Origin of the sequence: Cupriavidus sp. Agwp_2, assembly GCF_040784895.1 — a bacterium.
In the GTDB taxonomy this organism is placed as follows: domain Bacteria; phylum Pseudomonadota; class Gammaproteobacteria; order Burkholderiales; family Burkholderiaceae; genus Cupriavidus.
In genome coordinates this window covers 457711-515381 of record NZ_CP088085.1, presented here as the reverse complement: position 1 = coordinate 515381, position 57671 = coordinate 457711, and the positions used below count along the sequence as shown (strand labels likewise).

The following is a 57671-nucleotide window of genomic DNA, read 5'->3' as shown; positions in this document are numbered from 1 at the left end:
GGCCATTCCGTGCGCGATGCTTTTACCTTGCCGATGGTGTGGGTGATGTGCCTGATCGAACTGTGCATAGGCATGGGTATCTACGGGATGGGCTTCTGGATGCCAACGCTAATCCGTGAGGCCGGTATCAAGGGGTTGCTCGACATTGGCCTCTTTAGCGCCATTCCGTATGGGGCCGCCATTGTTGCGATGGTGTGGGTAGCACGCGTGGCCGACGCGCGGCGAGATCGAAAAACGTTTCTGGCAATGTCCGCGCTGGTGGGTGCCGTTGCCCTGACCCTCAGTATGACTTACAGCACCGAGACCGTTTTCGCGATCGCCATGCTCACCGTGGCGACCGCCGCTATCCTGACAGCCTTCGCGCAGTTCTGGCGTCTGCCCACACTCCTGCTCGGCGGAAAGGCCGCCGCTGCGGGTATTGCCGTCATCAGCTCGGTGGCCAACCTGTCCGGATTTGTCAGCCCATACTTGGTCGGCTGGCTACGTGACACCACTGGCAGCGGCGCAGTCGGTATGTACCTGACGGCCGGCAGCCTGGCACTGGCCGCCGTGATTGTACTGGCTATCCCAGGCCGTTTGGTGAACCGCTAACTCCCGCCGCACCGGCGCAACGCCCACGGGCGACGCGCCGGCTGCACGCGTCCCACCACCAGTTTCGTGCGACACCCGATGCCGAATGGCATTCGGAACGGGTGTCTGCGCGCGTCGATTTCCAGAATGCGCAACCCAAAATCCCTTACTAGAGAACAACTGTGCTCCACGCCAAGCTGAAACCTGTCACTGCTGCCGTCACATCGCTGGCCTTGACCATGTGGGCAAGCAACGCCGAGGCAGATGTGCTGCTGTACGGCCTGATCGATACCGGCATCGCCTACGTCAATGACATCGGCGGTCATTCGAATGTGCGCGAGCAAGCAGGAGGTACCGCAGCCAGCCGTTTCGGCCTGCGCGGCAATGAAGACCTTGGCACGGGCTGGCGCGCGGTGTTCGCGCTCGAGGGAGGTGTCAATACAGATGATGGCACGCTCGGTCAAAGCTCTGCATCTGCCATGCGTATCTTCGGCCGGCAGGCATGGGTCGGCCTATCTTCGAGCAGCGCCGGCATGCTGACCTTCGGCCGCCAGTACGACTTCATGTTCGACATGAACCGATATGGCAGTAATCGCTACCTGGGCGCATACTATTTGAGACCACTGACGGCTGGCGCATTTATCGGCGCCAACGGTAGTTCCACCGACATTGATCGCCTCGGCGGAGGGCGCGTGGATAATTCCGTCAAGTATCAAACGCCAAACTGGGGCGGATTCACAGCCGGCGCCATGTACGGGCTTGGCGAGCAACCCGGCCAGCCCTCCGCGGGTCGCACCGTGAGCGCCACCGCGCAGTTCGATCGAGGTGGCATGGCTGCCCAAGGCACTTACACGATGCGGCAGGACCCTGCAACGGGCGGGAAATATACCGTCATCGGCGCTGGCCTCGCTTGGGATATCACAACGGCACTTTCCTTCAATGCGCTGTATACGCGTAGCGAGTGGAATCTGACGAATGACAGGGTCGACGTCTATGACTTTGGCTTGCGTTACCAGTTGACCGCCCCCCTTAGCCTCGGCATTGGTTATGCGCGCTATCAGCCCAATCATGGCGCTGCCAACGCAATTTTGATGGGGAAGCGCGACCAGTTCGGCGCCAGCGCCCAGTACGCCTATAGCAAACGCACCAGCGTGTACGCGTTGTACACGTACCAATACGCCCATGAAGGCGGTGCGCAGCTGTACTTCCTTTCCCCAACCGCCCTATCTGCCCATACCCAAAGCGTCGTGCACATCGGCATCCGCCACGTGTTCTGACCTGCAGCCGGCGCTGGACCACAGGTCCGGCGCCGGCTTCGACATGAAGCAGATTGCTGCTGGTCCGCCGTCGCCCAGGCGTAGAACAGCCATGTGCACCATAAACCGCTCTGACAGGCAAGCGGCGACAGTTCGTGAAGCGGCAATAGATGGCCTGGCGGCTGCTGGTATCCCCGTCCTCGGAGCGCAGGGTGACCGGTTGACAGCGCCGCATACCTGCTCGCAGGAAAAATTCAGCATACGATCAACCAGCCGCTGCTCCAGCTCATTGGCGGATGGCACGTCGCTCGCGACTATCGGGAGGTGGGCCATAACGGCCGACATCGATGAACCGTATGGAAGGCGAGAAAACGTCTTCGACAAGCGGCGCGGTCTCACCGAGCACGGACGCCAGGCGCCTGATTTCGTCGATCGGAAGCGACGTGCTGCTATCAGGCTCCACACTCAAAAACTCCGCGCATTTTCGGACGTTGATGCCATTCAGTGCGCAGAAGCGGGCGACGAAGTAACCGTCAGCGGAACCCGTCTGGCGAGGAGCAAGTGGTAGTGAGAAGGTAGCGGCTTCACGGTATGCGGGAGTGAGGCGGTGGCTGAGCAACGAGAGGTTGGGAATGGGCGGGAAGGGGCTACGTATTACCGGCACGACGAAGCCTTCTGGCGGGAGCTGCTGACGCAGTGGCACAACAGCGGGCTAAGCATCCGCGCGTTCTGCCGGCAGCAGGGCCTGGCAGTCAGCACCTACGGCCTGTGGCGCAAGCGCATGGAGCGCGAACAGCCGGTTGCCGTGCCGCTGACCGTGACCGCCGAGACAGCATTCATTGATTGCGGCGGCCACGGGTGCGGCGCCTGCCGCGCTCGCGGTGACCGACGCGGCGCCGTCGAAGGGGCGTGACCAGGTGGTGGTCGCGCTGGCCGGCGCCCGCAACGAGCTGACCGGGACGCATGACAGGCGGGTTCCGCTGACGGTTACCTGCATTCCAGTCAGTGTCGGGTCGGGAAAAGATCAGGCTGGCAAACTGGCGCGACCAGGACTTGTCGGCGGGCTTGCCTGCCAGCCGGGGGCATTCGCTGTCCGGGACCGCCATCAGGGACGATAGCGCAGGGGTGCTGCCAGGTGCCCGGCAGGTCACAGTCGAAGTGGGCTAAGGCGTGCACCACGAACGGGTCGCCGGGACGTACCTTGCGCCGCGCGTTGGCGTCGCGCAGGCTGGCCGTGGCCGTGCAGGGCTTGAACCTGTACCGCAAAGGGGAAGCGCAGGCGGGCAAAGCGGACGTGGTGACGGCTGACAAGCGGCATGCGGAAGACAATCCCGGAAGCAGGGGGGATGCGGCCAGTAACTGTCGCAGGAATCCACGGGCCGCACAAGGCCACGGACATCGTTCGTCTGATCGTCCACGGCCCCCGGTGACGGCGGCGTTACAGCTCGGACAGCCCGAAATGGCGCAGCCGCGGCAGGTCGGTCACGCGGATGCTCTGGTAGGACAGGTGGACCATGCCGGCATCGGCCAGCCGGCGCAGCGCCTGGTTGACCCGCTGGCGCGACAGCCCGGTCAGCAGGCCGATCTCTTCCTGCGACAGCTCCAGCACGGGGCTGGTGCGCGGATACAGGTCCGGGTGGAACAGCTGGGCGATGGCCTGCGCCACGCGCGCATCGGCGCCCAGCAGGCGGTCGTTCTGCACGGTGGCGATGAACTGGCCCATGCGTTCGTTGAGCTGGCGCACGACAAAGCTGGCGAACGGCAGGCTCTGCGCCAGCAGCGTGTTGAACACCGGCTCGGGCACCAGCAGCACCTGCGAGTCGCGGATCGCAATCACGTCATAGCGCCGGTCTTCGCGCTTGATCACGCTGCCCTCGCCGCACCAGCCGCCGGCGGGCACGCCGGAGAAGGTGCAGCCGCGCCCGTCGGGGGTGTACACCGCCAGCTTGATCAGGCCGCTGTCCACGCCGATCCAGTGGCGCGAGGGCTCGCCGCGGCGGGCGATGAAGGCGCACGCGGCAAAGGATTGCAGCAGGGTTTCACGCGCGGCCAGCGCCTGGTGTTCCGGCGCCAGTGCGCCGAACCAGGCATGGCTGGCAAGGACTGCGGCAGGGGCGGGGGCCGGGACAGAAATCGGGGCTGTGGGTTCGCTCATGGCATGGGCGCGCGGGTCGGGCAACGTCCCTGTAAGAATCGTGCAAGCCTTGCCTGGCGCGGGTTTACGGCAGGTTTGTCGTCTGGGCGACAGTGCGCCAGCGTGTGCGATGATAGCCTTGTGCCAGAAAAAGTGACAGCGCCGGATGGCGCGAACAATGGTCACCTCGCCCCGGACGTCGCTGCACCCATGCAGCGCAACGACAGCATCATGCGGCCTGTCGGGCGGCTCCCCGCCACCAGCGCCAGATACGCGGAGACACTAGCAATGCCCACCGATTTCGACACCGGCCTGGCCCGCAACGCGGCCAACTTCGTGCCGCTTACGCCTATCGACTTCCTGGTCCGCGCCGCCGAGGTGTACGGCGAGCGCCCGGCCATCGTGCATGGCCCGCTGCGCCAGAACTGGCGCGACACCTATGCGCGCGCACGGCGCCTGGCCAGCGCGCTGGCGCGTGCCGGCATCGGCAAGGGCGATACCGTGGCCGCGCTGCTGCCCAATACGCCGGCCATGGTCGAGGCGCACTTCGGCGTGCCGATGGCGGGCGCCGTGCTCAATGCGCTGAATATCCGGCTCGATGCCGCCAACCTGGTCTTCATGCTGCGCCACGGCGAGGCGCGCGTGCTGCTGGCCGATACCGAGTTTGCCGACCTCGCGCGCCAGATGGCAACGGAGATTCCCGGCCTGAAGGTCATCGCCGTGCATGACGTGCTGGGGCCGCCAGAGGCGCCGTTCGGCGACACCGACTACGAAGCGTTCCTGGCTTCCGGCGACCCGGACTATGCGTGGCTCATGCCGGCCGACGAGTGGGAAGCCATTGCGCTGAACTACACCTCAGGCACTACCGGCGATCCCAAGGGCGTGGTCTACCACCACCGCGGCGCAGCCATCAATGCCGTGTCCAATATCCTCGAATGGGACCTGCCCAAGCACCCGGTCTACCTGTGGACGCTGCCGATGTTCCACTGCAATGGCTGGTGCTTTCCGTGGACCGTCGCGGCGCGTGCGGGCGTCAACGTATGCCTGCGCAAGTTCGAGCCCAGGCTCGTGTTCGACCTGATGCGCGAAGAGGGCGTGACGCACTACTGTGCCGCGCCGATCGTGCATACCGCGCTGGTCAATGCGCCCGCCGCGTGGCGCGAGGGCGTGCGCGGCCCGGTGCGCGGCATGGTGGCCGGCGCGCCGCCCCCGGCAGCGGTGCTCGCGCAGATGGAGGCGATGGGTTTCGAGCTGACCCATGTCTACGGCCTGACCGAAGTTTACGGCCCGGCGGCGGTCTGCGCCGAGCAGGACGACTGGAGCACGCTGTCCGGGCAGGACCGCGCGGTCAAGAAGGCGCGCCAGGGCGTGCGTTATCACCTGCAGTCGCAGGTGGCAGTGCTCGACCCCGATTCGATGCAGCCCGTGCCGGCCGATGGCGAGACCATCGGCGAGATCATGTTCCGCGGCAATATCTGCATGAAGGGCTACCTCAAGAACGAGAAGGCCACGCGCGAGGCCTTTGCCGGCGGCTGGTTCCATACCGGCGACCTGGGCGTGTGCATGCCCGACGGCTATATCAAGATCAAGGACCGCAGCAAGGACATCATCATTTCCGGGGGCGAGAACATCTCCAGCGTGGAGGTGGAAGACGCCCTGTACCGGCATCCCGCGGTGCTGGCGGCGGCGGTGGTGGCGCAGCCCGACGCCAAGTGGGGCGAGACCCCATGCGCCTTTGTCGAACTGAAGGACGGCGCCAGCGTCAGCGCGGAAGAACTGATCGCGCATTGCCGCACGCTGCTGGCGGGTTTCAAGGTGCCCAGGGCAGTCTACTTCGGGCCGCTGCCCAAGACTTCGACCGGCAAGATCCAGAAATTCGAACTGCGTCGCAAAGTCAAGTCGGATACCGCAATCGACGTCTGAGGGGTAAGCGGTGCAGTGTTCCATTCTGTTTGGAACTTAAGCGGCGGTTGGCGCGAATGACTTTCTGCAAGATGTCGCGAGCGCTCTTGAAGATCTGCAGGAGCGCGGCTTCCGATCAGCCGCGCCCGGTGGGATCCGGCCGCGGCCTTGGTCGGCAGCCTGGACGGCGGCAATGATGGACAGGGCGGCATCACCGCACTGCGCCTGTGGGAAATCCTGCGCCGGTTCTTCAGGCTAGCCGCGGCAAGCTTGGCCAGCGATCACCCGCCGCTGGCCGAAAAGCTCCGCCACGCTACGCCCCACTGGATGAGGCATACCCATGCGACTCATGCCCTGGCCAAGGGCGTCGAGCTGAGCGCCGTGCGCGACAACCTGCGCCATGCGTCGATTTCGACCACCTCGATTTACTTGCATACCGACGACGTCAAGCGGGCGCGGCAGTTCGGGCAAGCGTTCACGGCCTGAACAGCTTCTTGCATTTTAGAGGCGTTGTTGCATAAGTCAGATCTGAAAACAAAGATTTCCTGTGCTGATGAATTCAGGCGATGCGGACGGACTGCGGGCGTGCAAGGGCCCCCATACGGTTGAGTACGCCGACGCGGATCGCCACCTCGGCCGCCTGGGCCCCGACATCACGCGCCCACAAGCGATTACCCGTGAGTGTCTTGAGCCGGTACATCAAGTTCTCGACCAGCGAACGCCGGTGATAGCCGCTGGACGTCTTCCATTCGCGCCTGCCACTTCGGGCAATGGCGTCAATGGCCTCGTTGCGCCAAACCGCACCGGACGTGGTCTGCGGCCATGGCATCGCTCCCTCACGCGGCGGAATCGACGGTTGCGCGCCTCGCGCGGCAATCGCCGCGTGGCATTGCTTCGTGTCGTATGCGCCATCGCCACCGATGGTGTCGATTGGCATATCGGTGGGGATCTGATCGAGCAACTCGGGCAACACGTCAGCGTCGCCAACGTCCTGATGTGTCATCAAAGCTGCGCTTACCTGGCCGGTCTTGGCGTCCATCGCCAGATGCACCTTGCGCCAGGTGCGCCGCTTCGAGTAGCCGTGCTTGCGCACCTTCCACTCGCCCTCGCCGATACGCGCAAGAGAGAATAAATGGACATCAGCCAGAGCCCCGCAAATACTAGAATCAGCAGACTACCAGGTGTCCATAAAGTCAGCAGAAAAAATGGACACAACGACCGTCAGAATGTCCATTTCCAGTCGAAAGTTTCGCAGCTGATTTCGAGCGAAGATGCCCGCCGCAATCTAGCGTAGCTGCAAGGGCAGGACGCTACCGCCACGCAGCGCGGCCAGTTCCTTGCGCAGGCGGAACACCTGATGGAGCAGGGCAAGTTCACGAGCCAGCGATTCGTCAAGCTGTGCCTGCAGATCCTTCGCGTCGCCCTTTGCGCGGTTCAGACGCTCGGTGAGTTCGAGCTTCGGGCGCCCGGCCACTGCATTGGCCGCGTCGATCGCTGCGATCAGTTCGGTGAACTGTGGGCGCGACTTCTTGATGCTGCCCTTCTTGCGGCCCGCCTCGATCGCCACGGTGTCGTTGTTGATACGCGCACCCTTGCGGTTCTTCAGCCGCTCAAGAGCGGCATAGTAGTCGGTCATGGCGCCGCTCATGCTGCCTCCGATTTGATCAGTTTCTCCTGCGCGTCAAGCAGTCGTTGCAGCGCCTGCGCCTCGATACGGTATTCGACGCTCGTCTCATCGACCGCGCGCAGCTTCGCGACCGTAACCTGCTGCGCGTTGATCACGCGACGAAGCTTCGATGGCACGACCACGAGGTTACGGCAGTCCGATTCAAGACAATCCAGACGCATCCAGTCGAGTGGCGTCGACTTGCACTGCTCGACACTGGCGCAGCCGCCCAGCACCGTCTCGCGGTACGCCAGCTCGCCCTTCACGAACATCCTCATCGTCTGCTCGCGTGAGTAGACCGACACAGGCGAGGCCTGCACGGCACGGCTCTGCGTCCACGCTGCGTGGCCGCCGAACAGCCGCACGTCAGAGAACAGCACCTGCTCGGCGTATGCAAGGTACTCGGACAGGCCCTGTGCCCCGGCCCATTCCTTCGCGAAGTGGGTCCTATCAGTGTCGATGAAGCCCTTCGCGAATGCCGAGCCACGAGCGTAGTACATGCTCATCTCCTGCGTGATGTGCTGCAGCTGACGTTTGAGCGTCGGCAGCGTCACCAGTCCGCTGCGGTGCGCGTATAACGCGAGCGTCCTCCGAAGCTGGTGCCGCGTGAACGGCCACTGCCGCCCGACCGCGTACTTCGGCTCGTCTTCCCACGCGCGGTGCATGTCGACACGCTTTAGTTCAGCGATGTCCTCGACCGTGATCGTCGGGAAAACGCGCTCACGAAAGGCTTCAATATCGTTATGAACGGTACTCGCCGCCCGGTTTGCTACGTATCCCATATGCAGTCCCATCCGGCAGAACAGCAGGTGCGAACCGTCCGTCGATTCGGCGTAGCCCTGCGCGCCGTGTGCACGGTGTGCCTCTCCCGATAGCCGTTGTGCGAGCCCGACAGCACGGGCGGCGAGCGGGCTGGTCACCCAGCGTGCGCGCCTGGGACGCCCGCCCGACAGCTTGGTCGTGACGCCCTCGATGGTGTAGTGGGTTACGCCATCCAGACGGGTCTCGCTCAGGCAGTCGTATGGGAGGCTCTCTGCTTCTGTCGCACGCATGCCGGTGAACGACAGGATGACAAGCTGGCATAGCGCCCTGATCGACGCCACAAGCGACGACGCGACGTAAGGGACGGCCTTGTACCCGAAGTGTGCAGCTACCCTTACCAGTTCTGAAGGGACGGACGGACTCTCGCCGGCATACAGTCGTGCGAGGTAGTCTGACAGCACGTCGACGATCCCTTCAGCGACGCCGAGGTCATGTTCACAGGCCAACAGGAAGTGCTGGTAGATCCGCGTCGGGACGACAGGGTGTTGTGAGTTTCCAGCACGTTGCGCGAAGCGTTCGAGCAGAGGCTTGTGCAGTTGTGCCAGTGGTACGCGCAGCCCTGTGGTCCCGACGCCCAGACGGTGAAGCTTCACCAGAACTGAATGAAGGCGCTGGGCCTTCCTCTCCATCCCGGGTTGCGCCACATAGTCGAGAACAATAGCGACGCTGGACAGCCCCTCGTAGAGCGTAAGCTCACGTTCGGCGGCAAAGAACGCGAATCCCTTCAGGCAGGCTGAACCAGAGTTAAGCGTACTGGACGCCGGTACCGTGTCGGTCGCTTCGTGCATCAGAAAGTACATCACCTGCTTCCACTGTCGCGTAGTCGCTTCTGAAAGGGCTCGACTTGCGCCGTCAGGCAGGTGGCCCCTGAAGTAGATATGGGTGCGCGGCCCAATCGTATATGCCCGGATGTCCCAGGCAGCGTCACTAAACAGCGAAACAGCGTTCGCAGCCTTGTCGCGCGTAGCCACTGTATCGTCCTCGACACGATACCAGTCGGGGCGCTCAGCGATCGGCGCGATCAGCGTGTTGTTCATGCCACCCCCAATTCGTAAAGCTGGTCGAGCTTGGCCGACCAGAAAGCGTCCAGATTCCCATCGACATCAACGTCCTGCTCGATCTGATCGACCAGCGCGGCGTCGCGCTTACGCAGTTCATCCAGCAGGAAGTCAATGCGGCGCAGCACCGCGCCGAACGAACTGTCGTATTGCTCGATCGAGTCGGCACGTCCGCTCACGAGCCTGACGCAATGACGGCAGCCCAGCAGCTTGTGGATGTCGGCGGCGTCAGCGTGCACGCGATACTGGTCGCAGAAGAGACATCCTTCGGTCGAGCGGCAGTCCGGCTTCACGGTGACTGAAGCGGCGATCGGCACTGGCTTGCGGAATTCGATGCAGACGCCCACCGCGCTCCTGATGCTGCCAGCCGGGTCGTCGCCGGTCTTCAGCACAGTCTTCTCGACCGAAGCGAGGAACACGCCCATCTCAGCCTTGTGCGCGGCGTCCGTGCCGTTCGAGTACGAGCGCAGCGCTGTTTCCACCGAGTGCCCCATCAGCCTGGCTGCGATGACAGGGCCGTGGTTACTTACCGCCCAATCCTGCTTTGCCGCACGCCACTGACGTGCGCTAATGCGCGGCAGCACGATCCCGAGCGTGTCGAGTCGATCATAAAGAAGGGTCAGAAATTGGGTTGGGAGAGGTATGGGCCGTCGTCGCTGCGGGCTATGTCCGACTACGATGAACAACGCGTCGCAGCCTGCGTCCGGCACCAGATACTCGCGCAATGCGAGATACGCCTTGAGCTTCGGCATGAAGCCCAGCGAGACGGTGAACGTAATCTCTTTAGCCCCTGCACGATACTTGACCTCGCGAAACTTCTGACGCACAACCGACGCATCCTGCAGGCTCGCGGCAAGCTCCAGACTCCACTTCATGGCCAGCAGCTGTGCGAGGTTGACGCCCGTTTCGGCCAGAAACAGCGCGGCAAAGCAAAAGACGGCCATCGAAGCGTGTGAGCGCCGGATCTCTGACTGCGCGTCCTCGTTCGCCGCCGCAAGATGTTTAGCCGCACTTCTGGCGATGTCCCCCGAACGCTTAGAAGGGTTCTTGGCGTCAGCCTCAGCCATGCGCATCGTGAGCTCTTCCCGAGTGCGCGGCTCTCCCGTTTCCAGATTCCAGCCAGCCAGGCCGTGAGAGCCGTCGCCTCCGCGACGATGGTGTCTGCGCGGAACAAGGCAAAGACTCTCACCGCGCGCTGTGGTCACGTGTACCGGGTACGGCTTGAAGTCGAGCACCAGCGTGCTGATACCGCTGAAGAGCGCGTCAGCCCACGAGAGCAGGGTGGCCTGGGCTTCGGCGTCAGGCACCGCCGTCGGCACCGAAGCATCCCGTTGGCGGCCCAGCACCCTCGCGTCGGCGCAGAAGTCGTCGTTTCGGAATAACTCACGTAGCATCGACAACAGACGGCGCTGACTGATGTCGACGGAATTGCGCTTCAGGTTGCCCAGCGAGACCTGTTCGCGCCTCTCACGGAAGTAGCGATGAACCGCTTCCGCCGTAGTCTTCTCGTGACAGAGCACCTGATGCAAGCCCTGCCTGTCGGCCCAGTTGACGAACTCAAGCACGACGCGCAAAGCACCGTCGACCGTCCTTGGACGCATCGCGCCAAGGGTCATGCGCCCGGAAAGCTGCGTCACCAGCAGGCGTACGACCCTGGCGCGTTCACTGCTGAAGCTTGTGGGGTCGAAAGTGCGTCGCGTACACCGCAGGCTCGACGCGTCACGCTTCAAGTAGCAAATCTGCCCGATATCGGAACGTCCGCTCATGCCTTCCCACCTGAGCAGCGCGCGCTCGGGATGTAGCAGTGTTGTACCCTCCGCGAGCGGCATGCGCACTTCTTCGTACTGGCGGCTCATGCAGCCACCGCCGTGTCGAGGGTGCGCGCGACCAGCGTCGACAGGTGCACGCCCCAGCCATCCTGGACAGCGTCGAACAGCTTGCAATTCTCGCGGTAAGCGAGGTAGCGCTCGGTCGTAGACGGTTGTACGTGCCACATCAACTGCCGCAACTGATCGAGCGCCCGCGTGTACTTCGTCTCATTCGCTGTCATCGTGTCGACCATGTTCAGCCCGTAGGTCGCGCGCAGATCGTGGAAACTGAACTCGTACCTGGGGTTGCCAAGCTGCACGCGCATCATGGGTAACAGTTCGTCCCTGATGAACTGGCGCACGGCCTGCCCTGTCTTGACGTGGCGGCGTACCTGCGGGCCAGTGCTGACCGGGCCGCGCGACGCGCGATCCTCGTAGAGCGGCGCACCGCGATAGCTGAGAAAGAGCGGCTGGACGGGATGATCGCCGCCGTCTGCCAGCTGGCGACGCTTGCGCGCGCGATCGCTGTGCACATAGGTGTAGAGCCGTTCATAGAAACTGCGCGGCAGGTGCAGCACGCCCTTGACCCCGCCCTTCGTGTCGATGCCCGTACCCGGCCCGCAGGCGATACGGATGTCGTCGCCGTGAAACTCGCCCGGTTTGCGCATCACGTGTCTCGCGCGCACGGTCAGTACCGTCTGAATGCGAGCGCCCGTCAACAGCGCGAACAGATGAACGAGCGTCATCTCGGTATTGCCGAGAGTGGCCAACGATTCAAGCAGCACCGACTGCTCGGCAGAGGGCAGCGGGCGCAAGCGACCACCGTCCTGGATGTGATCGTCCCACGGGTCATCTGCGCGCCGGCCACTGATCGACAGGTCGGTGGTCTTGACCTCGATCGCGCGGCTGAAGCCCTTATGGTCTCTGAACTCGATGAAGCGGCCAGATTCGGTCCACGGCGCGTTCGCGGGCCTGAAGCCTGCCTCGGTCATGAGCCAGCGATAAAAGCGCACTACGGCGCCCATACGACGCCTGGCGACGCCCGGAGACAGTTCGCCTGCCTGCACGGCCAGCCTGATCGAGGCGCTGTAGCGGTAGGTTGGACGTTGCCGCTTGTTCGCGGGGAATGCCAGCCAGTCAACGCCCTCGTTATCCAGATAACGACGGAACGCCACCAGGTCGTCAGCAATGCTGGCGAACGTCAGCATGTTGGGCGACGGCTTCGACTCAATCATGTCGATGAGCCACAGGTTCGCCTCAGCCCATGGCGCGCCGTCAGCGAGCCGGACAACAGGAAAGAGAGGAAAGGTGCCTGTGATCCACTGCGGGCGGTCGTCGCGCCGCTTGCCGGTGTCAGGGTCTGCGAGTGGGACCGTGTGATAGATCGTGCCGCCCTCGGGCGTGGTAATGCTGACCGGCGTCGCGCCGGATGTGTTGCGGTCAACGACCTCGGTCAACGGCAGTTGCCGGATGGTCGTTCGTCTTGCTGTCATCGCCCAGATCCTCATGCTGTGTTTGAGTGGGCGTCCTCATTAACACAACGTGCGAGTATCAAGAAATCGTTCCTGGCTTGCGCATACGCCGAATACCTTCAGGCCAGTGCTGTCGACCACCAGATGCAGCGACTGACTGGCGCGCTGCACCGGCAGCACCACGTTCAGATCCTGGGCGCGCCGACTCAGAGTCGTGTAGTTCGGGACTTGCAAATCGGCGAAGGCGAGCTTGCGAAGGCTATGTGCAAAGCCCTGCAGCGCACGCAACGGCAGACGGTACACCTGCTTGATTCCGAGCAGCATCTGAATCGCCGCGTCCGAGTAGACGTGTGGCCGGCCACGCCTGGGCGACGCCGCCTCGGGCGCTGCATTCATCACGCTTTCATCGATCCACATCGTGACGTCGCCTCTCGCGATCAAGCCTGCGTTGTACTTTGCCCAGTTCCTGACACGGTAGATCCCCTTTGGCTCTCCCCGCTTGTGTTCGTCCTTGCGCATCTCTCGGGCAAAAATCGAGAATCTACGCAGTTACCCGAAGAGTTAACAGGGGCGCCGCCCAGACCGTTGCGCGTAAACGTCAGGGCCCAGCCAGACACCCGGATTTATGCAACAACGCCCATTTTAGAATAAGAGGCGGCGTTTTCATAACCGCAAGGCTTATGATAGGAAATTGGCCTTATCTTGGTCAGACCCGGTTACGGCGAGAGCGCGCCAAAACGGGGGCTGACGGCCGGACCGCTACTAAGAGGCCAATGAGGCACCTACAATGCGTGCATGGCTCCCGATCCTGGACCGGCGATCTCCGTCCTTCAACTTCGAATTGCTCTGCGCGGCCTGAGTCCGCCGGTTTGGCGGCGCGTCCTCGTTCCCGAGCACTTGACACTCGGGCGATTGCACCATGTCATCCAGGTTGTCATGGGCTGGGCCGACGAACACCTGCACACGTTCAGCATTCGTGGCAGGCGTTACGGCGAAGCTCAGGAGGGCGTCTTGCAGTTCTGCACAGTCGCCAGCGAACTGCCGCTGACCGCGTTTCATCTCCGCGAACACGAAGGTTTCGTCTATGTGTATGACTTCAACGCGTGGTGGCGCCACGAGATACGCCTGGAGCGGCGTATGCTGCGGCAACAGCCTGGCCAGTTGCCCCGTTGCGTGGCGGGTTGCGGGCCATGCCCGCCCGAGGACATTGGCGGAATCGAGAGGTATCTGGAGGCCAGGGACGAACACAGTGAATATGAGTTCGTCGATTGGATCGAGTCACTGCGCGAAGGGCCAATCGTGCTGGAAGACCTGCGCGACGAGGTCGATGGGTGGCTGATTTGGCTGGATCGTCGCTTTGATCGTCGGATCGTCAATGATCGGCTGCGAGAGCTCGAGGGGTAGACTGGTCGCCGCAGCTTCCAAGGAAGGAGGGCGGCCATGCGTATCAGCTTGCAACTCGTCGTGCAGGACGATGGAGGCGCGCCAGCCACCGTCACCGAGATAGCCCAGTTCGAGAGAGATGGCCTTGATGTGGGTTCGCTGGGGCTGCATCTGGAGGAGGCGAAATCATTGCTGGGCCGGCTGCAGCGCACGATGGTCACGGCACAGGTTGCCGAGGCAGTTGCCCGGACCAGCGTTTGTCCCACGTGCGGGGCGCAGCTGGCTTGCAAGGGCCACCATAACTTGGTTTTCCGTAGCGCGTTCGGACGGCTGTCGATTGACAGTCCGAGGCTGTACCCCTGCCGGCAGTGCCAGGGCGACGCCCCTAGCTTCAGTCCGGTCGCTAACTGCTTGCCTGAGCGGGTCAGTCCAGAACTGCAGTATCTCGAGGTGAAGTTTGCAGCGTTGATGTCGTATGGTCTGACCGTCAACGTCCTGCAGGAAGTATTGCCGCTCGATCATGTACTGGCAGCCAGCTCGATCCGGCGCCAGGTCACCAAGGTCGGTCGCCGGCTGGAAGCGGAGCAGGCCACCGACGTGCGGCAGCAGGCGGAGGTGGAGGCGAGCGTCCGCTCGCCCGAGATCCCCGAGCCCAGTCCGGTCCGCGCGGTTGGCATTGACGGCGGCTTCCTTCGGCGGGCCGGACACCGGCGCCGCCAGGACGGCTGGTTTGAAGTGATTGTCGGGAAGTCCCTGCGAGATCAGGATGGCGGGCATAGTTTTGCCTACGTGCATAAACTGGAGCGCCGACCGGCCGATCGTATGTGGAATTTCCTTCTTCGTGAGGGTGTGCAACCCGATCAACCGGTCACCTTCCTGTCGGATGGAGGGGAAACCGTACGGTTTGCGCAGCTCGGCTTTGGTGACCGCGGTGAGTACGTTCTCGATTGGTTCCACATCGCCATGCGGGTACAGAACCTCGAACAGATGATCAAGGGCCGGCCGGCCCACTGCGACGGCCCGACCAACGCGGCATTGATCAAGGATCTGCATGGCGCCAAGTGGCACCTGTGGCACGGCTGCCCCTATCCGGCGTTGCGCCGACTGGAAAGCCTGGGCTGGGATCTGGACGCTGAGGCCAGCCCCGAAGAAGCCAAACTCCTCGGCAAGCTCGAGGAGTTCATTGTCTACCTCGACAACAATCGGCACTTCATCGTGAACTACGGTGACCGCTATCGGCATGGGGAGCCCATTGCCTCAGGTTTTGTCGAGTCAGCCGTCAACCAGGTGGTCAGCAAGCGGTTCGTCAAACGGCAGCAGATGGCCTGGCGGCCTCGGCACGCGCACAACCTACTGCAAATCCGGACGGCCGTGCTCAACAACCAGCTCCGGTCTTACGTTGAACGATGGTATCCGTCCATTGCCCTAGAAGAAGGCCACCGCCTTGCCGCTTAGTCAGCCCCGGTTTGGCGCGGTCTCGCGAGCAGGGAACCATCCAAGACTTGCTTGTGCACGCCTAGGTGGTAATGGCTTTAGGGCCAGTAGCACTTCCCATGGGGGGGAAGCAATGTTTGCTGCACATCTAGGCAACGTCGGCCAGTTCATGGTTCCTTAGACCGACAGAGTGAGAAACTTGCGAAACATGCGAAAGTTGGTTACGATTGAGCCATCATCCATGGCATCGTCGTTCCCGACCATGTGTTCCTTTCCGAGTGTGGCCGACCTGGCTCGCCGTATGCGTATCGAGCCAGGTACCCTCCTTGAGCGATTCCGCGAAGCCGGCGTCCCTAAAGCTGATGCGCAAGCGCCCGTCCTCAACGCCGACGTCGCGGCGCTGAGCGCGCTCTACCGACAATTGTTGGGGCCTCGCGCCATTGAAATCGAAGCTGAGCTCGATCCGCCGCGGGCGGCCCTTGTGCAGAACCGCGTCATCCTGGTGGGGAATCTGGGGGATGACCCCGAGACGCGTTACATACCGTCGGGCGACCCCATCACAAACATTCGGCTTGCCACGACCGATCGGTATCTGGATTTTGCGCTGCGCGTCGTCTCGGGCTATGTCACAAGGTATGCGCGCGGCCACCTTCTGCTCGAACTGCTGCAGGGGCGCGTGCCGGCGAAGATGGCTTCGGTAACGCGCTGGGTACTGCGCAATGGCCTTCGCACTCTGAAGGGTGAATCCGATCGCGTACATCGACTTTTGGTACTGGTGTCGCGGGCCATGTCGTTCGCCGCGCAGCGTCTGCTGTCCTGCCGGCGGGCTGATCAGGAAGCGGCCATTCATCCGGCGTTCGCGCCGCCGGCTGTTGTCATCTGAAGGAGTAGCTATGACACCGCGCACCTCGTTCGCGTCCGGCGCTGCCGGCGACGCTCAACTGGTAGAGAAATTGGTTCACGATATCGATGAGCAGCTGGAACATACCATCGACGCGCGCGAGCGGGCCCGCGTGATGGCGATCGTGCGCCAGTGCCTGACGGCAACGCTCGGGCACCCCGGTTCGCCGGCGGCAGGTGTCGAGGATCGACTCGCCGTGTCATACCTGAAGCCCTCGGAGGTCATTGCACAGGGCCTGGTGGCCATGTCGCAGGCGACGCTGTACCGCGCGGTGGAGAATGCACGCTTTTACTGTGTCACTCCCCGCGGCAAGGCGATCGGCCGCGCATTCCCGGTCTGGCAATTCGCGCCACCGGTGCCGGAGCTGCTCGCTCCGGTTCTGCGCCAGATGACAGACTTGCCGAGCAGCGAAATCCATGCGTTCTGGGTGACACCGGTCGACGCCTTCGACGACCTGACGCCGGCCGAGGTGCTGGCGGGCAGGGCGTTCGAATCGCGTGCGGCGCTTACCGCCGCGCAGCGTGGCCACCTTGCCCAATCCGCCAGCGAGCGGCAGGGCAAGGTGATCGCGCAGCTGGCCGCGCTGCCCTCGCGCAGTACGGACTTGATCAGCTGATGATGCCGCCAAATATTGCTGCACCTGAGCATATTGCTGTAACCCTTCCTCCGACGGATCTCCTGCGCCAGGCACTGGCCGGCGCGGAGATTCTCCTGCCCGCCGGCACGCGCGTTTTCCGCGCGGTCCGGCATCCCGCCGCGGTCATTCCGCCTTACGTCCAGCGGACCTACCGATTCGGCCCGCCCGCCGAGTTTGCTGGAACCGACGGACGTTTTTCGGACTACTGGATGTACGCGGCCCAAGACCTGACGACTGCCCTGTGGGAGTCCGGCTTCTGCACCAACGACTTGACGTTGCCCGGCACGTTCTATATTCCTCCAGACGTCGCCAAGAAAGGCTTGATCGCGACATTCACACTACAAACGGACATCCGGGTCCTCGATCTCCACGGCACAGCTCTCAGCAAGTTAGGCGTCTACGACCAGATCCACGGCGACCATGCCTGGTGCCAGTGGTTTGGCCTGCGGATGCTCGAGGTTTTGGCCGGCTTTTCCGGCGATGCGGCCCCGCTCGGATTCCGCTACCCTTCGCGCAAGCACAAAAGCTACTTGGCGCTGGCGGTCCAATCGGGCTCGTTGGAAGTGTGGCGGCGCCACGTCGACGTGCAAGTAACGCGGTTTGCCGAAATGCCGGAGTTTGAAATTCTGCGCGCTGACGCTAACTACGCCGAGCCGTTTGGCGGCGGGTTTTCACTCGAGTAATCGCATGATTGGCACAGCGGCCGCGTGCGCTGCTGTCGCTACCCCTCAGGGCTGATATTCGAGCGGGACTTCAGCGCATTCAGCGCCTGCCATCACCCGGTTAGCGCCAGCTGGCGGTGCGCGATCTGCTACAACGCTGACCGGGCCGTCAGCCGTGGCACTGGCGCCCATCGGTTCCCCTACGTTTCGTCGGCTGCGAACCTATCGCTTGCTGCCGGCGTTGGCAAGGAACGAAGCAGGGGGCTTGCGGCCTGAAGGCCATCCATCGCTGCCAAGCCGCCTGGCCGCCTGGCCGATGCCCGGCAGGCGGCCAACCTCGTCGACCCAGCTTCCCGGCTTTCGTGGTGTGCAGGCAGGCCCACTTTCAGGATCCCTCATTTTGGGACCGCTTCCGGTTGCAAGCGCCTGCCCCATGAGGGTGCTCGCAAAACGGCGACGCCATTTCACATCGTCTCTTCGCTTGATACCTCTTCCATCCCAGCGTGGCAGAGCGCACGCGCGCCTGACGAGTGTGTGGTGACATCACCAATGCCGATGGTGAATTCACCGTCTATGCTCTAAATCCAGGGGACGTTGGAGACGCTGGGCGGCTCAGGGCCTGATCTGAGCCCGAGCGTGCAGCGATCAAGAGGAGCCGCCGTGGATGCCGATGCGAATGACCGCGAACCGCCACGCGAGTCGCACCTGGGAGAATCTCGCGCTGCCCTGACCCTTGCCGCGCTGGGCGTCGTCTATGGTGACATCGGCACGAGTCCCCTGTATGCGGTCAAGGAAACCTTCAATCCCGCCCATGGGATCCTGCTCTCACCTGAGAACATCCTTGGCGGCATCTCCGCGATCTTCTGGTCGCTGATGGTGGTAGTTTCGCTCAAGTATGTAATCCTGATCATGCGGGCGAACAACAGGGGGGAGGGCGGCATCATGGCCCTACTGGCCCTTGCCCTGGCATCGGTGAAGAAGTTGGGGCGCTCACCTACGCCGATTCTGCTCATAGGCCTGTTCGGCGCCGCGCTCTTCTACGGTGATGCTGTACTGACGCCGGCCATCTCGGTACTCTCTGCGGTCGAGGGCATCGAGGTAGGAACGACGGCCCTGAAGCCCTACGTCCTGCCGATATCCGTGGGTGTGCTGATCGCGCTGTTCCTGTTCCAGCGGCATGGCACCGCGACCATCGGTGCGTTCTTCGGGCCAGTCACGATCTTGTGGTTTCTCGCCCTGGCTGCGGCGGGCATCTACGGCATCGTCCGGTATCCCGCCGTGCTAGGGAATTGCTGATCGTGCGACACGTGCTGCTTGCCCGCGGCGTGTCGGTAGTCTAGTTTCAGCGGGCAGCGAAGTTCGTTCTTGTCTTGTCACATACGGTACTAGCGTGCTGTGACCTGCTGTACGACCAGCAGTTTCCTACCTGGACAGGCGTGATGAGTAATCGTCGGGTCTGAAGCTCCGGGGACAATGTACCCGTCGAAAGACGTCATGATTCGGCGACGAATGGTGGCGACGCTGCAAGCCGCAACGCGGTGTAGGGACTAGGAAATTTCCGCATGCGCAACAGATGTGAATCGCTGATAAACCGCGTCAATTCCGATGGGCCAAAGCGGCTGGTAGGCCCTGACCAAAAGGTAAGCAGCCGGTTGCTCCTTTGATCAGTAGGGGCACGTCGTCATCAGGGCTGCCGTGGGATAGGCGGGCGCTAAACGGACAGTCCTCGGGCTGGAGGTATCGCCGAGGTCGGCAAGAACGGGAACGTGGTAAGCCCGATTCTCTGCCAACATTCAGAACATCGAATCGTTGGCAAGCGACCCGTGAGGGAAGCTGTTGGGGAAGCGGGTAAGAGAACGCGCAAAAAGCGAATGCCAGACTGTAATCGTCCGGATAGGAGTTCAAACTTTGCTCCGACCTGAAAGGGTGCAGACTTGCGCGAGGTGTGGCTGTCGCGAACCAGTATTTGCGGTCCAACGCGGGGCAGCTTGGAAGAGACTGTCGTTGTTTTACGGCAGTTCAGCGCCTCCGTCTCAGCAATGAGATGGGCCAACGATATGACGTATGCGAAGGTCTTGTGCTGAATGGAAAGGCCGGCGCCGGGCAACGGTGCTTTAGCCATGCGCGAGCCGTATGCGGGGAAACTCGCACGTACGGTTCTTTGGGGAGGGGGCGACGGTGACGTCGTTCCCTTACCCGCTAATGAGGTTTGCGCTTGATGTTGCACAAGCCAAGGATTTCGGTTTTCGCTACGCGGAACAGATGGGCCGATTCAAGCCGTTTTTTCTCTCGTTTCGCACCTTTCCTGGCGCGCTTTGCGCGCTCAGGACGGATTGCTTCCCTGTGAGGCCAACAACAGCTTCCTGGCGAGCACCAGATTCGCCAGACCAAACAGGCTGAACAACTGCGCCGTGTTCTTGACCAGGCCCTTGTAGCGAACCTTGCGATGACCGAAGAGATTTTTGATGACGTGGAACGGATGCTCGACCCGCGCCCGGATCTGGGCCTTGGCCCGCTCCACGGCGATCAGCAAGTCCTTGACCGCACCGTCACGCATCGCCTTGATCTTGCCGCGCTTGACGGCCACCTGCCACTTCACGGACTTGCCTTGCATCTCCTTGCGCTTGTCCACGCCCGTGTAGCCCGCGTCGCCAAACGCGTGCTCCTCGTGGCCATGCAGCAAGGCATGCGCCTGCGATACGTCCGACTCGTTGGCCGCCGTGCCCACCACGCTGTGCACCAGCCCCGAAGCCGCATCCACGCCGACATGTGCCTTCATGCCAAAGTGCCATTCATTACCCTTCTTGGTCTGGTGCATCTCCGGGTCGCGGCTCTTCTCCTTGTTCTTGGTCGACGGTGGCGCCTCGATGATGGTGGCATCCACAATCGTGCCTTCCTTCATCATCAGCCCCCGCTCGCACAACATGATGCCGATCTCGTCGAACAGCTTTCGCGTCAGTTCATGCTCGACGAGCAGGCGGCGAAACTTCAGCAGCGTGGTCGCGTCCGGCACCGCTTCGACCGCCAGGTCGATCCCGGCAAACGCCCGCATCGCCATGCTGTCGTACAGCGCGTCTTCCAGCGCTTCGTCCGACAGCCCGTACCACTGTTGCAGGAAGTAGATACGCAGCATCCGCTCCAGACCGATCGGCGGCCGTCCACGTTTGCCCTTGGGGTAGTACGGCTCGACCGCCGCAATCAGACGCGACCATGGCACCACGCTTTCCATCTCCGTCAGGAAGCGCTCGCGGCGCGTCACCCGCTTCTTGCCGTGGCTTTCCGCTTCCGCAAAACTGATCTGTCGCTTCATCTCCGACTCATATCGTGGGCATGCACATGACAACGCTTACGCGCCACGCAACGATGACCGCCGCGCTGATTAAATCAGTCTTTCCCTAGGGAGGCGAATGCTCGCAATCCTAACTCCTTTTAGGCCCCATTCGGGGCCTTTTTTTATCGCTGTCGCCATCAGTCGATATCTTCAATGCAGTTCAAATAAGATGAACTCAACTTCGTGTGATCAAGATTATTTTTTTAGATTTCACTACATTGGATAGTCAACGTGTATGAAATCATAGAGCAATAGGGTAAACGTCCATAGCTCGCCAAACCACTCAACTCCTACTATTAGAGCGTACACGCTATATAGATAAAAGGTGTATGCGTGATCAGGTCACTTATTGTTAAGGGTGCATAGACACCAGACCCTCACGAACATGGCACGAGCGCTCCACAAAGATAAGACGGGGAGAAGAGACTCTATAGGTAGACAAGCGCCCACCAACCAATAACGCCATCACCAAACATCCAGAAAGAAAGACACGACTGCCAAAGGCCAAGGTCTCGACCGGCGGGTTACCTGACCGCTTGCGCCGCAGCTGACCTTCTGATTTTCAGGTAGTCGTGCGTATGTCCTTCTTCATCCATTCTGTTGTAAAGGAAATGCAATCATGAACGGGATTTCTCGCACCTTGCGTCGCAAGGTGCGCGCTGCTGCATGGTTCGCAGTTGTTCCCTTGTCTGTCCTGAGCGCTTCCCAGGCGTGTGCGCAGTCAAGCGTTACGCTCTATGGGCAAGTGGATGTCTTCCTCGGTGCAGTGAAACCCTATGGAGCTGACCGCAAATTCACGATTGACGCCGGAGGCATTCAGACCTCGTACTGGGGTATCAAGGGAACTGAAGAGCTATCCACCAATCTTAAGGCGATTTTCGATTTAAATGGGTTCTTGAACGCGGACGACGGCACATCCGGTCGATTCTCCGGGGACTCGTTCTTTTCACGCAACTCCTATGTCGGGCTGCAAGATACTCGCTACGGTACGGTAAAAGTGGGGAGAAACACGACACCCTATTTCATCTCGACAATTCTGTTCAATCCTATGATTGATTCGTTCGTCTTCGCCCCGACCGTATTGCATACCTATCTTGGTGCCCCCTATGCATCCAACGGCGGAACTATCAGCTCGGGGATCATTGGTGATACTGGCTACAACAACGCTATTCTTTACAGCACTCCGGTCATAGGGGGATTCAGCGCCAATGCGCTATACGCATTGGGCGAACAAGCAGGAAGTCTAGGGTCGAGCAAGTGGGGAGGCAACGTTGTCTATTTCGGCCAAGAGCTCTCGGCGACAGTCGCCTTTCAACAAGTTCGATTCAATACCAGCCCGGTTGCAGACACAGGCGTGCCATTGGGCTTTAGGTATCAATCTGCTGTCACTGCCGGTGCCGCTTACGACTTTAAGGTTGTGAAGGCATTTGCGCAGGGTCAGTACATCAAAAACTCCATTGCGAGTGGTGATGTGACGACCAAACAGGGTCAGGCTGGGATCTCCATTCCGATCGGTGCAGGGTCGGTCCTTGCTTCGTTCGCCTTTGCAAGGACTACCGGCGGACCTGAGACGCAGCTGCGCAAGACAGGCGCGATTGCCTATGACTACAATCTCTCCAAGCGCACCGATCTCTACATAGCTGGCATTGTTGACAAGGTTGGCAATCTGTCGCTCGGCACGACGTTCGGGCTTGGGATCCGAACGAAGTTCTAAGGCAAACGAGACAACGGTGGAGGCTTCGGCCAGAAGGGGCCTCTACCTTTGGCGCTGGACATAAGTTGTCACGCATCCGGCATCGCCAGGACGGCCAAAGAGAAAAGGAGTCACGCGAAAGCAAAAAGCGCGCTGCTCCGGCGGGGGCGGGACAGCGCGTAAGACGGAATGCTTCTCTAGATAAAGACGACGCGCGATTATGAAATCATCGCTGCTGGTCGCAACGGTCGCTAACTCGTTTCAGGGGCTGACATGGCGCGCATGTGCGGGACGGCATGTTGCCCGGATGCCGGGAAGGGTTCATCGCCACATTTTTGCGAGTCGCAGCCATACCTGAGGCTGTTGCAGTCGGGTTTTCCGTCGGATGTCGTGCAGCAGCTTGCCAGGGAAGGGCGTCGATTGAGAGCGGCAAGTTGCACACGCCGCGCCCCTGCGTACGGGAGGCTGCGCGGCGTGCAGGCTCAGGTCGAGAATCAGGCGGCCGCGGACAGCGTCCCGGTCCCGGCCGACACCAGCGGCACGTTGAACACATCGTAGCCGAAACACCAGTCCGGGTTCTCGTTGCTGCGCAGCCACGTGTTGTTGTGCGAAACCAGCTGGACCTTGCCGGCGCGCTCGGCGCGGTTGGCTTCGTACAGCGCAAACGCGGCGGCGTAGTCATCCAGCCCGGTCTCGGTGAAGCAGCGCGTCAGCATGGCGGCGTCCTCGATCGCCATTGCGGCGCCCTGCGCCATGTGCGGCTTCATCGGGTGGCAGGCATCGCCCAGCAGCACCAGGCGGCCGCGGCTCCACACCGGCAGCGGGTCGCGCTCCAGCAGCGGCCATTTGGTCACTTCGACCGTGCCTTCGATCAGCGACTGCACACCTTCGTGCCAGCCGTCGAACGCGGCGCGCATCTCTTCGATGCTGCTCGGCACCCAGCTCTTGCTCATGTCCCACTCAGGCTCGGGCACGCCGGTGACGTAGTAGATCTCGTCCAGCTTGCTGGTGTCGAAGTACACCATCATGTGGCGGTCGTCGGTCCACCACTTGGTGCAGCGCTCATGCGTGAAGCCCTTGACGCGCGAGATCGGGAACACCGCGCGGTGCGCCACGTAGCCGGTGTACTTGGGCGGCTCGGCACCCAGCAGGGTTTCGCGGATGCGCGAGTTGACGCCGTCGGCGCCGATCACGATATCCGCTTCGTCCATCGTGCCGTCGGTGAAGCGCAGCTGGACCACGTCGCCCTGGTCGGTGACGCTTTCCAGCTTCTTGTTGAAGAACAGCGTGTCCGGCGCCACGGCGTCGGTCAGCAGCTTGTGGAAATCGCCGCGGTGCACGGTCAGGTAGCTGGCGCCGTAGTGCCGCTCCGCGTAGTCGCCCAGCGGGATCTGCGCGATCACCTCGCCGGTCAGGCCATCGCGGCTGTACCAGTAGTCGGGGTGGCAGCCCATGTCGTTGAGCGCGTCCTCGATGCCGATGCGCCGCATGATCTTCATCACGTTGGGCCCCACGTGGATGCCCGCTCCCAGGCGCGAGAACGCCGGTGCCTGTTCATACAGCCTGACTTGGAAGCCGGCTCGCTGCAGCAGGGCGGCCGCGGCCGTTCCTCCGAGTCCGGCGCCGACAACTGCGATTCGCGGTTTGCCTTGCACGTTATTTCTCCTGGGGGCAATGACACATGGGTCGATGGGGGCTTGGTCGACCTATCTGGTCGACCGTTGATAACGAGTGTACACACTCTAAATATCAACGACAAGACAGAAATTTATAAACCGATGGAAAGCCATATTTTTAGCGGCTACACTCCAATGCTTCCGCGTATTTCGGAGTATTTCTGTTTGCCTATGTATAGTGTGTGCACTACAATCGATCGCAGCATGCAAGGCCATCCGGGCAGGGCAGGCGGGTAGACAGACAAACAGATGACGGAGTCGACAGTGCAGAAAGTTTTCCGAATCGGCCAGATCGTGCCGAGCTCCAACACCACGATGGAAACCGAGATCCCGGCGATGCTGGCCGCGCGCCAGCTGGTGCGGCCGGAGCGCTTTACCTTCCACTCAAGCCGCATGCGGATGAAGAAGGTGGTCAAGGAGGAACTGGCGGCCATGGATGCCGAATCCGACCGTTGCGCGGTGGAGCTGAGCGACGCCCGTGTCGACGTACTCGGCTACGCCTGCCTGGTGGCGATCATGGCGATGGGCCACGGCTACCACCGCGTTTCCGAGCAGCGCCTGCAGGCGCACACCGCCGAGAACGGCGGCGACGCCCCTGTGATCACCAGCGCCGGCGCGCTGGTCGATGCGCTCAAGGTGATGGGCGCCAAGCGCATTGCCGTGGTGGCGCCGTACATGAAGCCGCTGACCGAGCTGGTGGTCGACTACATCCGCAATGAAGGCTATGAAGTCGTGGACTACCGCGCGCTGGAGATCCCCGACAACCTCGACGTCGGCCGCCACGACCCGTCGCGCCTGCCGGAGATCGTTGCGCAGATGAATTTCGCCGATGCCGACGTCATCGTGCTGTCTGCCTGCGTGCAGATGCCGTCGCTGCCGGCGGTGGCCAAGGTCGAGGCGATGACCGGCAAGCCGGTGGTCACCGCCGCCATCGCCACCACCTATGCGCTGCTCAAGCGCCTCGGCCTGGAGCCGGTGGTGCCGGGCGCGGGCGCGCTGCTGTCCGGCGCCTACTGAAGGAGCCGGCCATGACGACCAGCACCTTCCTCTACGGCGGCAACGTCCATGCCAACGGCATTCGCCAGCACTACCTGCGCTATGGCGGCCAGGATGGCGCACGCGCGCAGCGCGACACCGTGATCATCGTGCCCGGCATCACCAGCCCGGCGGTCACGTGGGGCTTCGTCGGCGAGCAGTTCGGACGGCAGTTCGATACCTATGTGCTCGACGTGCGCGGCCGCGGCTTGTCGCAGGCCGGCGCGGAACTGGACTACAGCCTCGAAGCGCAGGCTGCTGACGTGATCGCGTTTGCCGAGGCGCTTGGGCTGCAACGCTATGCCATCGTCGGCCATTCGATGGGCGCGCGCATCGGCATCCGCGCCGCGCGTGGCAAGCCTGCGGGCCTGACGCGGCTGGTGCTGGTCGATCCGCCGGTCTCTGGCCCGGGCCGCCGTGCGTATCCCGCGCAACTGCCGTGGTACATCGATTCGATCCGGCTGGCACGGCAGGGCATCGACGCCGAAGGCATGCGCCGCTTCTGCCCCACGTGGACCGAGGATCAGCTGCGCCTGCGCGCGCAATGGCTGCATACCTGCGACGAGCGCGCAATCCTGGCCAGCTTCAACGGCTTCCACGAAGACGATATCCACGCCGACCTGCCGCAGGTCGAGGTGCCGGCCCTGCTGATGACCGCGGGCCGCGGCGACGTGATCCGCGAGGAAGACGTGCAGGAGATGCGCAAGCTGTTGCCCGCGCTGCTGGTCGCACATGTCGCCAATGCCGGCCACATGATCCCGTGGGACGACGAATCCGGTTTCTATCGCGCCTTCGGCGACTTCCTCGGCGCGGCGCTGAACTGACCGCTGAACTGATAATGGAGCGAACATGCCCGTAAGCGATTACGACCTGACGGCGGCGTGGAAGCAGGTGCTGACGCTGTCGAAGCTGCAGCCGGGGCAGACCGTCACCGTGCTGACCGGCGCGGCCACGCACCCGCAGACGCTGCGCACGGCAATGGTGGCGGCGCAGGCTATGGGCGCCATCGTCAACCGGCTCGACCTGCCGCCGGTCAATGGCGAGAAGGCGCTCAGCCGCGATGCGCTGGCCTATCTCGGCACCACGCCGCTGACCGGCAACCCGGCAGCGATTGCCGCGTTGAAAGCAAGCGACCTGGTGCTGGACCTGATGACGCTGCTGTTCTCGCCCGAGCAGCACGAGATCCTGTCCGGCGGCACAAAAATCCTGCTGGCGGTGGAGCCACCCGAAGTGCTGGCGCGGCTGGTGCCGACCGAGGCCGATCGCGCCCGCGTCAAGGCTGCCACCGAGCGGCTGGGCCGCGCGCGCGAGATGCATATCGTGTCCGACGCCGGCATGGACCTGCGCTGCCGCCTGGGCGAGTTCCCGGCAATCAGCGAGTACGGCTTTGTCGACGAGCCCGGCCGCTGGGACCATTGGCCGAGCGGCTTCGTGCTGACCTGGCCGGACGAAGGCGGCACCAACGGCACCATTGTCCTGGACCGCGGCGACATCCTGCTGCCGATGAAGTCCTATCTGCAGGCGCCGATCCACATCACGGTAGAAGCGGGCTACGTTCGCCGAATCGAGGGCGGTGTCGATGCCGAACTGCTGGCCGACTACATGGCCTCGTTCAACGACCCCGAAGCGTATGCGATGTCGCATATCGGCTGGGGCCTGCAGCCGCGCGCCAGCTGGTCGGCGCTGGCGATGTACGACCGCGAGGCCACCATCGGCATGGACGCGCGCGCGTATGAAGGCAACTTCCTGTGCTCGTTCGGCCCCAACAACGAAGCAGGCGGCAGCCGCACCACCGCCTGCCATATCGATATCCCGGTGCGCCACTGCACGGTCAGCCTCGATGGCGAGCCGGTGGTGGTGCGCGGCAAGGTGATGGACGGGCACCATGCTCCGGCCGCATCGCTCTACAAGGCAGACAAGGACTCGCGCCATGGATGATGCAGTGCAGACCTACCAGCGCCAGGGCTTCGGCGCGTCGATGGAACTCAAGGCGCCGTATGGCCTGCTGATCATCGACTTCGTCAACGGCTTTGCCGACCCGGCGGTATTCGGCGGCGGCAATATCCCCGAAGCCATCCGCAACACGCAGCCGCTGCTGCGCGCCGCGCGCGAGCGGGGCTGGCCGGTGGCGCACAGCCGCATCGTGTTCGCCGACGACGACAGCGACCACAACATCTTCACGCTGAAGGTGCCCGGCATGCTGACGCTGAAAGAAGACGGCCACAACAGCCAGATCGTGCCCGAGCTGGCGCCCGCTCGAGGTGAGCTGGTGGTGCGCAAGACGGTGCCGTCGGCTTTCTTCGGCACCTCGCTGGCGGCGTGGCTGACGCAGCGCGGCGTGCAGACGCTGCTGGTGGCCGGCTGCGTCACCAGCGGCTGCGTGCGCGCCAGCGTGGTCGATGCGATGTCGCTGGGTTTCCGCCCGTTGGTGGTGTCCGATTGCGTGGGCGACCGCGCCATCGGCCCGCACGATGCCAACCTGTTCGACATGGCACAGAAGTACGCGACCGTGCTCACGCGCGACGAAGCGCTGGCGCAAATGGCGGGTGAGGGCGCCCGCGCCGCCGCCTGAGCGCCGATGGTGCGCCGGCGCCGCGTCTCAGCCGGCCGCCGCCCGCCCAATCCGTGCGCTCCTGCGAGGCCGGTGAGGCCGTTAAACGTTATGCACCCTAAGCGCTCTGGATAGGGCGGGTCTGGGTCGCCCATACCTTAACCTGATGATTCGATTCTTTGTTAGAGAGGCCTCGCCATGCTGCTACAAGGTCCGTTTACTTCTTAGCATGCTGAGCTTGCGCTATGAAAGCGTAACCGTCGATGCAATGGATCCATGTCCCGTGCCGACAACTCCCTTTGTGCCGTTCGAGAAGCAGCCATTGATCGAAGATGAAGCGCTGCGCTTACACAATGCTGAGGCGATTCTTACCTACTTAGCACGCAAATACGACAGATTCGGTACTTGGCTTCCCGATGATGCACGGGCAACAGGGTTAATTGCACAGTGGCTTTCATTCGCTAGTGGCGAACTAACAAGGTTGGGCAATAGTACGTCGAGATCCGAAGAGGCAGCGCTTCATTTCCTGAATGAACATCTGACGAACCGGAAGTGGCTGGAACTCGATCGCCCTACCATTGCGGACGTATCGTGTTACCCATCGGTAGCACACGCGCAAGCCGCCGGATTTGACTTGACGCCCGTTCCGTTCGTACTGGAGTGGCTTGAGCGATTCAGGTCCATGCCGGGCTTCGTGACAGATTGTACGTCTGGTTCAAGGGTGTCATAGATAGGTGGCATTTATTGCCCTGGTCGTCTACGTAGCGACGCTTACCTCCTCCATGCGTTGCAAGCAGTCCGACGACCTGCACATGGGCAAATCGATTAAGCAGCTTGTCCTTCAGGAAGGCGCGACCCTCGTCGCGGAAGGCCACTCCGTGAGGTGCGGATGGGAAATCCGTTGTCTTCCTCAATAAATTTCGGGCAACCCCGCTGCACCCATGCCGCGCGCGCGATGCACATCGTAACCACGCCCCACTTCGCATTTTGGCGGCGGCCTTCCAGCGGGATGTGTCCCGCCAGGCGCGCACCCGCCATGCCGAAGGAATGGCCGATCGAGATGGCGCCGCCGTTGACATTGAGGCGCTCGCCGGGGAGCCCAGCTTGCGCCGGCAGTACAGCGCTTGGGAGGTGAAGGCCTCGTTGAGCTCCCACAGGTCGCTTCTCCCCCGCAATTCCCGCTCACGCTGGGTCTGTGTTCTGCTGTTCATCCCGAGTTGCGTCACTTCACCGGCAAGAGGTGATGGGGCTGGGCAGGGCACCGAGCTGGGAGTGTTTCAGCGGCAATTGCGGGTTTAGGAGACCGCGCCAAATCAGGCCGCGAGGCGGCAAGGCTGTAGCGCCTGAGATCTCTGCGTCCGTGCCCACCCGAGCGTGGATCTTTCCCTGGCCTGGGCAGTGTGAGGGAAGCCACGACGCAATTCCTGCCACATCCGGGCTACCGGAGCTCGAAGGGCGTTGCGGCTAGCGGCGCGCAGCGAGTGCACCCAGACGGCCGTGGAGCATAGGCGGTGGTGTTCCCCTGGTTCTGCAGGTTGATGGCCAGCGCCGTCAGTTGGGTTTCGGCGCCAGGCTTCTTGATCATCAGCGTGAACGGGTCGAGTACCATCACTGCGCAGAAAACTACCAATTTTCGGGGATAGTGGCCCACCCAGATCATCGTGTATTCTGGAATTAATATCGGTGCGCTTGCCACGAGGCATTGTGCTTCAAGCACGGTACGAAGATGTATGGTGTATTCGCAGAGATTGTCACGGCCTACTCTCATGGCACCCATCAGAGCACCAAAAGCGGCACTCTTAAACGCCGGCAACCAAGTCATAAGGATCTACGCATGCCTCTATGTGCTACCTGCGGCGAGTTCACTCCAATGGGAATGGTGCACGTTTGCACTGGCATCCGCATCCCCCGACTCAGGCCTTCCCCTCCACCTCCTCCTCCCTGGTTCCAACCGCCCCGCGCTCCTCAAACTCTCCCTCAACACCCTCCTCAGCTGTCGAACGTGCTTCAGGGACTCAAATCGAAAGCGAGAGAAAATCGCGGGCGGATTGAGATAGATATAACGGTGTTCTTCCGAGATGGAACACCTCCAGAATCCGTGCTCATGCATACGGCGTATAACAAGCACCTCGTGGAGTCGTATCAAACGAACGATAGGTACACGCCGCAAGCTGCCCCGCAGAATACCGTGTGCAGAATGTCTTTAAAAGATTTCAAGGCAGCGTTCGAGCGTTATGCCGATCATTTAATCAAGACGATGAGAGTAATCGGAGCAGAAATGCGACCGAATACGATCATCTATACCGATCGCTCCGGCGTTTACTTCACTAGCGATTGCGCGATCGCTGGAATGGACATTCATTGCTTCCCTTGCCTGCCGCCGGGCGTACAGTCGAACATTGTTTTTGATCTCAACTCACAGGAATTCGGCGACATGGTGAAGGTCCTTCGACTTCTTTACCATGCGGGCGACCGGTTTTATAACGCGAACAACATGGTGACCGCAGGCGGAAGTGACCTCGTTAGCAAGCTTGGCGATGCGAGGAATGCACTACAACGCGTAGGAGCTGCCTCGTGGTTCTTGAGGATGTTTTCCGAGGTCGAACGAGCGTCACTGGAGATGAAGTTGAGGACACAGCAGAGAGAGCACAATACGAACAGGGCGCATGTCGGTGCGCTGTTGAATAGGAAATCCTTCAAGTAGGGCGGATCTATATGAACGCGTCCCGTTTGGGGTCATCGTACTTTTCATGAAGAAAATGGCGGTACCAGGCCGACCAGCCTGGAGCAAGGCTTCGCGGCGCAATGCATCACACGCCGCGGGAGTTTTTGCAAGCTCTTGATTGCCTACGACCAAGATACGCCCTTATGCTCTGCTTTATGCTCTGCAGCGCATAAAGCAGAGGGTTTTTTGGTTGGCGGTCGCGGCCGCGAGCATATGAACAGCACCCCGGGAAGGCACCCCGCGACCGGTGACTAAAAAACCGTTTGTGCTAAACCGCTCCACGGGCGCTGGCGTCTATGGGGATTGAATGGTCGGCGCAATGATCCGGCGGGCCCCACACGGGTAAGCCGACCAGGGGACTGCGGTGAAGTGACGGTGGCGATCGTACGATGGCAGTGCAAGCGTCGAGATGGCGAGATGAATCGGGCAGCTTCCGGAACATCGGAATGCGGCAAGGACGGGATAGCGCAAGCCCGGTCACATTGCCAGCAGGAATGAAGGGAAACGTGGTCGAGGGTAATGCCACCGGATCAGTGAACATGGTGAGGGGGCGGCGCACGCGGAAGTGCACCCGGCAGGAAGGTTTCGATGCAGACCATGTGGCCCCTACCGCAGACGGGGCAATCGCGTAGCGATCTACCAGTGAGTCGCTGGTAACGGTCACGATAGTCGTCCATGACGGGGGAAGTGTCTTCCGCTGCGGGCACAACGCCGAGCAACCGGCGGCAGGTGGCAAGCTTGGCCGCACGGTGGCAATTGGCCAGCAGGCCGTAACTGCGGATGTGCTTGAAGCCGTCGGGCAGCACGTGCAGTAGGAAGCGACGGATGAACTCGTCGGCCGCGAGCGTCATAGTCCGGCTTGCGCCCCCATGTTTGTAGTCCTTCCACTGGAAGGTCACCGCGTCGCCGTCGAAGCGCTGCAGCCGGTGATTACAGATGGCGACGCGATGGGTGTAGCGCCCCAGATAGTCGAGCACCTGCCGGGCGCCGCCGAACGGCGGCTTTGCATAGACGACCCATTCGGCCTGCGCAGTGGGTTCCAGCCATGCGGCGAATGCTCGGGCGTCATCGAGCGGCGCGAGCGGGCCGTAAAAACGCAACGCACCGGCGTCAAAGGCGCGGCGCAACTGTTCGAGGAACAGGCGCCGGTACAGCCGCGAGAGCACTCGAACGGGCAGGAAGAAGCCGGGACGGCAGGCGCTCCAGTGCTCGCCATCGAGCGCGATGCCGCCACCCGGCACGACACAGTGTACGTGGGGATGATGCTGCAGGTTCTGCCCCCAGGTATGCAGGATAGTGATGAAGCCGATTTCGGCGCCCAGGTGCTTGGGATCGGCGGCGATCATGCGCAGTGTTTCGGCACTGGTGCGAAACAGCAGGTCGTAGAGCGCGCGTTTGTTCTGGTAGGCGAGTGCTGCGATGGGCTCGGGGACAGTAAAGACGACATGGAAGTATTCGACCTCCGGAAGCAGTTCCGCCTGGCGGTCTTCAAGCCACTGGGCGCGGGCAAGTGACTGGCACTTCGGGCAGGCGCGATGCCGGCACGAGTTATAGGTGATCCGCTGGTGAGCGCAGGCGTCGCACCGCTCGACATGGCCACCGAGGGCCGCGGTGCGGCATAGCTCGATCGCACTCATCGCGCGCCGTTGCGCACGACTGAGCCCGTCGGCGTGCATCTGCCGGTACTGCTGGCCGCAGTGGCGGAAGATATCCGCCACCTCGAGTGGCGCGCGCATGCCTGCGTTCAGAAGTATGCGGGCGCAGGCGCGGCGGGCGGGATGGGCTCGGGGTGCGGCAGCAGATCGAAGGGACTGGTGGTCGCGCACACGGTGCTCGTCGCCAGTTTCAAGTAGCGCGCAGTCGTCGAAAGACTGCGATGACCCATCAGCAGCTGGATCCGGCGCACGTCAGCACCGCTCTCCAACAGGTGAGTGGCAAACGCATGCCGCAGCGAATGCGGCGTGATGGGTTTCTGAATACCGCTGCGCCGGCGAGCGATGCGACACGCCAGCGCGACTGCGGACCGGCTGATCGGTTGCCCGGGAATGTCGCCCGGAAACAGCCACTCCCTGGGGTGGGCGTCGTGCCAGTACAGTCTCAGAATCTCCAGCAGCCGCGGTGACAGCATCACGTAGCGATCCTTACGATTCTTCCCCTGATTCACACGAATGACCATGCGCTGACTGTCGATATCAGTGACCTTCAGATGCACGGCTTCCGACACCCGCAGACCAGCGGCGTACGCGGTCATCAGGATGGTGCGCTGCTTGAGACTGGCGATCGACTCGAAGAAGGTCGTGGTCTCCTCCAGGCTCAGGATGACTGGTAGCCTGACTGGTTTCTTCGGCAACGGAAAGTCCTCATCGCTCCAGGGCCGCTTGAGCGTGACGCGGTAGAGGAACCGCAGCGCGCCAATGGCTGGACAGAGACTGCTGGGCGCAAGCTTGCGCTCTTCACGAAGATAGACGAGCCAGGCACGGATCTCTTCAGGGCCGAGTAGATCAGGGGAGCGACGAAAGTGTCGGGCAAAACTGGCAACCTGCAGCAGATAGGACTTCTGCGTGTTGTCGGCGAGGTTGCGGATTAATCGCCAGCTGACGATTAATCCGCTAATGCGGAGAAGTCTGTAATGTGAAGGAGAGGCAATCGGACCCCGCGGGGCGGACGCTTGTAGCCGGTTCGCTTCGCATAACAATTGCAAGAATGAAGAATGCGCGATCCTTGGTGATGCCCCCCCAAGGAGGTGCATATGTTACCGACGACATCATTGCCGGAATCTCTCGCCCGGCTCGAAACTCATCTGCGCGAGGAACGTTACTCCGATGAGGCGTGTAAGCGCAGCCTGCATGTTGCCCTGCGATTCCTCACCTACACGCGCCAGCGCCAAATCGAGGTCGAACAGATTCAGCCCGTTCACGTGACCGCGTACCTGAACTACCAGCTACGCCGGTTCCGGCGGCGGAACGGACGTAGCCCACAGAATCTTGAGGCATGGCGCAACTGGCATCTCAGCGGTATTCAGATGTTGTTGCGTCTGGTGCAAGGCCGCTGGCCTCCGGCTCCAATACCTGCAAGCGCGCGCGAGGCATTTCATAAGCAACTTTGCGATTCATACGTCAGCTGGCTCGTGACGACGCGTGATTTGGCGAGCACAACGCTATCCACGCGTCAACGCATCGTCCTACATTTCCTCGAATCATTGGACGGAGGAGGAACCAAGGCGCTGCTTGCGCAGATCACGCTGGCTGATATCGACCGCTATGTGCAGTCCCAAGCGTCGCATTTAGGACGGGGCGCCATCAAGAATATGGTGAACGCGTTGCGTAGCTTCCTGCGCTACCTGCATCAGAACGGCTGGGTTGTTCGAGATCTTGCCCCTGATTTGATCAGTCCTCGAATCTATGCTGACGAGGCCATTCCCTCGGCGCTACGCACCAGAGAAGTTGAGTTGCTCCTCGAATCCGCGCAGCAGGATCGCAGCCCGAAGGGATTGCGCGACTATGCGATCCTGCTGATGCTTTGCACCTATGGACTGCGCGCAAGCGAAGTGGCGAGGCTCCGCCTGGAGGAACTGGATTGGAGAGGGGAACGCATTCGTATTCGCCATACCAAGACCCGATCGGAATCCATGCTGCCCTTGCTGCGCACTGTCGGGGAAGCCATCCTGGATTACTTGCGCAATGGTCGTCCCCAGACCACTGCCCGCGAGATTTTCATCCGGACTGCGGCTCCGCACCGGTCCTTGCAAGGTAGTGGGGTGTATCACGTTGTTGTTGATCGTCTCCGTAACGCGGGTGTCCCCATCGCACGTAATCAGGGACCTCATGCATTACGACACGCGTGCGCGGTCAGCCTGCTGGGCACGCAATCTCCACTCAAGACTATCGCTGATGTCCTGGGCCATCGCTCATTGTCGTCCACGAGGCAGTACCTCAAACTGTCCGTGAACGAATTGCGCGAGGTGGGGCTGGACGTTCCGACGGGGAGCGAATCATGAACAGTTGGCCCGACGCCCAATGCGACCTGTATCGCGTCTTTGTCAAGCAACTACGATTGCGAAGCACCTCGGCACGCAACAGTTACCACTATGTCCTTGCTGGGTTCCAGCGGTGCGCTCTCGCGTATTCAGGCACGCAACCTCCTTCTCGCGCGACTATCGTGCACTGGCTTAAGACGAGGGCCACGCTATTACCGCAACGTGTGCTCTTCGGCCACGCCCGGCTGGTGGATCGCTTTCTCGACTGGCTGGTCGCGAATAGGCGCCTTGAGCGCAATCCTTTGTCGGAGTTGCGTGGCGCTTACAGCCCACGCGGCACTACGCCAGTGGTTCGCGCGTTGCTCAGTCAAGATCCCGATGCCGCCTTGGAGGCACTTCGACCGCTGCCCCTCTTTGCAAGTCACCTGGGCCCTCTAATGCGGGAGCACATAGCGATGATGCACTCACTGGGATTTCGCTATCACACAGTGCAAAGCCGGTTGGCCCGGTTCGATCGCTTTCTACAAACTCGGCCCGATCTTGAGGCGGAACCCCTCGCAGTGCTCGTTAGAGAGTGGGCCAACTCCCCTTCGACGCCCCGACATGCGATGGAATGCGCTGAGACTGGCCGTGTTCTCGCTAAAGCCATGCAGCGCAAAGGCGTACCCGTGGCCATTCCGCGGTCGCCTCGGGACCTGCGTGGTGTGGTCAAGCGGAACCAGCGACGACCTTATATCTATACACCAGACGAGGTCGCGCAACTGCTTAAGGTTGCAAGCGTCTTTCCGTCTCCGCGAGCACCCCTGCGGCCCATCGCCCTGTACACAATGATCGTGCTTGCCTACTGTGCCGGCCTTCGGCTCGGAGAGATCGTCCGTCTGAAGGTGCAAGACATTGATGTGGAGGCCGCAACCATCTCAGTGCGCGACACGAAGTTTTACAAGGCGCGTCTGTTGCCGGTCACGATGACGGTCATGAGAGCACTAGGCGCTTATCTCCAGGCCCGCTTGGCAGCAGGCGCTCCCGCTGATAGTGCCTCTGCCCTGTTCTGGAACGCGCAAACGTCCCGAGCCTACTCCCAGATCAGGATCAGCAAGCTGTTGGTCCAGGTCATCCGGGACGCTGGCCTGAAGCCCTTGCCCGGCTATGTGGGTCCCCGTGTTCATGATCTTCGACATGCCATGGCGGTAAATCGGATGATCGCTTGGTATCGGAATGGGATCAACCCCCAGGTTCAGTTGCCTTACCTGGCGTCATATCTTGGGCACGTCAGTATCCAGTCGACCCTCGTCTATCTCACCTCGACGCAAGAGTTGCTGCAGCAAGCATCCGAACGGTTTGAGGCCTTCGGCGCGCGCAACCTCAGCGATCCGGTTGGAGGTCAATCATGCGAATGAACGCATCGTTTGTTCAATTGCTACATGCTTTCTTCGAGAACTGGCTCGTGCAGCAGCGCAACGTCTCAGTCCACACTGTATTATCTTATCGAGACACTTGGCGTCTGTTTTTACGTTTTACCTCTGAGCGCCAGAGGTGTCAGATCGAAAGCCTAAGCATGGCGCAGATCACCGCTAGCGAGGTACTTGCTTTTCTCCAGCATAACGAAGATGAGCGCCATGTTTCAATTGGCACACGCAACTGCCGTCTCGCAGCGCTAAAGAGTTTTTTCCGTTTTGTGGAAACGCAAGAGCCGTCGGCACTGGCCCAATGTGCGCAGGTGCTTGCCATTCCAAGCAAGCGCATGCAGCGACGGGTGATCTGCTATCTGGAGTCAGACGAAGTGGCGGCCATTTTGGCTCAGCCCGACCGCAGCACCATTGAGGGGCAGCGCGATCACGCTCTACTCTCATTTCTTTACAATACGGGCGCGCGTATCCAGGAGGCTTTGGATCTTTGTCCACGGGACATCCGTTTCGAGGCGCCTTTCCAGGTGCGGCTGCTGGGCAAGGGCAGGAAAGAAAGGACCTGTCCGTTGTGGCCGCAAACAGTCACGCTGCTCCAAGCCCTATTAAGACGCCAACCGCACGCTCCAGATGAGCGCCTCTTCGTCAATCGCTACGGATCGCCACTGAGCGCTTCGGGTGTCCGATTCAAACTGCGGCAGTACGTCCAGGCAGCGTGTCAGCAGGTGCCCTCGTTATCGTCAAAACGCGTTACGCCACACGTATGGCGCCACACGACGGGCGTCCATCTTGTGGCTTCTCACGTTGACGTCACGGTCATTCGAAGTTGGCTTGGACATGCGAGTCTGGATATGACCAATCAGTATGCTCAAGCAAACATGCAAACAATGCGTGAGGCACTTCAACAGTTCGACGTACCCTCCGCGGTTGGGCATCGCCCTCGCTGGAAGCGGTCCGCCACGCTTTTGGATTGGCTTGATTCGCTTTGAGACGCCATCTCGTAATGTGAAGGAAAGAGGCAACACAGCGTAGCTGCGACAATGCTTATCGGCGTTTCCTTCACATTACAAACTTCTCCGCATTAGCGGATCTGCATGTCGTGCAGCATGCGTTCGCGCAGCGGTGTCATGACGGACCTCCTGGAAACAGTGGATGGAATGCCCCGTCGGGCACCTCCATGCTGCTCCCAGCCGCCTGGTCCTCCATTCCCTGGGCCCGGCACCAGATATCCGCTCTCACAAAACGCCAGGCACTGGCCTCCGCTTCCCTCCCACTACCGCGTCAGCGGTTTAGTACAATTTCGAATCTTGGTCAGCGGCCGATAGGAGCCGGATGAATCGAGAGGTTCATGTCCGGATCTGTGAGGGCGTGAGGGTGCGATTCCCTTGCGCTACTCGACTTACCGGGATAGCTGCCCCCAAGTCGTTGGCGACACGATTTTCTTGGTGGGTGAGCGACCGGAAGTGGCCGGCAAGCGCCAGATCGACCCGACGTGAGGCCTCGGCGAGATTGCAGAAGGCCGGTCCGTGAATTGGCATCTTCGCCAGCTTCGCATCGTGCGACGCAGGTGCCTGTTCGAGCCGCCCCGCTTGATGGCAGGCTGGAGCCGCTCAATGAGACATCAATACGGGCACAGTCATAGACTCCAGGAGCGTGCGCGTCATGCCGCCCAAAACGATTTCACGGAGGCGGGTATGCCCGTAGGCACCCATCACAATGAGATCGACATCACGGTCAGCTGCAAGCGACAGCAACAGCTTGCCGGTCTCATCGCCGCCTCCGTTTACCACTGGCTCCTCATGGCTTGCTTGCACGCCATGACGGGAAAGCCAGGCCACCGTATGTTTCACCGGCGATAGCCACGGATCGCGCAATACCCCCGGCTGCAGGTAGGAAACGATATGAACATTATCCGCTCGTCGAAGGAGTGGCAGCGCGTCGCGGATCGCACGGGCCGCTTCTCGGCTGCCATTCCATGCCACCACAACGTTCTTGCCAACACTAGAGAATCTACCTGCATAAGGGACCACAAGAACAGGCCGGCCGCAGTGTAGAACGACGGATTCAACGAAGTGATCCTCTGCGAAGGCCTCTTCGTCATCCGGATCTCGTTGCCCGAGAATCAGCAGATCAGCAAGATGGGCATCGGCTTGTACCGTGGAAACCGTGGTCCAGTCTGGTGCCCGCCATTCGGCAGTTACCGCAGTACCTTTTGTAGCACCTTCGAAAGCCTGACGGGCCCAATCTTCAATCTGTCTGTGCCATTCTGGCTCTTTTGAAAAATGAGTGGGTTATGCGGCATGCGGGTTGATCGCGGAGAAGTCGAGCTTTCCGGCGATCAGGAAGATCACGGTGCGCATGGTTTTGAAGCTCACATAGCCGCGAGCCTTGCGCTTGGCGGCTTGGAACAGGCCGTTGAGCGCCTCCAGGAAGCCATTGGTCTGGCGAGTCTGGGTCCATGCAACGATGCCATCAAAATGCTTGCGGATCATGCGCGCGACCTCCTTCATTGGCTCGACCTTGGATCGCATGACGTTCGTGCACCACTGCTCGAGCATTGCGGAAACAACGTTGATCTGCTTGCGCCCAAGGATGTCGCGCAACTGCTCGCGATACAGCCAGGCACGGGCGGTGCGTTTGGTCGTGACGTTGGCGATCAACGCGTCGAGATCGGCACGCTGTGCGGCTGGCAAGCCGTCCCGATCCTTGAGCAGCGTCCAGCGCAGGCCTTTGAGGCTTGGATCGGTCTTCTGTTCGATACGCCGGGTCTTGTCCACGGCTGCCGAAGCGTGAGCCACGACATGGAACTTGTCGAAGGTGATGCGCGCGTTGGGCAAATGCTCGCTGACGCCCTTGATGAACGCTGGCGACATGTCGATACTGACCACCCCGATCTGCTCGGGCGCAGCGTTGTGCTCGCGCAGCTGTTCAGCGAACTTGCCAACCGTGGCAGCATCCTTGCCTTCGGTCACAAACACGACGTTACGCGCGTCGGCATCAGCGACAAGCGTCAGGTAGTTGTGACCGCGCCTGTAGGACGTTTCGTCAACGGCGGCAGCGGTCATGCCGGCCAGATCGAGTTCGGCCACCGCGAGGTCGACATAGCGCTCGCAGATAGCGTACACGCGATGCCACGACTCACCCACCGTTCTGGCTACAGCAGAAAACGGCATCTGCTGCGCAAGCGCCACCACCATGGCTTCAAACAGCAACGTGAAGCCAGAAAGCTTGCCAGCCCAGTCCGGCTCGACCAACGCCACGCGGCCGTCGGGAAGCTTCACGCGTGGCGTGCGGACTTCCAGATAGCAGTCGTGCTCGAAGAAGTTCAGGTGCCGATAGCGTTTGGTCACCGTGTCGTGAACCGGGTGCCCACCGGCGACCTCCGGGTGGGAAAAGCGGCTGCCGGCGACAAAGTCAATCTGGATCGTCAACGTCTTGGTTTGCGCGTTGAAGTCGACTTCCCGGACGAACCACGGATCGCTTACGCCAAGGGCTGCTTCAAACAGTTTGCTATGCATCGATCCTGTTGCTCTTTACCTGAAACCCGCCACGATACCACCCACTTGAAATTCAAAAGAGGCGCCATTCTTTATACGAAGCAAGGTATCGCTCGCCATCAGCAAAATAGCGAATTGCTTTCGGGTCGGGGTTGCCTGCAGCGAGCAGCCCAATCAGCGCAGCGTGGAACTCTAGAGCAAGCTGGGTTGCGAGGTGCAGACGCTGGTGCACACGACGGCTCGCATCCAGATGCACCATGATCGTGGCATAGTCCATGGACATTTCCTCCTAGCGGCTGCAGACCGCATGTTCAATCTAGAACTTGGGCATAGACAGGGCTTGTCGAACGTCAAAGCCAGTACGCGAAACATGGCTGGTTGACTTGTGTAGCTTGCTCAGTGCGATGTGCTCCGAAAGGAGTACGCGTCGCTAAGCCGGTTGACTCATGCCGCAGCAGCGCAATTCGGAGCGAAATGGACGGCGATCGCCAGGAGGACAAGGTCGGCATATTCAACGCCATCGCGACAGCCGCGGACACGGGCCAGCCCAGGACACCAGATGGCCGTCACTGGGAAAGCGTGTCATGTCGACGAGGCAATGACATAGCCCGTGCGTGAGGCATAGGCAGTTGCTTCAGTTCAATGCGCAGTTCGACGGGATATCCATCGACCCGATGGAGTGGTGACAGCCTCTACAGCCTCACAACGCGGCTCTGCAAGGGTTCGTCGAGCGCTTTCCCCTGATCTGTTCGATGTTGCGCGGATAATCCGCGGACGCCACAGCGCCGCTTGCGCGCCGAAGGGTTCGCATTTTGAGACCTCAGGGGTGCAGAGAGGAAGTCCCTTGCCACCCAGTTACTCGCGCAGCCTCAGATAAACGTGGCCCATAATGCGTCTGGGTCTCGCAGACCAGTCGGTGCTGATTCCCGGGGGAGTGCGGTACGTACGCACGTAGAAGAGCTTTAGGCACTGGAATCCCAATTGTAAAAGCTTGGCCACCTGCCGCAAACTCGATGGAGCCACCATGACTCGCTGGTACTACAGCTCTCGTACGCGGTTTCTGCCTTCCTGACCTGCAAGCCGTTCGCTCTGCTGCACCCCCGCTTTTGCGAGGTTTTATCACCATAGCAGCTATGGGGCTCTTGCTTGCGCACGCGACGATTCAATGGCGAATATCACCAACATGCCGCCCAGGATTGAGACATTCTTCAGAATGTGGTTAAGCTGATTCAGGAAGTCTGCCGGATCGGCGCGCCAGAAGCCGTGGAAGATGATGGTCGTGGGCACCAGGAACAGTGCAAGAAGCAACGCGCCCAACCGTGCGTTCCAGCCCGAAATCAGGGTTAGCCCACCACCAATTTCAATCACGATGGTTAGCACCAACAGCAAGACCGGAGTCGGTAGCTCAGCGCTGGCAATCCACGCAGAATAGGCCGCGAAGCTGCCAATCTTCAGGAGTCCGGAAAGTAAAAAAAGGGAGCCAAGAAGGGCGCGACCGACAGAGTACGTTCGTGAAACGATCGTGGGCGCGAGCGACATCGCGGTCATGACCATGATAATTCTCCGGAATCAAACAGCGCCAGCAGGCGTTGCTTATCGGCCAAATGGGGAACGGATTGCTGGTGTCAGGAGCTAGCCCCCAATCAGGAGTCCGGCTCTTTTCCTTGCCAATGCCGTCTCAAACGTGCCGAAGCAGCTTCCACCAAAGCGGGCCTGCGACCAGCCAGACAACCACGTAGATCAGGCTCATCAGAGGCCTTCCACCTTGCACCCGGGTGAGACGTAGCCAGCGCCGAACATGACCGGACCGGAACTCATCGACCTTGCTTTCCTCCCGCCTATGCCTCGGCGCGACACGGCCGTTGGATAGTATGCAGTGGTCGGGGGTGCAATCCTTGTGAGGCGGTGCTTCGTTTCAAGATAGCAGCGAGCCGGCGCAGCCCTTTGATCAACGTCAATGGGCGCCATCGGGAGGACGCGGGCTTTGCACGGGCCGGCGAAGACCACCAGCGTCTTGATCCGCTTCGACGCTCCCGGGTACGAACGCTCAGAACTCTAAATCACGACCGATGCACTGCACTACACTGCAGGTTTGTCTCATGGTATGCGTACCTGCTGCAACACTTCGTCGAAGGCGGTAACCCGGATCAAACCTAGCCGTGGAAGTTCCAGGTCGACGATGACTAGAGCGTCGCCGACAGCGAGACCGCGAAGAACAGCGCATGCAACCGGCTTTGGGGTCCGCGTCTGGCCATCCCAGCAAAGCGCGACAGCATGCGAAAGATGACCTAAGAAGGCGTACAGCAAGAATGGTGGCATGCGCTTGTGCGAATTAGGCATCAAATTCAAAGTCGTCCACCTGTCCATAGTTGGGATCGTTCCAAAAAAAATTTGTGCACCGCAAAAAAGAGATGGCGCTTCGGTCACGGACACACAGCGTTCTCCCGGGTCGAGGGCCTGAATAGCGCCACGCATGTTGCTGCCAGCATCGATTTCAGTGGCAGCTATGGTGGTCTTACTCTTTACTGTTCATTGATAATGAAAAGCCAGAGCGCGGTGCCGTCACTGCGGCGTGCGGTCTGGCATGGCGTTGGGTGGAGAGCGGGCCATGGCGTTACTGCTGCTATTCGCATTGTTCACCAAGCATCTCGTGTGCGACTTCCTGTGGCAGCCGAGCTGGATGCTGGCCGGCAAGGGTGACTTCCGGAGCCCGGGTGGCTATGCCCACGCGGGGCTACATGGCCTGTGTACTGCTGTGCTGCTCGGCGGCTTTGGTGTAACCCATTGGCTCGGGCTGGGGATCTTCGACGCCGTCGTCCACTACATGGTCGACCACTGGAAGGTGCGCCTCGGCCGACGCGCCAATTTGACGCCAAACTTGCCGCAGTACTGGTGGGCATTTGGCGTGGACCAGTACGCGCACGTGCTGACTTACCTCGCCGTGGTCTGGCTCGCTGGGAGACTGAACTGATTCGTCGGCCGCCTGCCACGGCATCGTGCGCCGAACGGTGCAGAGCACCGCCAGTGCCCATCTAAACCGTAAGTTCGAGTACGGCCTGACGCTGGTGAACCTGCAGGTTGGAGCTTTGCGGCGCCGCCGATCTAGCGCCCTGACGCTATCGGTTGCACCATTGCAGTTGCCTGCGAGGCCTGCTGTTAGTGTGAGAACAAAACAGGAACTTCGGCGTGGCGCATCAACGTCCGCGTTGTCCCGCCGATCACAAGCTCCCGCATGCGGGAGTGCCCATAGCCCCCCGCCACCAGGAAGTCCGCGGCAAGCTCCCCGAGCACATCGCAGATAACCGGACCAACGGGCAAGGAAGTCTGCTCGGTCCGCACGGCAGCAACGATGCCATGACGCTGCAGGTAATGACGCAGCCCCGCGACCGGCTCCGATTTCGCATCTGGCCTGCCGGCCCGGTCCCAGACTCCAAGTATCGTTACCTGTCTGGCGCGAAGGAGCAGGGGCATCGCATCGGCTACCGCCCTAGCGGCCTCGCGCTGACCGTCCCATGCAATCACCACGTGGCCGCCATGCAGGCGGCGGACCTCGTTAGGCAGGACGACCACCGGCCGCCCCGCATTCAGCAGCACATATTCGGCCACCTCGGCCGTAAGCGATGGCACGACTCCCCCTGTGGTGGCCGGCCGCGCGAGCAGGACGATATCGGCCACGCGCGCCTCCTGTGCCAGGACCCAGCCGGTCTCCTCTGCCACGACATGATGCGAGAATGTGATCGCGGGTGTGGCATCAGCCAACGTATTGCCCAGTAACTCCCGGTACGACGCGATTTGGCTCAGCAGGCGGCGGCGCGCAAGTTCTGCGTACCGCGCCGCATCGTCGCCGGCGCCACGCACGGGATCGATGCGCAGGCCAGTCGCGCTGGCACCAATGATATGCGCCCCAAAGCAGGAAGCCAGGTCCGCAGCCATGCGGATACGGGCGACGCAACCGGCGTCTGTCCCAAGCTCGACAACGATCGTCCGGTAGTCCATCAGAGCGCCTCCGCCTGAGCAAGGGCATGCGGCACAACGCGCGCCGAGATGCTCGCCCGCACGGCTTGGTCCGCTCGCAGCTTGGGAGGGCGGAGAAAATTGGGCGCGCCGGCACAAGCGCTGCAGACGATGCAAAAAAGCAATCCGACGCTGCATCGCTGAGGGCAGGCGCTATAGCGAGACCGTTGAAGCGCTTTCATGGCAGTAACCGGTTCCAGTCTGGGCTGTCTTCGCTTCAGCGCGAGAACAGCACAGGTACCGTCATGGAGTCCAAAAGCGTACGCGTGACGCCGCCAAGCACCAGTTCGCGCATGCGAGCGTATCCGTAGGCCCCCATCACGATCAGGTCGGCATTAAAATCCGCCGCGCGCGAAAGCAGGAGCTCGCCGATGGTCAGGTCAGCACCGCCGGGACCGTGTTCGATTTCCACGGCCACGCCGTGGTGCTCCAGCACACGCGCGGCGTGGCCGACCGGGGTGGCGTCTGCTCTTGCCTCCTTGGCCGCAGTGTGTGCGCAAAGAATGTGCGCCTGGGCACCGGCCATCAGCGGCACAGCATCGTGCAGCGCCCGCGCCGCCTCCCGGCTGCCATTCCACGCGACGATAACCCGCGTGCCCACGGTGGGAAACTTGCCGGCGCACGGCACGACCAGCGTCGGACGGCCGGTCTCCAGCAGCAACGATTCCAGCAGCTGTCGAGCCACCGGGCCTTCGGTGTTGTCGGCGTCGTACTGGCCGGCAACGATCAGTCCGGCCTCGCGAGCCTCGCGCAGCACTGTCACCACGGACTCTCGCTCTGCCGCGCGCCACTCGGCGCGCACCGGCAGTGCTTGAGTCGCAGCAAGAAACTGCACCCGGACGTTTTCCCTGACCTTGTTGCGCCGGGCCAGGTCGTCCGCCACAAATTGCTGCGCGCCCTCCGTGAGGTAGATGCCCGGATCGAGAACGAAACCGGCGTACATGCCGATCAGCGGGCACTGGTTAGCCGCGGCAATGTGCCCCGCCACTTCGAGCCGCTGCAGCGCCTGCGGATTGCTGTCCAGATGCACCAGGATGCTGTCGTAAGCCATGATCGCCCTCTCGCAGAAGCTACAAATCAGTCTAGGCGGCAGGCGAGATCGACTCTTGTTTCAGATCAACGGGCGTGGCCTGCCCAGGCACGGCTGAGGTATCGCCCTGTTGTGCGCAGAAGACTAGTGCGAGAAAAGCGCCGGGACGTTCATCGACGTGAGGCGTCATGGATCGCCCGGGCGGATTCGCGGCTGCCATTCCAGGCGAGCATGACGCGCCTGCCGATCTCGCTTAACCAGCCTGCGCTGGGGATGGCCGGCATCGGTCTGTCAGTCCAGGATGATCACGAACAGCAGCTCGTCCAGCCGCGCTCGCGCTGGACGGCTACCAGCGGCAGGCCTTCAGCGGCGCGCCACTCCACCGGCACCAGCCGGTCCTCACACCCAATCCGGATTTGCCGGACTGCTGCGCCGCGCCAAATCTCTTATTTCTCAACCTGTAGGCAGGCAGCGCAGACCAGAAACTGAAAAAACGTGGTTTAGTAAACGCCCTTCGCCTGCAATCTTATGTCGACCGGGCCGTCAGTACATCAAGCGCGAGCCTCCTTTTCGCGAGCGGCAGGACCTAACCTTGGCCAAACGGTATGCCGATTTGACCTACCTCAAAAGATCCGCAGTCAGGGCCACGACCCGACATAGTGGCCCCTAAAATTCGGTTGCTGCAACGCGTGGCCCATGCTGCTCCGTCATGCAGCGCCGCACGCGTAATCGTCAACCTCTGCGGGAGACAGAGATGCTAAGCCCCCACGAGCTCGCAGCGCTGATGATTCTCAGCGATTCGGAACATACCCGCGAGTTGGACCCCGCTGACATCAGTGCACTCGTTGAGCGCCAGCTGGCGCAGCTCGAGACCTCGAGACCTGATCGGAGGCAATTTCGCCTGACCAGAGAGGGCGAACGCATTCTCAATGTGGTCGGTAAGCGCCGTTGAAAGCCTCCCGAAAAGGGAGACGCCGGCGGTTTTTGTTCCTCTCCTGAAAGCTTGTCGGCTGAAATCTTGTCGGGTCGTCCAAGCACACGAAACCACGAGTGCATGCTAGGCACTTGCGTGCCGGCCTTCAGCCAAATCAAGCGTTCTCCCTGGCATCCCTGCTGCAGGCGGCGGAAAAGACTCAGGGATGGATAGTCAGGACGGCGGCGCCGGCGAGGCGGCCCGCGCGCAGGTCGACCAAGGCAACGTTGGCCTGTTCGAGCGGATAGGTGGTGATATGGGTCTGTAGCGGCGTGTGGGCCGCGATCGCCATCAACGCGTCGCCATCGGCCCGAGTGAGGTTGGCCACGGAGCACAGCCGTCGCTCTTCCCACAGCAACTGGTAGGGCATAGCCGGGATGTCGCTCATATGGATGCCGCCGCAGACGACGATGCCGCCTTTGTCGATGGCGCGCAGCGCACGCGGCACCAGCGCGCCCACGGGGGCAAAGATCAGTGCCGCGTCCAGCGGTACCGGTGCATCGAGGTCGCTGGCGCCGGCCCAGCATGCGCCAGACTGGTGTGCCAACTGCTGGGCAGCGCTGTCGCCCGTGCGGGTGAAGGCATAGACCTCCCGGCCCTGCGCCACGGCGATTTGCGTCACCAGGTGGGCTGCCGCACCAAAGCCGTAGATGCCGATGCGGCGCGCTTCACCCGCCATTCGCAGCGTGCGGTAGCCGATCAGGCCGGCACAGAGCAGTGGGGCGGCGTGCTCGTTGTCATAGGCGGCGGGAATGCTGAAGCAGTAGCGGCTGTCGGCCACCACGTACTCCGCGTAGCCGCCGTCACGCGTGTAGCCGGTGAACTGCGGCGCGTCGCAGAGATTCTCGTGATGTCGCACGCAGTAGCTGCACTGTCCGCAGGTATGGCCCAGCCATGGCACGCCGACACGGTCGCCCTGCCTGAACGCGGTGACACCGGTGCCACACGATTCGACCGTGCCGACGATCTCGTGCCCCGGAATGAGCGCAGGCTTGGGATAGCGCAGGTCGCCGTCGGCGATATGCAGATCGGTGCGGCACACGCCGCAGGCGGCCACGGTAATGCGGACCTCGCCCGGCCCTGGCTCGGGCACTGTGACGTCCAGCAGGCGCAAGGGCAGCCCCGCCCCCTCGAACAGCATCGCTCGCATGGTCGGCGGCATGGCGCAATCAGCCTTCGATCTCGCTACGGACCAGCAGCACCGGCTTGGTGGTCTGCGCAAGGACGCCTTCTGACACGCTGCCCATCAGCACGCGCCTAACGCCGCGCCGGCCATGGGTCCCCAAAACGATCATGTCGGCATTCCAGGTGTTTGCTTCGTTGACGATGGTCGTCGAGATCCGGCCTGGGGCCAAGGGCTTCTCGTCCAGTTGTGCGTTGCAGCGGATACCGGCTTCGCTAAGGCGGGCAGTGGCCGCATCCAATGCCTTGCGGCCATGAGAGACCAGTTCTCTGACCAGTTCGTGCGGGTCGAAAGAGCCCGTCCCGAAATAGATGTCGCTGTCGTCCACCACGTACAGCACTTTGACTTCGGCATTGGTGGCCCGGCCGATGGCGATCGCCTGGCTGAGCGCCAGGTCGGAGGAGCGGCTGCCGTCCACGGCAAGCAAGATGCGCTTATACATGAGATGTCTCCTGAGAAGGATCGACCCAAGTCCCATCTTAAGATTCGCTCTAATCAGAGTAGATGGTGATGGTGAATTCGGGTTGACATGGCTCAACGCCGGACGCGGGACGATGAAATCCTGGGTTGGGGGCAGGCCTTTTGCAACGCGTTGGAGCGATTTTGCATGACGTTTCCCAAGATCTGCTCCGCGCGGAGCCACGGTGCGCACTGCTGTTGGCCCTGCGTGGACGCCACGTGGGGCGGGCGGGGCGGGACACTGTTCAAGCGTAGGTATTCGCATGTCCGCATGATTGATCCGTATCAACCACCACTCGGTTCCCCCACCTAGACTGGCTGTATCGGCCAGCGGCACCCGTGGCGGGACCAACGGCTTCGCGCAAGCGTCAAAGGACACCAGCATGCAACTGCAATTCCTCGGCGCGACCGATACGGTCACCGGCTCCAAGTACCTGCTCGATACCGGCAGTCAACAGGTCATGGTCGACTGTGGCCTGTTCCAGGGATACAAGACCCTGCGCCTGCGCAATTGGGACCCACTGCCGCTCGATCCGGCCAAGCTCGACGCCGTGGTGCTGACCCATGCCCACATCGACCACAGCGGGTATTTGCCCCTGCTGGTGCGGAACGGCTTCCGCGGCAGCGTGTACTGCACAATGGGCACCGCGCAGCTGTGCGGCATCCTGCTGCCAGACAGCGCCCACCTGGCGGAAGAAGACGCCGATTACGCGAACCGCAAGGGTTTTTCGCGTCATCGCCCCGCATTGCCCCTTTACACGGCCGCCGACGCTGAACGAGCAATGCGGCGACTCCAGCCGATGCAGTTCGGCAAGCGCTTCCAGGTAGCGCCCGGCATCGAGGCCGAGTTTGCCCGGGCCGGACATATCATCGGGGCAGCTATTGTCACGTTGTTCGTCGACGGCAAGCGCATCGTCTTCTCAGGCGACCTCGGGCGGCAGCAGGACGTCGTCATGCGCGCGCCGGAAATGGTGCGTCAGGCGGATTACCTGCTGGTGGAGTCCACCTACGGCGACCGGCGGCATCCGGACGACGACCCACTCGATGTGCTCGGCGAGATAGTCAGCCGGACAATTGGCCGCGGCGGCAGTTTGATCATCCCCGCTTTCGCGGTGGGGCGCACGCAGAGCCTGCTTTACTGCCTGCACCGCCTGCGCGAGCTCAAGCGAATCCCCGACGTGTCGGTGTACCTCAACAGCCCGATGGCCATCGATGCGACCATGATTTTCTCGCTGCATCCGGAAGAACTGCGCATCAGCCGCGAAGAGTGCGCCGCAGCCTGCAACCTCGCCATCCCGGTGCAGAGCATGGAGCAGTCGATCTGGCTGAACCACGACCGAAGTCCCAAGATCATCCTGGCTGGCAGCGGCATGGCTACCGGTGGTCGCGTGGTCCACCATCTTGCCGCCTACGGTCCGAACCCTCGCAATGCCATCCTGCTTTCCGGCTTCCAGGCGGCGGGTACGCGCGGCGCAGCGCTGGCCGCAGGCCGGCGCGACATTCGCGTCCATGGTAAGGACATCGCCGTGCATGCGTCGGTGGAGCAGGTCGAGAACATGTCCGCACATGCCGATGCCGCGGAACTCATGACATGGCTTGGCGGCTTTCACCAGGCGCCGCGGCGTACGTTTGTCGTCCACGGCGAGCCACAGGCAAGCGACGCGCTTCGCCAGCTCATCGAGCGCGACCTGCGCTGGGCAGTCACTATGCCGGAATATCGTCGCTCCTACCCGCTCGATTGATCCAGCCCGGCGCCTGCCCTATGCATTTTTTGTCACGTCGGTCAAACCACGGAATCACGTCATGGACTTTAGAACCATCCTCGTCGACCTCAGCGAAGATTCAGCCCGGTCGGCACGCATTGAAACGGCCGCACGGGTTGCCGCGGAATCTGGCGGCAGCGTGGTCGGACTGACTGCAACTGGAACTAACCTGGAGCCGTTTCGCGGGGCGGGCGAAGAAGCCGGACAATACGCGGCGCTTGCCGCCAGCCAGCTGCACAAACTGGTTGCCGGTCACAAGGAAGCCCTCGACACGCTGACTAGGCAAGTGGCGCCGGACATTCCCACCCGGCATATCGTTATTGACGCCGAGTCCGGCTGGGCGCTTGCCGACGAGGGCCGTTTCGCCGATCTTATCCTGCCCGCACCGCCGTCGGCGGATGCCGATGTCCCAGCGCTGCTGGCCGGGGTTGCGGAGTATGCGATGCTCAATGCCGGCCGGCCCATCTTGCTGGTGCCGGGCGCGTCCGGACCTCGCTTTGGTGGCCATGTCGCCATTGCATGGAACGGCGGCAGAGAGGCCGCGAGGGCGGTAGCGGACGCATTGCTGTGGCTCGCGCGTGCCAGTGCTGTTTCCGTCCTGGTGGTCAGCGCAGGCAAGTATGCTGCTGCCATAGAGGAACAAAGTTACCGTGACAGTGGGAACCGGCTAACCGCGTGGCTGGCCAGCCATGGCATCAATGCCAATCTCCTGGTCGGGGAGGGCGACCCTGACCACGTTCTGCCGCAACTTGCGGACAAGGTACAAGCCGACCTGCTGGTCGCCGGCGGCTATGGCCGCTCCCGGCTGAGGGAGCTTGTGCTGGGTGGCACCACCCGGGCCCTGCTGCGCCAGTCGTCTTTGCCAGTCTTCATGTCACACTGACGAGTGCGCGCTGCCCGTGGGGGCACTGGCAGCGCACTGCCTGGCCGCAGGCGCTTCGTTCGGCCGGCACATTGCTTGCCAGGCCGAACGTTGGTTCGCCGACATACCCGAGCCGTTTCCTGAGCTAATTTCTGATGTGCGTTACTCAGCCGGTGTCGGCACATGTTGTGGCTCCGACGTTGTCGGCAACGGCGAAATTCCGGTTTTGATCCGCATCGAGCACAGCGCCGTTGCCTTTCCGCGCACAAACTCTATAGTCCATTGGCAAGGTAACAGAGAGGAGAGCATGCCCCTGAAGGCGTCTTCACTCGATCCGCAGCCGAGCCGCCAAGCCAGTCCGTCTCCTGCATGGCGGCTTGCGGACATCGCCCTCGGACTGAGCGTCGTGCTGGCTTGTGTTGGGCTGGCATACTTGTTGCAAGCTGCCATGGAGCGCTACCGCGCGCTGGTGTTGGCGCCAATGGTGCCTGTCCTGGGCGCAGGCAGCGGTCTGCTGCTGGGGCTTTATCTGATCCGGATGCGCAAGCTCAGGCTGACCGCCGCAGACAACCTCCAGCGGGTGGCCGAAAGCGAGGCACGGCTGGCCGGCATTATCCGGTCCTCGATGGAGGCAATCATCACAGTGGACAGCGAACAGCGCGTCCTGTTGTTCAATCCCATGGCGGAGACGCTATTCGGCTGGACGGCAGCTGACGCGATCGGGCGCAAACTCAGCGACTTCATCCCGCAGCGCTTCCGCGCTGTCCATGAAGAGCACGTGCGCCGCTTTGGCGTCACGGGCGTATCGGAGCGCCAGATGGGCAGACAACGCATGCTGCATGCGCTACGCCGTGACGGCAGCGAGTTCTCGATTGAAGCGTCAATCTCGCAGACCTCGGACCGCGGCGGCAAGCTCTATACCGTGATGCTGCGCGATACCACCGAGCGGGTACGGGCCGAGGAGGCCTTACGCCGCTCCCGCGAAGAGCTGGAACAGCTCTCTGATGGCATCCTCACCGCGCGGGAAGAGGAGAAACGCCGCATCGCCCGTGAACTGCACGATGATCTGGGTCAGCGCCTCAGTGCCTTGAAGATGGATCTCGCCATGCTGGAGGCCGACGTGCTGGAAGGCCGCGATGCCACCAACCTGTCGGCGGAGATCGCAACCATGCATACCGTGATCGACGACACGGTAGCGTCGGTGCGGCGCATTGCCACGGATCTGCGTCCCGCGTTGCTGGACGAATTGGGCATGGTGCCAGCGATCGAATGGCTGGCCAACGATTTCTCGAACCGGTATGGGCTCGCCGTATCGGTGGTCGCCGCGGACGACGAGGTGCCGGAAAAGATCGCCGTCGCCGCATTCCGCATCGTCCAGGAGGCGCTCAGCAACGTGGTTCGGCACGCCGAGGCCAGCAGGGCAACCGTTTCCATTGGCAGGGAAGGGCCCAACTTGCGGATCGAGATACATGACAACGGCACTGGCTTGAAGGAGCGGCCAGCGCGCGCTGGTCAGCGCAAATCGCTGGGATTGCTGGGAATTCGCGAGCGCGCACGGCTACTGGGCGGCGACGTCCTTGTCGAGAGTTCGCCCGACGACGGCTTTCGCTTGGTCGTGCGATTTCCGCGTGAGCAGGGAGAGCGTGCATGACCCGGGTGATGATTGCGGATGACCATGCCGTGGTGCGGGACGGCCTGCGGCATATCCTGGAACGGGCCGGTGTGTTTGAGGTGGTCGGCGAGGCGGCCGATGGTACGCAAGTGCCCAGGATGGTACGGGAATGCACCCCGCAGGTGCTCCTGCTTGACCTTTCCATGCCTGGCAGGAACGGGCTGGAATTGATCCGCTTGCTGCGCGGCGAGCACCCGGCCTTGCGTATCCTGGTCCTGACCATGCATGCGGAGGAGCAATACATCGTCCGCGCGTTCCAGGCCGGCGCAGCAGGCTATCTGACCAAGGAAAGCGCGGCCACGGAACTGGTGTCAGCCATCGGGCAGATAGCCCGGGGCGGCACCTATGTGAGCCAGTCGATTGCCACGAAGCTGGCAAGCGGGCTGAAGGATCAGACCGACGACCTGCCGCACCTGAGGCTGTCGGATCGCGAGCTGGAAGTGTATCGGCGGCTGGTGCTGGGCGAGCCCATCACGGCGATCGCCACGGCACTGTGCGTCAGCGCCAAGACCGTGAGCACCTACAAGATGCGGCTGATGGAAAAAATGCAGATGCCCAATGAGGCCATGCTGTTGCGCTATGCCATGCGCAATCATCTGTTCGACGACGACGCGGACCTGTAACGCTACATCACCGCGCCGGGCGCCGCCGGCATGCTATGGCCGCAAGGTCGCCGCCAGCCCGGCCAAGACCAGGCGCAGTGCATCGAGTTCCAGCGTCTTGTCGAAGCAGTAGCTCCCGCCTGCCTTCAGGCAAGCGCGGCGCAGAGGCGGGCCGAGGTTATCGGCCAGCACGATCACAATCGTATCCGGCAGCGTCGACCTCAGCGTCCTGACCTCCAGGAGTGCATGAGCATAACCGGTGCCTAGGCTGATCAGGACGACGTCCGGGCGAAGACGCATCAGCCCGGCCAGTTCCGTGGCAGCGCTGAGGCCCGAACCCGCGACACGGATGGCAGTCATTCGACCGAGCAAACCGAGCTGCCTGGTTCGAATCGCATTGACATGCTCGAGCAGGTACACGGTGAGGAGATTGGCTTGATTGCGATCTGGCATGGCCCCAGTATCGTCTGCCGCACTGGCTGCGGCAAATAAGGGGCGGCTGAGAGTGGCGTCAGCTCGCCAGAAGGTGCTGTCAGGGATCCCTGACATGCGCGCCCACGTCGTGTTGGCTTGGCCGCGCAGTACGACAGCTCCGGCAAGCAAGCCGGCGGGTGGCATCGGGTCGTCGATGACGGATGTGGCCGTGCCTTGATGTAGCCCAAGATCACGCTCGCGTGCGCACCTACTCTGGATGGCATCACCGGCGCAACCGACCCTTGTCGGCTACCGGCTTGTCTCAGGAGATTCCCATGCGCGCGATTGCGCTTGCCGTCTGCCTGCTCTGCCCGGGCCTATTCGTTGCCATCCCCGCGGGCGCTGCTTCGCAGGAGTCGCCCGCGGTTCCGGCGGCGCCGGCGGTTCAGCACATGAACGGCATCTACTACGTTTCCGGCGGGATCGGCGTGGACCAGGTGGCGGCGATGCGCAGCATTGCCGGGCGCTTCAACGTCCATATGCACTTTGTGAACGAAGCCGACGGTAGCAGCTTGTCTGACGTCACCGTGACACTGTTCGACGCTCGGCGCGAAATTGTGCTGCTGGTGCTGAGCGAAGGGCCGCTACTGTACCTGCGACTGCCGCCAGGCGACTATCGCGCGCTGGTCCGCTCCGCAGGCGCGATCGAATGCCGAACCGTGCGCGTGCGCCCGGATGGCACCGGACCGTCGCTTCTGCTGCGCCTTCCAGGGGATTCCCTCGTCGCGCCGGCGCGGACGGGGAACCCGCGCCAGGCAATGCGGCGTGCGCAGGGCGGTGGCACCGAGGGCTGCTACCGCGGCGGGACCTGAGACATGGGCCTCGTGTGCGCGGCACCGCCGGGGAAACGCTGAGGCCGTTGCCGCCACCGGGCTGAAGGGGAGCCTGCGATGCCTTGGAATGCTGACCGATATCCCGCGTCCATGAAGCGGCTACCGCCGGCAGTGCGCCGAAGTTGCCAACGCCTTGCTCGCAAGCGGCCATGACGAAGGCATGGCAATTCGCGTTGCCATTGCCTGCTCGCGGCGGTGGGCTCGCAGGCATCCGGATCAACTGGTGGATACGCCGCCAACCGGCCCAGACTGGAACCAATGGCTATGAGGCAGGTGTCCAGCGCATCGTGCTGGACACGCCGCCCTTGGCCGGCACCACCAGCGTCTGCTCGCGCTCCTTGCCATCCGCGCTGGCGTCGACGCGATAGCGGCCTGGCGGCAGCTTGACGAACAGGAACGGACCATCGGACACGGCAGCGAAGCGCTGCCGCGGCTGTCATAGATATGCGTGCCGACACCAGCGAGGTATTGACCGCCGATTCCGGTGAAAGTGAGCCGCAGGCTGTAGTCGCCGCTGGCTTGCGCAGGTAAGCCGCCTCATCCTGACCGACACCGCCGGTCAGGTAGCGAACGCCATCGGCGTCCCGGGCGCCGGCATGCCATCCGCCGCGGTTGCTCCCGCCGCGCGCGGACTGCAGTCCTGCCGTACCGGCTGCCAACGCGGTTGTTCATCCCCATACGCCGGTTGTCAGACCCGCCGTGGCGCAGCGTGACGCGATCAGGTCGTGAGTGCGCTGCATGATCGCCTGGCGCTCCTGCGCGGACGTGGCGCTGCGCAGTCTTGCGCAAATGTCGGCATGCTCCGGCTCGGTGAGCAGGTCTGCGCCGCGGACTGCCTCGCGGGGCCGCGGCGCGGCAGGCGACGGCTCGGGCTGGGCCAGCGCTGCGCGGTGCCGGCGCAGAGCAGGGCCGCCAGCAGCAGGGTCCGGCAGCCAAAGACACGTTGAAGGTTCATGGTGGGACAGTTCCGCAACGGGTTTATGAATGCGAGCAAGCCTGCCGCCGACTGCCCCAGGGGACGCTTACAGGCAACGAGCAGCCTGCTCGCCTGCTACCAGGCGTAGGCCGCCCGCCGCGCGCGCCAATTGCGATGCCTCAACCCTGCGTGTGAACGCCGGCATTCTCCTCGTGCAGCGCAAGGTGCAGACTGACACCCTCGGCGCCCGCCGCGATGCTCGACCTGAAGCCGCAGGCGCGCGCCAGCGTCAGCATGGCCCGGTTGTGCTGCATGGTGCAGCCCACCAGCGCGCCGATGCCCTTTACGCGCGCGTAGCGGATCATCTTCTCGAGCAGCAGCTTTCCCAGTCCTTGTCCCTTGCAGTCCGAGCGCACGGCGATGCCGAACTCCGCCTGGAGATTGTCCGGATCGGCAACCGCCCGGACCTCTCCCAAGATGGAAGTTTGACCACACGCATCGGTAGTCGTCGCGATGAACGCCATCTCCCGCGCGTAGTCGATCTGCGTGAGTCGTGCCAGCTGGCTGTGTACCGGCTCGCGGAACGTGCAGAAGTAGCGTGCATGGATATCTTCCGGCGTCAGCTGGCGGAAGTAAGCCTGGTAGGCCGCTTCGTCGGCCGGGCGCACGGGCCGAAGCACGACGGTGCGGCCGTCCTGCTCGACGCATTCCTCGAGCGCCTCCGGATAGGGCTGGATGGCCAGCCGCAGGCGCGTACCCGACGCCGGCACCTTGACGGCGATGCGGGCATCGAGCGCGATGACGCCTGCCGCGCTCGCCAGGAGGGGATTGATATCAAGTTCCGAGATCTCGGGAATATCGCAGACCAGGCGTGATACCTGTACCAGTACCTGGAGCAAGCCGTCCCCGTCGACGCCCGAGTGTCCGTGCCAGCCTTCCAGCAGGCGCCCGATGCGGGTGCGCGACACCAAATCTTGCGCGAGTAGCGCGTCGAGCGGTGGCAGCGCAACCGCATGGTCGCCAATGCGTTCGGTGTTGACGCCGCCATGGCCGAACAACAAGACGGGGCCGAACACGGGATCGGTGGCGGCGCCGACGATCAACTCGAAGCCATCGCCGTGCCGGACCATCGGCTGGACGGTAAAGCCTTCCACCCGTGCTTCCGGGGCTTGCTGCCAGATCCGCTCGAGCATGGCGCTGCCAGCGCTGCGCACCGCAGCGGCGTCGGCGAGGTCCAGTGCAACGCCGCCCGCGGCAGACTTGTGCGTGATGTCCGGGGACAGGATCTTGAGCACTACCGGATAGCCGATCCGTGTGGCCTGGTCGACAGCCTCATCGACGCTTGCCGCGGTCCGGGTTGCGACCACGGGGACGCCATAGGCGGCCAGCGCGGCCTTGGCCTCCGGCTCGGTCAGCAACTCCCTGCCGGCGCGGAGGGCATTGCCGATGATTGTGCGCACCTGGTCCTTGTCAGCCGGCGTGTACGTGCCGTCTGCGGGCGGCGTGCGCATCAGCAATTGCTGGTTCCTGTGGTATTCGCAGGCCTGCAGGAAGCCGCGCACTGCCCGCTCCGGGGTGTCGAAGGTTGGCACGCCGGCATGCTGGCACAAGCGGCGTGCCTGCTGCACGGCATCCGCCCCGAGCCATGCGGTCAGCAGCGGCTTGCCGCCCGACGGCGCGCTGACGATCGCGGCCGCGATCTGGGCGGCCGGCACGATGGCCGTGGGCGCATGGATCATCAACACAGCGTCAACCTCGGGCGCCTCGCAGAGGATGGCGTAGGCCTGCAGGTAGCGCTCGACGGGCGCGTCGCCGATGATGTCGACCGGATTCGCGCGCGGCCAGGTGGCGGGCAGCACGGAGTCCAGCCGGGCCAGGGTCTGGTCTGACAGCCGGGCCAGGGTCCCGCCGGCATCCGCCAGCGCATCCGTCGCCATCACGCCGGCGCCGCCGCCATTGGTCAGGATGGCGAGGCGCTCGCCACGCAGCCCGCGCATGCGGGCAAGCATCTCGACGGCGTCGAACAGGCCCTCGGTGCTGTCCACGCGCAGCATGCCGGCACGCCGGATGGCGGCGTCGTAGACGTCATCGGCACCGGCCATGGCCCCGGTATGGGACGCTGCGGCGCGTGCAGCCTGCGCCGAGCGCCCGCCCTTCACGATCAGCACCGGCTTATTGCGGGCGGCGGCGCGCGCCGCGGACATGAACTTGGCGCCGTGGCGGATCGCCTCCACGTAGAGCAGGATGGCATGCGTCTCGGCGTCGCCGGCAAGGTAGTCGAGCACGTCGGCGGCGTCCACATCGGCACTGTTGCCCAGCGAGATGAAATGGGAAAACCCGATCTGCCGCGAGCGCGACCAATCCAGCACGGCGGTGGCCAGCGCGCCGGATTGCGTGGCGAATGCCAGCTTGCCTTGCCGGGCCGTGCCGGGTGCGAAGCTGGCATTGAGGCCGACCCCCGAAGCGATCAGCCCGACACAGTTCGGCCCGAGAATCCTGAGCAGATGGGGCCGCGCCGCGTCCAGCATGGCTTGCCGCAGGGCGCCTCCGGCGCTGTCCTCGGGACCCTCGAAGCCGGAGGTCAGCACGATGGCCGCGCGCGTGCCGGCGGCGCCAAGCTCGGCGATGAGCCCCGGGATGGTGGGCGCAGGCGTGCACAGCACCGCGAGGTCCGGCGGTGCCGGCAACGCGCCGACGCGCGCGTAACAGGGTTGGCCCGCCAGCGTCGCATACTTCGGATTGACCAGGTACAGCTGGCCGGCAAAGGCGCCCGCGGACAGGTTCTCCAGCACGGTTGCCCCCACGCTATGCGGCCGCAGCGTCGCGCCGATGAGCGCGACCGAGCGCGGACGGAACAGGGCATCGAGGTTACGAACAGTCATGGCTGGCTCTCATGGCAACCGCCGGCAGCCCCGGCGTCCTGGGCCCTGTCGGGAGGTCAGAGATTCACCTGGATGATGTTCGACACCTCGCTGACCCCCGGCGCCGCCCAGGCGGCTTCGAACGCGGCCTCGCGCTCGGCCCAGCTGCGCAGGCTCCCGCGCAGCGTCACCACGCCGTCCTTAACGTCGACGGTGACATGGGTCGCGTCGTCCGCCGCCTGGCGCTCGATGGCCCTGGCGATCCGCTCCTTCACGTCGTGGGCCGCGATCGCGGGCTGGACCACGATGGCGTTGGCTACGCTGACCACGCCGTAGAGGCCGGCCACCGCGCGCTCCGCGGCCAGACGCTGGTAGTTCCAGTCGACCGTGCCGGTCAGCGTGACGCAGCCGTCCTCGACCATCACCTGGGTGCGATC

Annotated in this window: 45 protein-coding genes and 6 pseudogenes (2 of these 51 only partly in view); 27 read left to right on the top strand and 24 right to left on the bottom strand. The window is 62.5% G+C overall.

Annotated features, from left to right (window positions below; translation table 11 throughout):
• The 3 genes from LPA45_RS32675 to LPA45_RS32665 all read left to right on the top strand — a co-directional run.
• Positions 1–591, top strand: the final stretch of a protein-coding gene (locus LPA45_RS32675) for an MFS transporter (protein ID WP_140948978.1). 729 nt of this gene lie to the left of the window's left edge; 591 of the gene's 1320 nt are visible here — the last part of the coding sequence; its start codon lies off the left edge, out of view; it ends in the stop codon at positions 589–591.
• Between the two features lie 161 nt (positions 592–752).
• The gene (locus tag LPA45_RS32670; protein WP_140948977.1) at positions 753–1847 is read left to right on the top strand and encodes a porin; all 1095 of its coding nucleotides are present in this window, start codon (positions 753–755) and stop codon (positions 1845–1847) included.
• A 586-nt stretch (positions 1848–2433) separates the two neighbouring features.
• The gene (locus LPA45_RS32665) at positions 2434–2739 is read left to right on the top strand and encodes a hypothetical protein (protein ID WP_181184355.1); all 306 of its coding nucleotides are present in this window, start codon (positions 2434–2436) and stop codon (positions 2737–2739) included.
• A gap of 525 nt (positions 2740–3264) precedes the next feature.
• Here the strand turns inward: LPA45_RS32665 and LPA45_RS32660 are convergent.
• On the bottom strand, positions 3265–3981 hold the full coding sequence (locus LPA45_RS32660) for a Crp/Fnr family transcriptional regulator (protein WP_140948976.1): 717 nt from the start codon (positions 3979–3981) through the stop codon (positions 3265–3267).
• Between the two features lie 267 nt (positions 3982–4248).
• Here LPA45_RS32660 and LPA45_RS32655 point away from each other — a divergent pair, with 267 nt between their 5' ends.
• Together LPA45_RS32655 and LPA45_RS32650 are read left to right on the top strand one after the other, a co-directional pair.
• A complete protein-coding gene (locus tag LPA45_RS32655) occupies positions 4249–5883 on the top strand; it encodes an acyl-CoA synthetase (RefSeq protein ID WP_140948975.1) in 1635 nt (544 codons plus the stop codon).
• Positions 5884–5979: 96 nt separating this feature from the next.
• Positions 5980–6348 (top strand): annotated as a pseudogene (locus tag LPA45_RS32650) (tyrosine-type recombinase/integrase); the annotation flags it as partial.
• A gap of 73 nt (positions 6349–6421) precedes the next feature.
• On the opposite strand, the pseudogene LPA45_RS32645 reads toward LPA45_RS32650, so the two are convergent.
• The 6 genes and pseudogenes from LPA45_RS32645 to LPA45_RS32620 all read right to left on the bottom strand — a co-directional run.
• Positions 6422–6973 (bottom strand): annotated as a pseudogene (locus LPA45_RS32645) (IS5 family transposase); the annotation flags it as partial.
• A 174-nt stretch (positions 6974–7147) separates the two neighbouring features.
• Complete coding sequence (locus LPA45_RS32640; RefSeq protein ID WP_231881534.1) at positions 7148–7498, bottom strand: hypothetical protein; 351 nt, start codon at positions 7496–7498, stop codon at positions 7148–7150.
• Between the two features lie 8 nt (positions 7499–7506).
• Positions 7507–9387, bottom strand: a complete 1881-nt coding sequence (locus LPA45_RS32635) for an integrase (protein ID WP_367395126.1) — start codon at positions 9385–9387, stop codon at positions 7507–7509.
• The gene (locus tag LPA45_RS32630) at positions 9384–11264 is read right to left on the bottom strand and encodes an integrase (protein ID WP_140953253.1); all 1881 of its coding nucleotides are present in this window, start codon (positions 11262–11264) and stop codon (positions 9384–9386) included. The genes LPA45_RS32635 and LPA45_RS32630 overlap by 4 nt, the downstream gene beginning before the upstream one ends.
• Entirely contained in the window at positions 11261–12709 is a 1449-nt protein-coding gene (locus LPA45_RS32625) for a site-specific integrase (RefSeq protein WP_140953254.1), read from the bottom strand. Before LPA45_RS32625 ends, LPA45_RS32630 begins: the two co-directional genes overlap by 4 nt.
• 87 nt (positions 12710–12796) lie before the next feature.
• Positions 12797–13207 (bottom strand): annotated as a pseudogene (locus LPA45_RS32620) (transposase); the annotation flags it as partial.
• A 276-nt stretch (positions 13208–13483) separates the two neighbouring features.
• Between LPA45_RS32620 and LPA45_RS32615 the strand changes: the two are divergent.
• From LPA45_RS32615 to LPA45_RS32590, 6 genes and pseudogenes are all read left to right on the top strand, one after another.
• On the top strand, positions 13484–14092 hold the full coding sequence (locus LPA45_RS32615; protein WP_317925259.1) for a plasmid pRiA4b ORF-3 family protein: 609 nt from the start codon (positions 13484–13486) through the stop codon (positions 14090–14092).
• Positions 14093–14128: 36 nt separating this feature from the next.
• Entirely contained in the window at positions 14129–15526 is a 1398-nt protein-coding gene (locus tag LPA45_RS32610) for an ISKra4 family transposase (protein ID WP_317925257.1), read from the top strand.
• Between the two features lie 460 nt (positions 15527–15986).
• Positions 15987–16103: pseudogene (locus LPA45_RS32605) on the top strand (single-stranded DNA-binding protein); the annotation flags it as partial.
• A gap of 295 nt (positions 16104–16398) precedes the next feature.
• Entirely contained in the window at positions 16399–17022 is a 624-nt protein-coding gene (locus tag LPA45_RS32600; RefSeq protein ID WP_317925256.1) for a hypothetical protein, read from the top strand.
• The gene (locus tag LPA45_RS32595) at positions 17022–17726 is read left to right on the top strand and encodes an RES family NAD+ phosphorylase (RefSeq protein WP_317925255.1); all 705 of its coding nucleotides are present in this window, start codon (positions 17022–17024) and stop codon (positions 17724–17726) included. Before LPA45_RS32600 ends, LPA45_RS32595 begins: the two co-directional genes overlap by 1 nt.
• Before the next feature lie 639 nt (positions 17727–18365).
• Positions 18366–18992: pseudogene (locus LPA45_RS32590) on the top strand (KUP/HAK/KT family potassium transporter); the annotation flags it as partial.
• 1036 nt (positions 18993–20028) lie between these two features.
• Here LPA45_RS32590 and LPA45_RS32585 read toward each other — a convergent pair.
• Positions 20029–21015 (bottom strand): IS5 family transposase, encoded by a 987-nt coding sequence (locus LPA45_RS32585; protein WP_317925254.1) that lies wholly within the window; start codon positions 21013–21015, stop codon positions 20029–20031.
• Positions 21016–21676: 661 nt separating this feature from the next.
• On the opposite strand from LPA45_RS32585, the gene LPA45_RS32580 reads away from it, so the two are divergent.
• Positions 21677–22750: a porin gene (locus tag LPA45_RS32580; RefSeq protein ID WP_367395346.1), complete on the top strand. Its 1074-nt coding sequence runs from the start codon at positions 21677–21679 to the stop codon at positions 22748–22750.
• 473 nt (positions 22751–23223) lie between these two features.
• Here the strand turns inward: LPA45_RS32580 and LPA45_RS32575 are convergent, their stop codons facing one another.
• Entirely contained in the window at positions 23224–24384 is a 1161-nt protein-coding gene (locus LPA45_RS32575; protein ID WP_317925253.1) for an FAD-dependent monooxygenase, read from the bottom strand.
• Positions 24385–24669: 285 nt separating this feature from the next.
• Here LPA45_RS32575 and LPA45_RS32570 point away from each other — a divergent pair, with 285 nt between their 5' ends.
• From LPA45_RS32570 to LPA45_RS32550, 5 genes are all read left to right on the top strand, one after another.
• Positions 24670–25422 (top strand): Asp/Glu racemase, encoded by a 753-nt coding sequence (locus LPA45_RS32570; RefSeq protein ID WP_116317435.1) that lies wholly within the window; start codon positions 24670–24672, stop codon positions 25420–25422.
• A gap of 11 nt (positions 25423–25433) precedes the next feature.
• Positions 25434–26264 carry an alpha/beta fold hydrolase gene (locus LPA45_RS32565; RefSeq protein ID WP_367395125.1) on the top strand — a complete coding sequence of 277 codons (831 nt, stop codon included), beginning with the start codon at positions 25434–25436 and terminating at the stop codon, positions 26262–26264.
• A gap of 25 nt (positions 26265–26289) precedes the next feature.
• The gene (locus tag LPA45_RS32560) at positions 26290–27378 is read left to right on the top strand and encodes a 2,5-dihydroxypyridine 5,6-dioxygenase (protein WP_317925497.1); all 1089 of its coding nucleotides are present in this window, start codon (positions 26290–26292) and stop codon (positions 27376–27378) included.
• Positions 27371–28012 (top strand): N-carbamoylsarcosine amidohydrolase, encoded by a 642-nt coding sequence (locus tag LPA45_RS32555; protein ID WP_317925499.1) that lies wholly within the window; start codon positions 27371–27373, stop codon positions 28010–28012. The genes LPA45_RS32560 and LPA45_RS32555 overlap by 8 nt, the downstream gene beginning before the upstream one ends.
• A 145-nt stretch (positions 28013–28157) precedes the next feature.
• Positions 28158–28721, top strand: coding sequence for a glutathione S-transferase N-terminal domain-containing protein (locus tag LPA45_RS32550; RefSeq protein WP_317925500.1), 564 nt, complete (start codon positions 28158–28160; stop codon positions 28719–28721).
• A gap of 180 nt (positions 28722–28901) precedes the next feature.
• Here LPA45_RS32550 and LPA45_RS32545 read toward each other — a convergent pair.
• Positions 28902–29151: pseudogene (locus LPA45_RS32545) on the bottom strand (acetyl-CoA C-acyltransferase); the annotation flags it as partial.
• An 842-nt stretch (positions 29152–29993) separates the two neighbouring features.
• On the opposite strand from LPA45_RS32545, the gene LPA45_RS32540 reads away from it, so the two are divergent.
• Positions 29994–30695: a hypothetical protein gene (locus LPA45_RS32540; RefSeq protein ID WP_317925501.1), complete on the top strand. Its 702-nt coding sequence runs from the start codon at positions 29994–29996 to the stop codon at positions 30693–30695.
• A gap of 551 nt (positions 30696–31246) precedes the next feature.
• On the opposite strand, the gene LPA45_RS32535 is transcribed toward LPA45_RS32540, so the two are convergent.
• The gene (locus tag LPA45_RS32535; RefSeq protein ID WP_317925502.1) at positions 31247–32452 is read right to left on the bottom strand and encodes an IS91 family transposase; all 1206 of its coding nucleotides are present in this window, start codon (positions 32450–32452) and stop codon (positions 31247–31249) included.
• An 8-nt stretch (positions 32453–32460) separates the two neighbouring features.
• Positions 32461–33330, bottom strand: coding sequence for a site-specific integrase (locus tag LPA45_RS32530; RefSeq protein ID WP_317925503.1), 870 nt, complete (start codon positions 33328–33330; stop codon positions 32461–32463).
• A gap of 135 nt (positions 33331–33465) precedes the next feature.
• On the opposite strand from LPA45_RS32530, the gene LPA45_RS32525 reads away from it, so the two are divergent.
• Genes LPA45_RS32525 through LPA45_RS32515 form a run of 3 tightly spaced genes read left to right on the top strand, consistent with a single transcriptional unit; the run spans position 33466 to position 37084 of the window.
• Entirely contained in the window at positions 33466–34713 is a 1248-nt protein-coding gene (locus LPA45_RS32525) for a site-specific integrase (protein WP_116324036.1), read from the top strand.
• Positions 34710–36089 carry a tyrosine-type recombinase/integrase gene (locus tag LPA45_RS32520; protein WP_116324037.1) on the top strand — a complete coding sequence of 460 codons (1380 nt, stop codon included), beginning with the start codon at positions 34710–34712 and terminating at the stop codon, positions 36087–36089. The genes LPA45_RS32525 and LPA45_RS32520 overlap by 4 nt, the downstream gene beginning before the upstream one ends.
• Entirely contained in the window at positions 36080–37084 is a 1005-nt protein-coding gene (locus tag LPA45_RS32515) for a tyrosine-type recombinase/integrase (RefSeq protein WP_116324038.1), read from the top strand. The genes LPA45_RS32520 and LPA45_RS32515 overlap by 10 nt, the downstream gene beginning before the upstream one ends.
• A gap of 621 nt (positions 37085–37705) precedes the next feature.
• Here the strand turns inward: LPA45_RS32515 and LPA45_RS32510 are convergent.
• The 4 genes from LPA45_RS32510 to LPA45_RS32495 all read right to left on the bottom strand — a co-directional run bounded on the left by LPA45_RS32510 (position 37706) and on the right by LPA45_RS32495 (position 41146).
• Positions 37706–38077 carry a universal stress protein gene (locus LPA45_RS32510; protein WP_317922291.1) on the bottom strand — a complete coding sequence of 124 codons (372 nt, stop codon included), beginning with the start codon at positions 38075–38077 and terminating at the stop codon, positions 37706–37708.
• A 309-nt stretch (positions 38078–38386) separates the two neighbouring features.
• Positions 38387–39613 (bottom strand): ISL3 family transposase, encoded by a 1227-nt coding sequence (locus LPA45_RS32505; RefSeq protein WP_317922293.1) that lies wholly within the window; start codon positions 39611–39613, stop codon positions 38387–38389.
• 52 nt (positions 39614–39665) lie between these two features.
• Positions 39666–39869 carry a hypothetical protein gene (locus LPA45_RS32500; protein WP_317922294.1) on the bottom strand — a complete coding sequence of 68 codons (204 nt, stop codon included), beginning with the start codon at positions 39867–39869 and terminating at the stop codon, positions 39666–39668.
• Between the two features lie 854 nt (positions 39870–40723).
• Positions 40724–41146 carry a DoxX family membrane protein gene (locus LPA45_RS32495; protein ID WP_116323506.1) on the bottom strand — a complete coding sequence of 141 codons (423 nt, stop codon included), beginning with the start codon at positions 41144–41146 and terminating at the stop codon, positions 40724–40726.
• 1054 nt (positions 41147–42200) lie between these two features.
• On the opposite strand from LPA45_RS32495, the gene LPA45_RS32490 reads away from it, so the two are divergent.
• On the top strand, positions 42201–42563 hold the full coding sequence (locus LPA45_RS32490) for a DUF3307 domain-containing protein (RefSeq protein ID WP_116323505.1): 363 nt from the start codon (positions 42201–42203) through the stop codon (positions 42561–42563).
• 185 nt (positions 42564–42748) lie between these two features.
• Here LPA45_RS32490 and LPA45_RS32485 read toward each other — a convergent pair whose 3' ends face one another.
• The 4 genes from LPA45_RS32485 to LPA45_RS32470 form a co-directional block, all read right to left on the bottom strand.
• Positions 42749–43588, bottom strand: a complete 840-nt coding sequence (locus LPA45_RS32485) for a universal stress protein (RefSeq protein WP_317922295.1) — start codon at positions 43586–43588, stop codon at positions 42749–42751.
• Between the two features lie 235 nt (positions 43589–43823).
• Positions 43824–44657 (bottom strand): universal stress protein, encoded by an 834-nt coding sequence (locus tag LPA45_RS32480; protein ID WP_317922296.1) that lies wholly within the window; start codon positions 44655–44657, stop codon positions 43824–43826.
• 1112 nt (positions 44658–45769) lie between these two features.
• A complete protein-coding gene (locus tag LPA45_RS32475; protein ID WP_317922298.1) occupies positions 45770–46771 on the bottom strand; it encodes a zinc-dependent alcohol dehydrogenase family protein in 1002 nt (333 codons plus the stop codon).
• Positions 46772–46778: 7 nt separating this feature from the next.
• Positions 46779–47234 carry a universal stress protein gene (locus tag LPA45_RS32470; RefSeq protein ID WP_317922300.1) on the bottom strand — a complete coding sequence of 152 codons (456 nt, stop codon included), beginning with the start codon at positions 47232–47234 and terminating at the stop codon, positions 46779–46781.
• 400 nt (positions 47235–47634) lie between these two features.
• On the opposite strand from LPA45_RS32470, the gene LPA45_RS32465 reads away from it, so the two are divergent.
• From LPA45_RS32465 to LPA45_RS32450, 4 genes are all read left to right on the top strand, one after another.
• Positions 47635–48993 carry an MBL fold metallo-hydrolase RNA specificity domain-containing protein gene (locus LPA45_RS32465; protein WP_317922338.1) on the top strand — a complete coding sequence of 453 codons (1359 nt, stop codon included), beginning with the start codon at positions 47635–47637 and terminating at the stop codon, positions 48991–48993.
• A gap of 61 nt (positions 48994–49054) precedes the next feature.
• Positions 49055–49897: a universal stress protein gene (locus LPA45_RS32460; RefSeq protein WP_317922302.1), complete on the top strand. Its 843-nt coding sequence runs from the start codon at positions 49055–49057 to the stop codon at positions 49895–49897.
• A gap of 286 nt (positions 49898–50183) precedes the next feature.
• Complete coding sequence (locus tag LPA45_RS32455) at positions 50184–51527, top strand: PAS domain-containing sensor histidine kinase (RefSeq protein WP_317922304.1); 1344 nt, start codon at positions 50184–50186, stop codon at positions 51525–51527.
• Positions 51524–52171, top strand: a complete 648-nt coding sequence (locus tag LPA45_RS32450) for a response regulator transcription factor (protein WP_116323496.1) — start codon at positions 51524–51526, stop codon at positions 52169–52171. Before LPA45_RS32455 ends, LPA45_RS32450 begins: the two co-directional genes overlap by 4 nt.
• 33 nt (positions 52172–52204) lie before the next feature.
• Here the strand turns inward: LPA45_RS32450 and LPA45_RS32445 are convergent, their stop codons facing one another.
• A complete protein-coding gene (locus tag LPA45_RS32445; protein ID WP_116323495.1) occupies positions 52205–52603 on the bottom strand; it encodes a response regulator transcription factor in 399 nt (132 codons plus the stop codon).
• 296 nt (positions 52604–52899) lie between these two features.
• Between LPA45_RS32445 and LPA45_RS32440 the strand changes: the two genes are divergently transcribed.
• Entirely contained in the window at positions 52900–53436 is a 537-nt protein-coding gene (locus LPA45_RS32440) for a hypothetical protein (protein ID WP_317922307.1), read from the top strand.
• Positions 53437–53719: 283 nt separating this feature from the next.
• Here LPA45_RS32440 and LPA45_RS32435 read toward each other — a convergent pair whose 3' ends face one another.
• The 3 genes from LPA45_RS32435 to LPA45_RS32425 all read right to left on the bottom strand — a co-directional run.
• Entirely contained in the window at positions 53720–53869 is a 150-nt protein-coding gene (locus tag LPA45_RS32435; RefSeq protein WP_317922308.1) for a hypothetical protein, read from the bottom strand.
• Between the two features lie 683 nt (positions 53870–54552).
• The gene (locus LPA45_RS32430; RefSeq protein ID WP_317922310.1) at positions 54553–57255 is read right to left on the bottom strand and encodes a bifunctional acetate--CoA ligase family protein/GNAT family N-acetyltransferase; all 2703 of its coding nucleotides are present in this window, start codon (positions 57253–57255) and stop codon (positions 54553–54555) included.
• 56 nt (positions 57256–57311) lie between these two features.
• Positions 57312–57671, bottom strand: partial view of a BON domain-containing protein gene (locus LPA45_RS32425; RefSeq protein ID WP_116323492.1) — the 3' portion only. Its footprint extends 294 nt past the window's final position; the window shows 360 of its 654 coding nt (coding positions 295–654); its start codon lies off the right edge, out of view — the gene reads right to left on this strand; it ends in the stop codon at positions 57312–57314.

Excerpts from the sequence above, each read along its gene's own strand:
- LPA45_RS32525 (WP_116324036.1), top strand. The coding sequence starts at position 33,466 with ATGTTACCGACGACATCATTGCCGGAATCTCTCGCCCGGCTCGAAACT.
- LPA45_RS32535 (WP_317925502.1), bottom strand. The coding sequence starts at position 32,452 with ATGCGCGCGCCACTCGAGGTGGCGGATATCTTCCGCCACTGCGGCCAG.
- LPA45_RS32490 (WP_116323505.1), top strand. The coding sequence starts at position 42,201 with ATGGCGTTACTGCTGCTATTCGCATTGTTCACCAAGCATCTCGTGTGC.
- LPA45_RS32485 (WP_317922295.1), bottom strand. The coding sequence starts at position 43,588 with ATGGACTACCGGACGATCGTTGTCGAGCTTGGGACAGACGCCGGTTGC.
- LPA45_RS32630 (WP_140953253.1), bottom strand. The coding sequence starts at position 11,264 with ATGAGCCGCCAGTACGAAGAAGTGCGCATGCCGCTCGCGGAGGGTACA.
- LPA45_RS32640 (WP_231881534.1), bottom strand. The coding sequence starts at position 7,498 with ATGACCGACTACTATGCCGCTCTTGAGCGGCTGAAGAACCGCAAGGGT.
- LPA45_RS32660 (WP_140948976.1), bottom strand. The coding sequence starts at position 3,981 with ATGAGCGAACCCACAGCCCCGATTTCTGTCCCGGCCCCCGCCCCTGCC.
- LPA45_RS32450 (WP_116323496.1), top strand. The coding sequence starts at position 51,524 with ATGACCCGGGTGATGATTGCGGATGACCATGCCGTGGTGCGGGACGGC.
- LPA45_RS32595 (WP_317925255.1), top strand. The coding sequence starts at position 17,022 with ATGATGCCGCCAAATATTGCTGCACCTGAGCATATTGCTGTAACCCTT.
- LPA45_RS32475 (WP_317922298.1), bottom strand. The coding sequence starts at position 46,771 with ATGCCGCCGACCATGCGAGCGATGCTGTTCGAGGGGGCGGGGCTGCCC.
- LPA45_RS32550 (WP_317925500.1), top strand. The coding sequence starts at position 28,158 with ATGATTCGATTCTTTGTTAGAGAGGCCTCGCCATGCTGCTACAAGGTC.
- LPA45_RS32445 (WP_116323495.1), bottom strand. The coding sequence starts at position 52,603 with ATGCCAGATCGCAATCAAGCCAATCTCCTCACCGTGTACCTGCTCGAG.
- LPA45_RS32555 (WP_317925499.1), top strand. The coding sequence starts at position 27,371 with ATGGATGATGCAGTGCAGACCTACCAGCGCCAGGGCTTCGGCGCGTCG.
- LPA45_RS32460 (WP_317922302.1), top strand. The coding sequence starts at position 49,055 with ATGGACTTTAGAACCATCCTCGTCGACCTCAGCGAAGATTCAGCCCGG.
- LPA45_RS32565 (WP_367395125.1), top strand. The coding sequence starts at position 25,434 with ATGACGACCAGCACCTTCCTCTACGGCGGCAACGTCCATGCCAACGGC.
- LPA45_RS32635 (WP_367395126.1), bottom strand. The coding sequence starts at position 9,387 with ATGAACAACACGCTGATCGCGCCGATCGCTGAGCGCCCCGACTGGTAT.
- LPA45_RS32505 (WP_317922293.1), bottom strand. The coding sequence starts at position 39,613 with ATGCATAGCAAACTGTTTGAAGCAGCCCTTGGCGTAAGCGATCCGTGG.
- LPA45_RS32610 (WP_317925257.1), top strand. The coding sequence starts at position 14,129 with ATGCGTATCAGCTTGCAACTCGTCGTGCAGGACGATGGAGGCGCGCCA.
- LPA45_RS32470 (WP_317922300.1), bottom strand. The coding sequence starts at position 47,234 with ATGTATAAGCGCATCTTGCTTGCCGTGGACGGCAGCCGCTCCTCCGAC.
- LPA45_RS32440 (WP_317922307.1), top strand. The coding sequence starts at position 52,900 with ATGCGCGCGATTGCGCTTGCCGTCTGCCTGCTCTGCCCGGGCCTATTC.
- LPA45_RS32430 (WP_317922310.1), bottom strand. The coding sequence starts at position 57,255 with ATGACTGTTCGTAACCTCGATGCCCTGTTCCGTCCGCGCTCGGTCGCG.
- LPA45_RS32455 (WP_317922304.1), top strand. The coding sequence starts at position 50,184 with ATGCCCCTGAAGGCGTCTTCACTCGATCCGCAGCCGAGCCGCCAAGCC.
- LPA45_RS32495 (WP_116323506.1), bottom strand. The coding sequence starts at position 41,146 with ATGGTCATGACCGCGATGTCGCTCGCGCCCACGATCGTTTCACGAACG.
- LPA45_RS32560 (WP_317925497.1), top strand. The coding sequence starts at position 26,290 with ATGCCCGTAAGCGATTACGACCTGACGGCGGCGTGGAAGCAGGTGCTG.
- LPA45_RS32585 (WP_317925254.1), bottom strand. The coding sequence starts at position 21,015 with ATGAAGCGACAGATCAGTTTTGCGGAAGCGGAAAGCCACGGCAAGAAG.
- LPA45_RS32600 (WP_317925256.1), top strand. The coding sequence starts at position 16,399 with ATGACACCGCGCACCTCGTTCGCGTCCGGCGCTGCCGGCGACGCTCAA.
- LPA45_RS32615 (WP_317925259.1), top strand. The coding sequence starts at position 13,484 with ATGGCTCCCGATCCTGGACCGGCGATCTCCGTCCTTCAACTTCGAATT.
- LPA45_RS32625 (WP_140953254.1), bottom strand. The coding sequence starts at position 12,709 with ATGACAGCAAGACGAACGACCATCCGGCAACTGCCGTTGACCGAGGTC.
- LPA45_RS32655 (WP_140948975.1), top strand. The coding sequence starts at position 4,249 with ATGCCCACCGATTTCGACACCGGCCTGGCCCGCAACGCGGCCAACTTC.
- LPA45_RS32500 (WP_317922294.1), bottom strand. The coding sequence starts at position 39,869 with ATGGACTATGCCACGATCATGGTGCATCTGGATGCGAGCCGTCGTGTG.
- LPA45_RS32465 (WP_317922338.1), top strand. The coding sequence starts at position 47,635 with ATGCAACTGCAATTCCTCGGCGCGACCGATACGGTCACCGGCTCCAAG.
- LPA45_RS32520 (WP_116324037.1), top strand. The coding sequence starts at position 34,710 with ATGAACAGTTGGCCCGACGCCCAATGCGACCTGTATCGCGTCTTTGTC.
- LPA45_RS32480 (WP_317922296.1), bottom strand. The coding sequence starts at position 44,657 with ATGGCTTACGACAGCATCCTGGTGCATCTGGACAGCAATCCGCAGGCG.
- LPA45_RS32515 (WP_116324038.1), top strand. The coding sequence starts at position 36,080 with ATGCGAATGAACGCATCGTTTGTTCAATTGCTACATGCTTTCTTCGAG.